Here is a 46985-nt window from a genome sequence, read left to right on the forward strand (position 1 = left end):
CGTGAGGCCGCCTCCTACCCGATCCTGGTATTCATCGGCGATGCGGCTTTGTGCAGGAGCGAGCTTGCTCGCGAGCCGCACGGTGCCTGGAGCTGCCGGAGAGAGCGTTCGCAGGCGGACGCGCTGGGAGCGACGGTCAGTGCGTGCCCGTGGTTTTCCCTCTCCCTAACCCTCTCCCTGAAGGGAGAGGGTACTGTTAGGTGCAGGATGAAACCACTGTATCAGCGGGCCCGGTTAGCGCCCTCTCCCTTCAGGTAGAGGGGGGGGAGAGGGTTGAGCCTTTCGGGGAATTTCCTTGTGTGGGGTCCGTCCGCGCTCACTATTCGATCAATGCAGCTTCAAGCGTGGCTCCGTGCTGCGTCCGATGCGGTCCGCGATCATCAGCAGCGCGGTGCGGAACGGCCCGTAAAGCGCCACCTGGTGCATGCGGTACAGCGACACGTAGAACATCCGCGCCAGCCAGCCTTCGAGCTTGACGCTGCCCATCAGGTTACCCATCAGGTTGCCCACGGCGCTGAAGCGCGACAGCGAGATCAGCGAACCGTAGTCGGTGTAGCGGTACTCCGGCAGTGGCTTGCCATCGAGCTTCGCCACCAGTGCCTTGGCCAGCAGCGAAGCCTGCTGGTGCGCGGCCTGCGCGCGTGGCGGGACGGTACGTTCGCTACCATCGCCCATCGGGCAGGCCGCGCAATCGCCGAAGGCGAAGATGTTGTCATCGCGGGTCGTCTGCAGCGTAGGGCGAACCACCAGTTGGTTGATGCGGTTGGTCTCCAGGCCGTCGATCTCCTTGAGCAGGTTCGGCGCGCGAATACCCGCCGCCCAGACCTTCAGGCTCGCCGGAATGAACTCGCCCGCCGAAGTCCGCAGGCCGTCGGCCGTCACTTCCTGCACCGCCGAACCGGTCGCCACGCGCACGCCGAGTTTCTCCAGTGTCTGATGGACCGGTTGGCTGATGCGTTCGGGCAGCGCCGGCAGCACGCGCGGACCAGCCTCGATCAGGGTGATACGCATGTTCTGCGGCTGGATGCCGGTGAGGCCATAGGCCGCCAGTTCCTGCGCCGCATGGTGCAGCTCGGCGGACAGCTCGACCCCGGTGGCGCCGGCGCCAACGATGGCGACGCTGATCTGGTCGTCCTTGTCCTGCCCGGCGTGGGCGCGCAGGTAGTGAGTGAGCAGCAGCTTGTGGAAACGCTCGGCCTGCTCGCGGGTATCCAGGAAGATGCAGTGGTCCGCGGCGCCCTGGGTACCGAAGTCATTGGTGGTGCTGCCGATGGCCAGTACCAGGGTGTCGTAGTCCAGAGCGCGCGCCGGTACCAGCTCCTCGCCCTGCTCGTCGAGCGTGGCGGCGAGCTGGATGCGCTGGCTCGCGCGGTCCAGGCCGGTGAGGCGGCCGAGCTGGAATTCGAAGTGGTTCCATTTCGCCTGGGCGACGTAGTTCAGCTCATCCTCGGAGGAGTTGAGCGAGCCGGCGGCGACTTCGTGCAGCAGGGGTTTCCAGATGTGGGTGAGGTTGGCGTCGACGAGCGTAATGCGCGCCTTGCCCTTTTTACCCAGGGTGCGGCCGAGACGGGTCGCGAGCTCCAGCCCGCCGGCGCCGCCGCCGACGATCACGATACGATGGGACATGATGCATTCTCATAGCTTAGGGAATCCTGTATCGGCCCGTGGCGGCACGGCGCTCACGCAAGGTAGGCCAGGAGGCGGCTCAGCAAACCCAGGGCGATGACCACAGCGAGCAAGGCCCCCATCATCAGCCAGGGCTTGAACGGTGCACGCTGGACCTGGTGGACGGGGGAGCTGAGGTACTGATCGACCTTCTGCTGGTCTTCGGGGCTCAGGCGACTGGGCATGGGCGGCCTCCGTTTATAATGTCGAGCATTCTAGTAGGGCTCGGGCGGCCTCTCAATGCGCCGCCGATCAATGCAACTTTGCGTCGGCGCCTATTTACAGGCCGACGCCCATGTCGAAAAGGATGCTGCGCCCCAGGCTGCCGCGCAGGAAGTCCGGCGCATCACTGTGGGCGAAGAGCACGCGGGCGAAGGTCGGGCCGACCACCGATAGCGAGCGCCAGCCCTGGCGCAGGTACTCGGTAGGTGGCGGAAAAGGGGTATTGAAGTCTGGCGTCTCGCGCTTGAGGCTGACGAAGGCCAGCAGGTCCAGCTCGCGCGTGTCGATCCCGCGCTCGGTATAGTTGTGCGCCTTCTTGCGCAGTGTCGGCGCCAGGCGCGCCTGCAGTTCCGCGCAGGGAATCCGCCGCGGCCGCTGCTCGCGGCGGATCAGCTGGTTGAGGCTCTGGGCCATGCGCCGGCGCAGCAATTCCTCCTTCCATTCCTCGTTCAGCCGACGGCCCTGGTCGAGCACGAAGAACACTTCGAAGGTGGCATCGCGAAACAGCACATCCGGCGGCTGCTGCGTCGGTGCGACGAAGTCTTCCTGGCGGTACGGCACCTTCAGTGCTTGCAGCAGGCGCTGGCAGGCCCAGCACTCGCGCTCCCACTTGCGGGCATTGGAAAGGAAGTCGTTGGCTTGTTCCGCCTGGCGCGTCAGCAGGCGCAGATAATCGGTCTCGTTCATGCCTCAAGCATAGTTGCTGGCAACCGCAGGCGGGCGCCGATGCCGGTGTAGACTGTTGCCAATCATTGACGGTTCCGGGAAGGGGGAAGCGTGAGACGAGTACTGGGCGGATTGTTATTGATGGTACTGGCTAGCGTGGCGGTGGCGCAGGAGTCGCCGGCCATCGGCTGGACGCTGCTGGACCAGTTCGACAAACCCTACACGGCGAACGCCGACCTGAAAGTCCTGCTGGTTGCCCACGACATGGCCGGCGCCAAACTGGTGAAAGCGGCGCTGCTCGGCCGCCCGCAAGGCTATCTCGACGCGCGTCGCGCCGTCTTCGTCGCGGACATCAGCCGCATGCCCGCGCCCATCTCGAAGCTGTTCGCCATTCCTGCCATGCGCGATTACTCCTACCGCGTACTGCTCGACCGCGAGCCGCGTGTGGCCACTCGCTTTCCGGCCAAGGCCGAGGCGGTGACCTGGCTGCAACTCGAACACGGCAAGGTTGTCGCGACTCGCCAGTTCGATTCGATTGAAGCCTTGCGCCAGGCGTTGGAGCGGGGCGCGCCGTGATCGCCGCACAGCTGCTATCCGCAGAGACCCTCGAGATCGGCTGGGCGCTCTACCTGCCCGTCGTCGCCTGGGCGATCTGGCGCGCGCCTTGGCTGGAACTGATCAGCGACTTCCGCCGCCAGCACCTGGTGTTCGGCACCATGCTCGGGTTGTTCCTGCTCTGGCTGGTACGGCGGGACTTCGCTTCCGGGGTGTCCTTCCACTTCATCGGCATGACCGCCGTGACCCTGCTGCTGGACTGGCCGCTGGCGGTATTGGTCGGTTTGGTCGCGCAGCTGGGGCTGTGCGCCATCGGCCGGCAGGACTGGGCGGCCATCGGCGTCAACGGCATCCTGCTGGTGCTGATCCCGGTGGTCATTACCGAGCTTGCGGCGATCTTCGTCGAACGCCGACAACCGCGAAACCTGTTCGTCTACATCTTCTGCTCAGGCTTCTTCCCGGCCGCGCTCGCGGCGTTGTGCAGCCTGCTGCTGGGCCTCGGCCTGCTGTGGATGGACAGGATGTTCCCGATGCCGCCGTGGATCGAGGACTTCATCGGCTACCTCTGGCTGATCATGTTTCCCGAGGCGTTCATCAACGGCACCATCGTCACTGGGCTGGTGGTCTTCTATCCGGACTGGCTGGAAACCTTCAACCGCACGCGTTACCTGCAGGCGCCGTGGAAGGACGACGATGGAGCGCGCTGATGTTCGGCCATCTGCGAGGCCCATGGCCCTGGCGGTTTGATCCAGGTCAGTTCGTATGCCTCCTATGATCAGGGAAGCTTGGCCCCCACTCGCAAGGAGATAGCCGATGAGCATTCACAGCTGGGCCGAGCAGCGCCTCCACGAACTGCTGATTGAAGCCGAAGCGGCCGGCCAGGACCCGCAACTGGTTGTCCGCGCGCTGCTCAGCGCTGTGGTACAGGCCAACGCACAGGTGCGCACACAGGAAGACCTCGGCCATGAGCTGCATTTCCTCGCCGACAACCTGGACGAGGAGCGGGACTACGCCTTCATGCGGCCCTGAACGAAAAAGGCCCGCAGATGCGGGCCTTCCAATGTTTTGGGCCGGCGACTCAATGCCCGCGTGGCTTCTCCAGATCGCCAGAGAACAGCTCGTCTTCGAGGTTGTCGCCGGGGATCGCATGATCTTCGGCGGCCCAGGCGCCGAGGTCGATCAGCTTGCAGCGATGCGAACAGAAGGGGCGGAACTCGCTCTTGGCGCTCCACTCCACGGGGGCGCCACAAGTAGGGCATTCCACGGTCAGGGGTTGGCTCATGGTTGTCCTCCACGCAGGCCTAGATAGAACTGATGCAGACGCTCGACCTGCTGGTGCAGGTGACCGAGGTCGCCATCGTTGAGCAGCACGTCGTCCGCGTGCTTGAGTCGGTCTTCGCGCAAGGCCTGGGCCTTTAGAATCGAGCGGACCTGTTCTTCGGACACCTGGTCGCGGCGCATGGTGCGCTCCAGTTGCAGGTGTTCCGGGGTGTCCACCACCAACACGCGCTGGGTCATCCGGTACTGTCCGGATTCCACCAGCAGCGGCGAGACTAGGATGGCGTAGGGCGACTGCGCCTGCGCCAGGTTGCTGGCGATCTCCTGGCCGATCAGCGGGTGCAGCAACTGTTCCAGCCAGCGTCGTTCATCTTCGGCCTTGAAGATACGTTCGCGCAGGGCGGCGCGGTTGAGTTGGCCGTCCGGCAGCAGCAGGGCGTCGCCGAAGCGCTCGACGATCTTCGCCAGGGCAGGGCGGCCCGGCTCCACCACCCAGCGCGCAGCGTGGTCGGCGTCAACCATGTGTATGCCCAGCGAGGCGAAATGCTCGGCAGCGGCGCTCTTGCCGCTACCGATGCCGCCAGTGAGGCCTAGAATCCAGGGTTTCATCGTTCTCCTTCAGCCGGCCCGCTGGCCGTCCAATTGCGCCGACGAGACTCGGCGCAGGAGAAGGCTAGCGGAAACCGGCGAACTGCAGATAGGTCGCGGTTATTTGATCACCCCAGAGCAGTGCAATCCAGCCGGCGATGGCCAGATAGGGCCCGAAGGGGATCGGCGTACTGGTTTCGGCATTGCGCAAACGCAGCATGATCACGCCCAGCACAGCGCCCACCAGCGACGAGAACAGGATGGTCAGCGGCAGCACCTGCCAGCCACCCCAGGCGCCCAGCATGGCCAGCAGCTTGAAGTCGCCGTAGCCCATGCCTTCCTTGCCAGTGATCAGCTTGAACAACCAGTACACCGACCACAGGCTCAGATAGCCAAATACCGCGCCCCAGAGGGCATCGCCCAGGTTGGTGAACAGCCCGAAATGGTTGACGATCAACCCCAGCCAGAGCAGCGGCAGCACCAGGGCGTCCGGCAGCAGCTGATGATCGACGTCGATCATGCTCATCGCCAGCAGGCCCCAGGTCAGCAGCAGCATCGCCCCGGCCTGCCAGCCGAAGCCGTAATGCCAGGCGATGAAGGCCGACAGTACACCACAGGCCAGTTCCACCAACGGGTAGCGCTTGCTGATCGGCGCCTTGCAGGACGAACACTTGCCGCCCAGCGCCAGCCAACTGACCAGCGGGATGTTCTCCCAGGGTTTGATCTCATGGGAGCAATGCGGGCACTGGGAATTTGGCAGGATCAGGTTATAGGTCTTTTGCGGTTCTTCCTGCGGCAGGTTCAGCGTCTCCCGCGCCTGCTGCTGCCAGTCGAGCTCCATCATCCGCGGCAGGCGATGGATCACCACGTTGAGGAAGCTGCCGACCAGCAGGCCGAGGAGGGTGACGCATAAAACAAAGGCCAGCGGGGTGCTGGCCAGAAAGTCGAGAGCAGGCATGGGTTATACGACGGAGCCCAGTTGGAAGATCGGAAGATACATGGCGATGATCAGACCGCCGACCAGCACGCCCAGCACTGCCATGATCATGGGTTCCATCAACGTGGTCAGGTTGTCGACGGCGTTGTCGACCTCTTCCTCATAATAACTCGCGACTTTGTCGAGCATCGCATCCAGCGAACCGGATTCTTCGCCAATCGCCGCCATCTGGATGGCCATGCTGGGAAATACGCCGGTGGTACGCATGGAGAAGTTCAACTGGGTACCGGAGGAGACATCCTGCTTGATCTTGTTGACCGCCGTTCGGAAGACAACGTTGCCCGTAGCGCCGGAAACCGAATCCAGCGCCTCCACCAGCGGCACACCGGCAGCGAAGGTTGTCGACAGGGTGCGCGCATAGCGGGCGACGGCGGATTTGTAGAGGATATCGCCGACGATGGGTAATTTTAGGAGACCGCGATCGACGGAGTCGCGAAATTTCTCCGAGCGCTGATGTGCTGCCTTGATGATAAAGGCGACGACGAATATTCCGATGAGCACAACGAACCACCAGGCCTGCAGGATCTCCGAAAGGCCGATGACCATTTGGGTGAATGCGGGTAATTCGGCGCCAAAGCCCTCAAATACCGACTGGAATTGCGGTACCACTTTGATCAGCAAAATGGCCGAAACCACGACTGCGACAACGATCACCGCGATTGGGTAGGTCATCGCTTTCTTGATCTTGGCCTTGAGCGACTCGGTCTTCTCTTTGTAGGTCGCCACCCTGTCCAGCAAGGTTTCCAGTGCACCGGACTGCTCGCCCGCATCCACCAGGTTGCAGTAGAGATCGTCGAAATACAGCGGCTTCTTACGCAGCGAGTTGGCCAAGCTATTACCCGACGCGACTTCTTGCTTGATCTCCTCGACCAGCTTGCGCATGTTCGCGTTGTCGAAGCCCTCCGCAATGATGTCAAAGGACTGAAGAAGTGGTACACCGGAACCCATCATGGTCGCCATCTGCCGGGTGAACAGGGCGATATCCATGGGCTTGATCTTCTTGCCCTTACCGAGCAGGGAAAAGCTTTTCTTGCGAACCTTGGTCGGGTTAATACCCTGCTTGCGCAGTTGCGCCTTGACCAGCGCGGTGTTGACCCCAGAAAGCTCCCCTTTAACCTTCCCGCCCTTGCGATCAGTGCCTTCCCAGGTAAAGACACTGGTCTTCAATGCTTTTTCCGCCATGGATTAATCCTTGGTCACGCGGTTGACTTCCTCGAGGCTGGTAACGCCTTGCATGGCTTTTAGCAGGCCCGAGTTGCGCAGATCGTTGAAGCCTTCTTTGCGGGCCTGTTCGGCGATCTGAATGGAATTACCTTCTTCCATGATAATTCGCTGCAGGGCTGGCGTGATTTTAACCACTTCATAAATACCTACACGCCCCTTGTATCCATTCTTGCAATTTTCACATCCCACCGGTGAATACAGCTTGAAGGTGCCGATCTTTTCAGGTGGGAACCCTTCATGCAGCAGCGCCTCACGCGGGATGTCGTGCTCCTTTTTGCAGTGCGGGCAAAGCTTGCGGGCCAGGCGCTGGGCGATGATGAGGTTGGTCGACGTAGCCAGGTTGAAGGAGGCTACACCCATGTTCAGCAGGCGGGTCAGGGTTTCCGCGGCGCTGTTGGTGTGGAGTGTGGACATCACCATGTGGCCGGTCTGCGCAGCCTTGATGGCAATCTCGGCGGTTTCCAGGTCTCGGATTTCTCCCACCATGATGACGTCGGGATCCTGGCGCAGGAAAGCGCGCAGCGCCTGGGCGAAGTCCATACCCTGCCTGGGGTTGACGTTGACTTGGTTGATACCTTCGAGGTTGATTTCTACGGGGTCTTCCGCCGTGGAAATGTTGATGTCTGGTGTGTTGAGTATGTTCAGGCCGGTATAGAGCGATACAGTCTTGCCTGAACCAGTGGGGCCTGTCACCAGAATCATCCCCTGGGGTTGCTTGAGTGCATCCAGGTACAGTTGCTTCTGCTCTTCCTCATAGCCGAGAGCATCGATCCCCATCTGGGCGCTGGAGGAGTCGAGAATTCGCATCACGATCTTCTCTCCCCACAGCGTGGGTAGGGTATTGACGCGAAAGTCTATCGACTTGGTTTTGGATACGCGCATCTTGATCCGACCGTCCTGCGGCTTGCGGCGCTCGGAGATATCCAGGCCGGCCATGACCTTCAGACGTGCGGATATTCGGCTGGCTAATTGAATAGGGGGTTTGGCCGTCTCGTGCAGCATGCCGTCGGTACGGAAACGGACCCGGTAGACCTTTTCGTAAGGCTCGAAATGCAGGTCGGAAGAACCGCCTTTAATGGCATCCAACAGCATTTTATTGACAAAGCGCACCACGGGCGCGTCATCGGCGTCGCTGCCGGCGTCTTCCCGCTTTTCGGCGTCGCCGCTCTCGATGTCCAGGCTGGCGAGGTCCATGTCGAGGTCGTCCAGTCCCCCGGTCGCGCTCTCAAAAAGCTTCTCGATGGCGTCACCCAACCTGTCGTCATCGACCAGGATGGCTTCTGTGGTCAGGCCGGTGCTGAACTGTACGTCGGTGATGGCCTGGTGATTGGTTGGATCGGATAGGCCAACGAACAACTTATTGCCGCGCTTCCACAAAGGCAGGACACGGTGCTGGCGAACTAATTTCTCGCTGATCAACTCTTTGGGAAATGAATCCTTGTCCAGGCTACTCAGGTCGCAGTACGCGACGCCAAACTGCTCTGCGGCCAGCTCCGTCAGAGGACGTGATTTCACCAGCTTGTTCTGCACCAGGTAGGTCACCAACGGTAGCTTGTTCCGCTGGGCCTGCTGCTGGGCCTGCTGCGCGCTTTTTTCATCGAGCAGATCCGCGATCACTAACTGGCGGGCAAGTCCGGAAAGGACGACTTGGTCGTTCATGAGCATCAGGGCCTGGAGTAGATGTAGGCAGCCTTATAGCGCAGATGCCGAGGACTGCCAAATTGACAGCAGTAAGGTGTCCATTTTTGTCACTTCCTGCTGAAAACGCTCAGTGCAATCGTTGGGGGGTGCTTCTTACAGTAGGAAAACAACGCTTTGAGTGTTGGCATGGATGATGCTTTTGTCAGTTCAGGTCGTAGGACCTCTATTACTGACTCTAGGAGTTCAAGCATGAATGCTCAGAAAGGTTTCACTCTGATCGAACTGATGATCGTGGTTGCGATCATCGGTATCCTCGCCGCCATCGCCCTGCCGGCCTACCAAGACTACACTGTTCGCTCCCGTGTATCGGAGCTCGCGGTTATGGCTTCCGGCATGAAAGCGACTGTCGGTGAGAACATCGCCAACGCTGGTGCCATCGCTGCTGGCTCCTGCAATGGTGTAACCCTGATTACCACTACTAACGCTACTAAAAATACTGATTCCACCACCTGCACCGACACCACTGGTGTGATCGGCGTGAAGGGCACTTCTGCGGCCAAGTCTGTCACCCTGACCTACACTCCGACCCTGAACTCTACCACTGGCGTAATCTCCTGGGCTTGCACCACTGTTGCTACTGACTTCAAATACGTTCCCGCTGAATGCCGTAACACCGCGGCAGCAGCTCCGTAAGTCGGCATAACAAAGAAATGCGCCGCTCATGCGGCGCATTTTTTTTGGGAGATGTTACAGTATGCCAGGTCAGGTAAAATGTTTTATCTCTCCGCCCGTCGATTTTCTAATGATCGGTGGGCTCTCTTTAATTTGTTTTGTGTTGGTCTTGTCGCTGGGCTTGGATTCAGGCGATTTTGATATTTTTATGCTTGCTTGGTACCTCGCGTTTTTTGTTAATGGCCCGCATTTTCTTATCAGTTATGAAATGTTTTATGTCGGTCATGGTCGTAAAGTACTACGTGAGACTAGATTCTTTTTGGCTGGCATTATCGCTCCAGGGGTAATATTGGCGCTCTTGGTGCACTTGATTCTGACTGCGCGGGTCGATTTGCTCCGGGGTATTCTATATGTAATGTTCTTCACTGTTGGATGGCATTACGTAAAGCAGGCGTACGGTTGCTTCATAGTCTATGCAGGAGGTCAGGGCGCATATTTTGAGAAGTGGGAGCAGAAACTGATCAAGTACTCACTATTCCCCTTGTGGTGGGCGTCCTTTTTGCGATTGTTCGCAGGGGAAGGGACGGGAGGATACTGGGGGCTGGAGTATTCGGTTCCTGACTTCTTTTCAGGATGGGAAGGAATACTTCATTGGGTTTCCTTCGTAGGCGTTTTTCCATTGCTGTTGGTATTTTGGGTGCGCTGGAAGGGAGGGCGGAAATGGCCGGGGTTGGTGGCTATAACTCCGTTAGCTGCAGTCTATCTCTGGCTATCTCCATTGCTGCGAAATGAGTTTTTTGTTTTCATAATTCCGTTTTTTCATTCCCTTCAGTATTTGTTGTTCAGCGGGGCTTATACCAGGGGAAAAGTTTCTGCTTCCAAAAGAGGGTGGCGGGGCTATGTGGCATGGTGGGGCGGGGCTTTCATTTTTGCAGCTCTGGCTTTTTACTTCGTGCCAAGTTATCTCGATAGTCTGTCAATAACTCCAGTTGGTCTTCCAGTGGGGACGTTCATGATTTGCTTTCTGTTGTTTATTAATATACATCACTATTTCATTGATAATGTGATGTGGCGCGGGGGCAATCTCGAGGTGCGTTCTCACTTAGCTATGCGCGACGTTCCAAGACGCTCGACGCAAGCGGCATTACCGTATTGAGTTGCCGAAAATCTTTCGTTATTATGCGTGCACCGACGCGTTTAGTCCTCGGTAGGCCGGTGTAGCTCAGTCGGTAGAGCAGCTCATTCGTAATGAGAAGGTCAGGGGTTCGATTCCTCTTACCGGCACCAAATATACCGCTCCGAATGACCCTAAATCATCCCGGAGCTCAGGAAAGCCGGCCTCTTGGCCGGTTTTTTGTGCCCGTATAAATCTGTATGCTGATGCACAATCCAGGTTTTTAGGGGGACAAATAGGGGTAAGACCCGGTTCGATATTTCCGGTACCCTTAAAAATGACGCTATGGCCCGTCCCATCACACCTCTGAGCGATTCCAAGTGCGAAGCCCCCAAGTCGCGCGAGAAAGCCTACAAACTCGCCGACGGCCAAGGCCTCTACCTGTTTGTCCGTCTTAACGGCAGCAAGCTCTGGCAGATGAAGTACACCCGCCCCAACGGCAGCGAAAACATGCTTACCTTCGGCGAGTACGGCCGGCAGGGTCGATTTTGTTTGTCACCACCATCAGCTTTGGGTCGTTTCTCACTCAGCATTTGAAGCGGCTGGGCGTAGCTCACTGAGTCCTTCGCATTTGCGGATTCGATTCCACCGTAAGCCACAACTAGCTGATTGGTTTGTGGTTATCCTATGAGGCACATCGAAAAATCCACCAAATTCCAGCCCAGCGAAAGCCGGCACTCCCGGCTAACAACCGTCCGTCTGTCTCCGCACCATTTTCAGCAAAAAGCCCTGCTTTGAGCGGGGCTTTTTGTTTTCCGGCGTTCCATCTTGATGGTTTTAAAGCTGAAGCCCGAAAGCGATGGCATGTGTCGACGGTAATGGGGAGAAGCAACGAGTCTCTGCGCTAATTGGACCGAGGGGCATCCCAGCAGGAGGCGCAGCCACGCTTGACGTCCAATGGTAATGCTGCCGACTGCTGGATTAGATGTTCTCTCCACTGATTTTTAAGTTCAGCAGGGATCTGGTCGGTAACATCAATTTTCTCTTTATCCTTGGATGATAGGTTGAAGGTGTAACTTTGCCCGGAGCGAGTGTCGATCCAGTGTTTATAACGCGCGTCTGCCTGAGTATCGATAAGTCCTAAATACTGTGACTGTTGATAATTAATATAGCGGCGATTGTTTGGCTCCTGCAGGGAGATTCCTTCCCAGATGTCTGGAACTTTCATATTTAGTGCATGAAGCAAAGTGGGGGCAATATCTATCTGTGAAATATCTTTCGAGGGGGCTAGGGAGACGGTACTAGCTTTCCCAAAGGACAGCAATACGAGTGGGACTCGCAAGGACTCTTCCCAAACGCTCTGCGAATGAGTGTATAGACCGTGCTCGCCCAGAGACTCACCGTGGTCTCCGGTTATGACGACCAGTGTGTCCTCAAGATACCCTAGACTTGCCAGCTTGCTCAGTAACTCTGAAATAATCGCATCTGATTGAAGCACGCCCCGGTCATAATAGTTCACTGAGGACTGCACTGCGGCAGGCGTGGTCTCATGTTCCAGTGCGTACGCTTTTCCTGGGCCGAACTCTGGTGTCTCGTCGAAGCGTAGTCCGAGAGGGTGGGCTGACATGAGGTGGAACTGAATCATTACTGGATTTCCATCCCATTTTTTCTGGCCCTCCAGATGGTCCAGCAAGAGTCGGTCATCATTGACGTAGCGTTTCGTCTGGGATGCGCCATCGAAATACCCGTCAACCTTCCCATACATATTGGATAGGCCATAGAAATTCGTGTGATCGCCGGACAGTATGAGCTCTATTCGATATCCGTACTTCTTTAAGGTTTCATGAAGTGTGAAGGGATGCTCCGCTTGGTTGGCAATGTACTGGGAAGCTGCCAAACCACGCAGGCCGCAAATTGACTCGTTGCATACCGCCACCGCGGTGGTCGCCATTTGCAGCGAGCCCTGGGACTTGAACCGCTCCAGGTTTGGGGTCGTGCGGACGCTGTAGCCCAATAAGGAAAGATGGTCTGCACGCAATGCGTCAACGACGATTAGAATGACGTTGCTTTTATGTGCATTCATGCTCGGAACGTACGAACCGCGCGCGGCGTCCTGTTTTCGTTGTAGTTCATTCATTCGCATCAAGCCCATATGGTTGCTTTGCGCCCCCACTTCCGCATTGACGGCAAACAATACAAGGCTAAATGGTTCCCCTTTCCTTTCCCAGCCCAAGCTGTCGAAGGAGGCTATCTGTATCGAGAAAATACACAGCAGGCTGAACGCTATTACAGTAATTAGCGTGGGAGAGGCAAGCCGGTGAAGGTATGGAATCCAATCATATTTTCTGAAATATAAATAAACTATCCCTGAAGTAAAAATAAATAGGGAGATGAGTAGGCCAAAAATCCAATATGGATTTATGTCCAGCGCCTTTAGAGTGGCTGGGGCTTGTGATACGTACGAGTAAATCAATTGTGCAGATGCCACTCTCCCCCAAAATTTCAAGCCTATAAGCGCGCCGGTATATATGGCAAATAACCCGAAAAAGATACAGCTAATAATTACAGCTGCCAAGGCTTGTCTTAGCGCAGCGCTGACTGGCAGGAGGCTGATCAGAAGACGCACTCCCGCAATCGCCAGCGCAATCCAGGAAATCACAAGCAAATGGACAGCAAGAACACTGGGTGCAGCATGCATGAATTGTATATATATAAAGAGAAAGAGGAGGGGGAGGGTCAAGAATAGCCCGATTGCTGCAATTAGCCGTCGTGAAATGGAGAGGCTGCACTCAATGTGATTTCTAGGCATTTTTATATAGGCAATCCTAACTGCTCAAAAGCCTGAAAAACTCAGGTAGAAAGAGTTTTCGCACGGATTTCGATTGCTTGAATCGATGCAAGTCGCAACTCAATCCGCAAGTAATCGGGTTTGCTGTCGCCTGAATACTAAAAGCCGTGCGGGAAAATTTTAGAAGCCAGGTATCACAGTTTTGCTCAAGCTTGTTTCGAACTGCCGATTTTTGCCGATCTGGCATGGTGTGTATAGACAGCATGTCGGTCCGCTCTTGATTTTTGCTTGACCGCTGTGCAGGTCTACGTGACGGCCCCCAAAAACATAGGCGATGATAAATCACACGCGCCAAGTCTTCTATATTCCAACCATTCCATAACAAACACTAGCGTGCCCGAGCGCTGCTACTCACCGGAATAGTGCGAACACTGCTCGCCGGACGAGGTGGGGGCAAGAATATTCGCGTTTAGCCTCCTTGGAGGGGCCAGCCGCTGAGATCTTCGTACAATTTTTCCATCAGTTGCAGATGTGTTTGAGGCCGGGGCGGGCAGGAGATCACCCGCTGACTCTAGACCGAGAAGGCTCCAGTTCGCTATCAGGTCAAAATGGCAAAAGGAACGACGAAGAATCTCAGGCTTAAGGCGATCTGTTGTTCGCTGGATTTGCCGCAGGCAAGGAGTCACTGATATCGAGTGGCAGCGGCGTTCGAAGTGATGTAATGGCGCCGCTTGCTACCAAACAGCGCATCGAATGCATAGAGACCTCGTTTGGCAAAAACGACAGACCGCCCAAAAAATCAGTCGTAGCCGCTGGGGTTCTGGCTTTGCCAGTTCCAGGCGTCGCGGCACATGTCTTCGATGTCGCGGGTGGCGGTCCAGCGCAGTTCAGCGCTAGCCAGGGTGGGGTCTGCGTGGTAGCTGGCGATATCGCCGTCGCGGCGCGGCAGGAACTGGAAGGGCAGGTCGTGGCCGCAGGCCTTTTCGTAGGCGTGGATGATTTCCAGCACGCTGTAGCCTCGGCCTGTGCCGAGGTTGAAGGTCTTTGCGCCGCTGGCGCCGTCCAGCCAGCGCAGGGCGCTGAGGTGGGCGTTGGCCAGGTCGACGACGTGCAGGTAGTCGCGCACGCCGGTGCCGTCCGGAGTGGGGTAGTCGTTGCCGAAGACGCGGATGAAAGGCTGTTTGCCGGTGGCCACCTGGGACACGTAGGGCATCAGGTTGTTGGGGGTGCCGTTGGGGTCTTCGCCGATGCGTCCGCTGGCGTGCGCACCCACCGGGTTGAAGTAGCGCAGGATGGCCATGGTCCACTGCGGGTCGGCGTGGGCGATGTCGCGCAAGGCGATTTCCGCCATCAGCTTGGATTGGCCGTAGGGGCTGGCCGGGCCGGTGGGGGCGTCCTCGCGGATCGGGCTTTCGGCCGCCAAGCCGTAAACAGTGGCTGAAGAGCTATAGATGAAGCGCTTCACGCCATGACGTTGCATGACCTGGCACAGGGTGATGGTGCCGGCAAAGTTGGTCTGGTAATAGGCGATGGGGTCGGCCACTGACTCGGCGACGGACTTCAGGCCGGCCAAGTGAATGGTGGCGTCGATCTCGTGTTCGCAGAACAGGCGGTCAAGAACGGCTTCGTCGCGGACATCGCCTTCCACGAAGGGGACGGCCTGGCCGGTCAGTCGTGCGATGCGCTGCAGCGGAATGGGCGAGCTGTTGCTGAGGTTGTCGAGGATGACGGGGTGGAAGCCCTGCTCGATCAGTTCCAGGCAGATGTGAGAGCCGATGTAGCCACAGCCACCGGTCAACAGAATCCTTTTCGTCATGATCGCGCCAATGCTCCCTGGGCTCGCTCGTCGATTCGTGAGCACCTGAGTATGTCAGAGGCGCACGAATCGGCACTATGAGGGCGAGGTGATCGTGTCGACAGGTCTGAAAGGTCTTACTGAGACTTACAAGCTCAGCCGCATCGACAGATCCAGCGCCTTGACGTCTTTGGTCAGGGTGCCGATGGAGATGTAGTCCACGCCGGTCTCGGCGATGGTGCGCAGGGTGGTTTCGGTGATGCCGCCCGACGCCTCCAGCTTGGCGCGCCCAGCGGTGAGGGTCACGGCGGTGCGCATGTCGTCCAGGCTCAGTTCGTCGAGCATGACGATGTCGGCGCCGGCGTCCAGGGCCTGGCGCAGTTCGTCCAGGTCCTCCACTTCGATTTCTACCGGCTTGCCGGGGGCGATCTGGTGGGCGGCTGCGATGGCCTGGGCGATACCGCCGCAGGCGGCGATATGGTTTTCCTTGATCAGGAAGGCATCGTAAAGGCCGATGCGGTGGTTATGGCATCCGCCGCAGGTGATCGCATACTTCTGCGCCAGGCGCAGGCCGGGCAGGGTCTTGCGGGTGTCGAGCAGCTTCACGCCGGTGCCTTCCACCAGGTCGGCATAATGGCGGGCGCGGCTGGCGGTGCCGGAAAGCAGCTGGAGGAAGTTCAGTGCGCTGCGCTCGCCGGTGAGCAGGGCGCGCGCTGGGCCCTCCAGGGTGAACAGGGTCTGGTCGGCGCTGACCTGCTCGCCGTCGCTGACCTGCCATTTCACCTGCACGCGCGAATCGACCTGGCGAAACACCTCGTCGACCCAGGCAGTGCCAGCAATGGTGGCATTTTCGCGGGTGATGATACGGGCGCTGGCGTCGCGCTCGGCGGGAATCAATTGAGCGGTGATGTCGCCGCTGCCGACATCTTCGGCCAGGGCGGCGCGGACGTTGGCCTGGATTTCCGCGGAAAGCTCGGCGAGGGTGAGGTTCGGCATGGAGGACTCCTGTTCGCAGTGGCGCGATTATACGGGCGGGGAGGCGAGGCGGGGAGGCACGGCAGCTTTTTGGACTGCCGTGCGATTTGTCTGACGGACGGTGGCTATCTCTGTGTGAATTTCTTCAAGAATGCGTGAAATGTCTCTTGGTTGTGTAAGAAGCTTCCCTATAATGACGTTGAACCTTTCCGCTTTTTGACGCCACTAAATTGACGTTACGGATGACGCTTCGATGACTGTTGGTGCCGCCAGTTGTGTCTGACGGCAGGAGACTTGCGATGCAGAACGACGCGAACGTAGTGCCGCTGAATAAGTCGGCCACGGAAAAATCGCAGACTTCGTTCGCTGGACGTGTTCCGGCGGGGCTGGTCGCTGTCCGCGATAAAGTCGCCGTCCAACTGCGTCATGCCATGCAGGCTCTGTTCGATAACGCCGACGACACGTTGTTCGAGATGGCCGATCGCGCCGCCAACAATGCCGAACAGAGTGCGTACTTCGAAGCGATGCGCGACCTGCGCCTCAAGCGCAAGGGTATCGAGCGCGGCTTTCTGCAGAAGGTCTTCGAAAGCTTCGCCAACCTGAACCAGTATGAAATCGGCCGAGCGCCGGCGCTGGATACGGTCTCCTACGAGAATCTCACCCTGGTGCAGAACGACGAACTGGAAGAGTCCGTCGCCCTGGACGCCATGGTCGCCAAGGTGATGAGCCGCGACGGTGTCGCCCTCACGCACCTCACTACCCGTTTCAACACCCTGGTCAGCAGGAAGGTCGAGGACAAGAACAACCCGCTCGGTCCGCGCCAGCTCTGCGAAGCCTTCCTCGAGGCCTGCCGTGGCCTGGGGGTGGAGATCAAGGTCAAGCTGATCATCCTCAAGCTCTTCGAAAAGTACGTGCTGGCCGATGCCGAGCACCTGTACGCGGAGGCCAACCAGACGCTGATCGCCCTGGGCGTGCTGCCGGAGCTCAAATCCGTCCCGCTGCGCCGTCCGCCGCAACGCACCTTGGCCAACCAGGGCGCTGCGCCGGCCGGCGGCGCCACCGCTGATGCGGGCGAGCAGGCGGCTGGCCAGTACATGGATGCCGACAGCCAGGCCGCCTTCGCCGCCCTGCGCGACCTGCTCTCGCAAGTGCGCGGCAGTGCCGCCCCTACGCGCTCCATGCCTGCCGATGCGGTACCGATTTCCAGCAACGACCTGATGCGCCTGCTGTCCCACCTGCAGTCGCACCTGCCAGCGCAAACCATCGATGAAGTCGACGTGCGCCAGCATCTGGACCACCTGCTGACCCGCGTCAGCAGCAAGAGCGGCCGTTCCCGCGTGGTCGGCCAGGTGGACGAGGACGTCATCAACCTCGTCTCCATGCTCTTCGAGTTCATCCTCGATGACCGCACCCTGCCGGACTCGCTCAAGGCACTTATCGGCCGCATGCAGATCCCGATGCTCAAGGTCGCGGTTCTCGACAAGACTTTCTTCAGCCGTGGCAGCCACCCGGCGCGTCGCCTGCTCAACGAGATCGCCTCGGCCGCCCTGGGCTGGGCCGAGCAATCCGATGGCCAGCGCGACCACCTGTACCAGAAGATCGAGCAGGTGGTGATGCGCCTGTTGAATGACTTCGTCGACGACCCGGCGATCTTCTCCGAGCTGCTCGACGAGTTCATCTCCTTCACCGGCGATGAGCGCCGCCGCAGCGACCTGCTGGAACAGCGCACCCGCGATGCCGAGGAAGGCCGCGCCCGCGCCGAACTGGCCCGCCAGGATGTTGAAGGCGTGCTCAATGAGCGTCTGCTGGGGCGCACGCTGCCCGAAGTGGTGGTGCGCCTGCTGCAGGAAGCCTGGAGCCAGGTCCTGCTCCTCACCTGCCTGAAGCACGGTACTCGTTCCAGCGAGTGGGAAGCCGCGCTGGCGACCATGGACGATCTGATCTGGAGCGTGGAGCCCCACGAGGACCCGGATTCGCGCCTGCGCCTGCTGGAGATGGTCCCGCAGCTGCTCAAGTCGCTGCGTGAAGGTCTGGCTTCGGCGGCCTTCGATCCGTTCTCCACGGGCGAATTCTTCAGCCGCCTGGAAGGGCTGCACGTCCAGGCCTTCCAACGCTACAAGCAGGTGGAGGAAGCTCCGCTGCTCGATCTGGACGACGACCTGCCGCTGCTGGATGATCCGCTGGAGGCGCCCGTCGCGCCGGCTGCCACTCAGCCAGCCATGGTGGCGGTGCTCGAGGAGATCGTCCTTGCCTCGCCGGAACCGGCCCGTGCGGTCGAGCCCGAAGAGGCCTTTGCCGATGACGACGAGTCGCTGCGCAAGGTCGACGAGCTGCGCGTCGGCAGCTGGGTGGAAATCCAGGAAGACGCAGAGCACAAGCTGCGCTGCAAGCTGGCTGCGGTGATTCGTCCGAGCGGCCGCTACATCTTCGTCAACCGTACCGGCATGAAGGTGCTGGAAAAGACCCGCATGAGCCTGGCCGTCGAGTTCCGCCGCAACGCCGTGCGCCTGCTCGACGACGCGCTGCTGTTCGACCGCGCGCTGGAGTCGGTGATCGGCAATCTGCGCCGCCTGAAAAACGCCTGAAGAGCGCTCGAGCCCGCTGGCCGTGCGCCAGCGAGTTCATTTCCCCCGTCGCCTGCTTTAGAGTGGGGCTCTGCCAAGGAGTCTCCATGCAGATCGACCCCGAATCCGGCTGGTGCCTCGAAGCCCAGCGCTGTCCCTCGCCGAACTTCAACGCGCGCCCCGACGGCGAGGAAGTCTCGCTGCTGGTCATCCACAACATCAGCCTGCCGCCCGGCCAGTTCGGAACCTGCAAGGTGCAGGAGTTCTTCCAGAACCGCCTGGACGCCGACGAGCATCCGTACTTCGCCGGTATCTGCAGCCTGACGGTTTCCGCGCATTTCCTCATCGAGCGCGACGGCTCGCTGTTCCAGTTCGTTTCCTGCAACTCGCGCGCCTGGCATGCCGGTGTATCGCGCTTCGACGGGCGCGAGAACTGCAACGATTTCTCCATCGGCATCGAGCTTGAAGGTACCGATACCGAGCCCTACAGCGAACGCCAGTACGAGGTGCTCGCCGAGCTGACGCGACAATTGCGCAAGGTGTACCCGGCTATCACCGCGGAGCGCATCCAGGGGCACTGCGACATCGCCCCCGAGCGCAAGACCGACCCTGGCGAGGCGTTCGACTGGGCGCGCTACTTTGCCGATATTGGCGCCGGCCTGAAGAAGGAGCCGACATGAGTTTCCTGGTGCTGTTGCTGGTCCTGCTGGTCGAGAAATTCTCCGGTTGGCGCGCAAAGGTTCAGCGCGACGGCTGGTGGCTCGGCTGGCTCGATGCCGTGGGCGGCGTGAAGCCACTGGTGGCGCAGCCCTGGCTGGGCCTGCTGGTGGCGCTGCTGCCGCCGCTGCTGTTGCTGGCGCTGTTGCTGACTGTTCTCGAGCCGGTGGCCTACGGCCTGCTGGCGCTGCCGGTGCAGTTGCTGGTGGTGGTCTGGAGCCTGGGCCGCGGTGACGTGCTGCGGGCCATCGGGCCGTTCCGCGACGCCTGGCGCCGCGAGGATGCCCAGGCCGCTTACCACGTCGCCGAGCGTGATCTGGGCGTGCAGGTACAGGCCGATGGCGACAACGACCTGCTCGCCGTGGTGCAGGGCACGCTGGTGTGGGAGGCCTACCAGGCGTTCTTCGCGGTGATCTTCTGGTACGCGCTGCTCGGCCCGGTGGCCGCGCTGGCCTATCGGCTGCTCGCCATCGCTGCCGAGCAGGCCCCCCGGCCGGAGCTGCGCGAGCGCGCCGCGCAACTGCGACATGCCTTCGACTGGCTGCCCTCGCGGGCGCTGGTGCTGAGCTTCGCCCTGGTGGGCAACTTCGTCGCGGTCACCCGCACCCTGCTGCATGACCTGCTGGCCTGGGACGTGCCTGCCGCTCGTCTGCTGGCGCGCGCCGGTTATGTCGCGGAAGACTTCAACGAGGGCGGCCTGGGTGACAAGGGCGTCGCCAGCCTGGACGCCCTCTGGCAACTGCTGGTGCGCTCCGCAGTGCTCTGGTACGCCGCCTTCGCGGTCTGGACGCTGCTGCTCTGAGGCGGCGAATCGGGCCGGCAACCGCCGGTCCGATGATGGCATTTTAACCTTAAGTTACAGAACTCCCCGCCGATATCAGGTACACATCGAACCCGAAGCGTGAGGTGATGGCCGCTGCATGACTGTGGCCGCTCCGGTGAGCGCGCGTGGCGACGACCCGTCCAGGGGCGCGCCGCACATCCCCGACAAGCAACATAACAATAACGGGAACAGGAGACGTCTTACGTGAGGACTGTGCTCTATCCGGCCATCGCGCTGATGAACCGCCTGAGCTTTGGCATGAAGTTCAGTTTGATCAGCGTGCTGTTCTTTCTGCCGATGCTGATCACCAACTTCTATCTGGTGCGCGACTCCTATGGGCAGTTCGTCAGTACCCGCGCCGAGCTCGAAAGTCTCCAGCTGATCGGCAACGGGCTGCAGGTGCGTCGCCACCTCGAGTCCTACAACGACCTGTTGCAGATCAACGGGATTCTTGGCCAGTCCAGCAAGACCGCTGGCCTCGACTCGCGCATCAGTCAGTTGCACAAGGACCTGCAGGCGCAGATCAGCGCCCTGCAACCGGTTAGCCCTGACGCCGAACAGATTGCCGAATTCAATGCCAAGCGCGATGAGCTGCTGGCCAGCCTGAAGGGCGTCGATGCCGAGGGCTCGTTGCAGAGCAAGGCGGCCATGGCGGCGCGCCTGCTCAGCGAAGTGCAGGTCTTCAACAAATTGCTGGTATCCCAGGCCGGCCTGAGCCAGGACGACGCCCGTGACCTGCGCCAGCTCGCCGAGCTGATCACCTCCGGTACACCGCACGTCACCGAGACCCTCAGCCAGGGCCGCACCATGGGTTCTGGCGCGCTGGGACAGGGTTTCCTCAACTCCTCCACCAGCAGCAAGCTCGACGATCTGCTGCAGGACCTGGAAAAGCTCCACGCCGAATACGGCCTCAAGCTGCAGGACGCCCTGGGCGCCAGCGCGGCTGCGCAGAACGCGTTGTCCGCCGAGGCCCAGGCCAGCCGCGAAACCATCAAGAGCATGGGCAAGCTGTTCGAGGACAAGGTGGTGATGGCCGACACCCTCGATACGCCCTGGGCCGAGTTCTATGAGCAGGTCAGCAAGGCGATGGAGCAGACCTACCGCCTGGATGACCAGGTCCTGCAGTTCATCGATGGCGCCCTGCAGGAGCGCCTGGCCAGCAAGCAGCGGCAGATGGTGCTGCTGGTGGCCGCCCTGTTGGTGGTATTCGTCTCCATCGTCTACCTCTACGGCGGCTTCTACGTTTCCACCCGAACCACCCTGAAGAGCCTGGGCAAGATGATGGAGCGCGTCGCTTCCGGCGACATGACTGTCAACTTCCAGGCCCAGAGCCGCGACGAGCTGGGCGAACTGGGCGATGCCTTCAACCAGACCGTGTCGAAGATCCATGACCTGATCGAGCAGGTCGGCCGCACCGTCAGCGAAGTGGAGCGGCAGACCGTGCGCGTGGAGTCGGTGTCCGCCGAGAGCAACCAGGCGGTGGCCGGTCAGCGCAACCAGATCGAGCAGGTTGCCACGGCGATGAACCAGATGGCCGCGACCGCCCAGGAGGTCGCACGCAGTGCCGCTGTGGCAGTGGGCAGCGCGCACAACGTGAACCAGGAAACCACCAGCGGCCGCGCCCTGGTGGAGTCCCAGGTGGGCAGCATCCAGCGCCTGGCCGGCGAAATCGACGAGTCGGTGGCGGTGATCAATCAGCTGGCCGCCGACAGCGCCTCCATCAGCCGTGTGCTGGACGTGATCAAGGGCATCGCCGAGCAGACCAACCTGCTGGCGCTCAACGCGGCCATCGAGGCCGCGCGTGCCGGTGAGCAGGGCAGGGGCTTCGCAGTCGTGGCCGACGAGGTCCGCACGCTGGCCAAGCGCACCCAGCAATCCACCGAAGAGATCGAGCAGATGATCGCGCGCCTGCAGAACGGCGTGGGCGCGGCGGTGAAGGCCATGGGCAGCAGCCACCAGACCGCCGACGGCACCGTCAGCCAGTCGGCCCAGGTGCAGCAGGCGCTGGAGAACATCCTCAGCGCAGTGGGCGCCATCGTCGACCAGAACCAGCAGATCGCCGCCGCCGCCGAGCAGCAGACCGCCGTGGCCCATGACATCGACCAGAACATCGTCGAGATCAACCAGGCCGGCGAGCGTACTTCCGAAGGCGCCAGCGAGACTGAGCGCGCCAGCCGCGAACTGGCCGGGCAGGTCGTGGAGCTCAAGCGACTGATCGGCGCGTTCCGCGTCTGATCCGCAAGCGTCGGGGCGGACCCTGCGATCCGCCCCGCAACGAGGTTTTCGCCAGCAGGCCGATGCCCGTGGGTCGCATGGAAGCACCCCATCTCACGGGCATCGGTTTGTCGGTGAATTCAGGAACCTGGCGGCGGGCCCATACCCAGCAGGATCGAGCTCGCTCGCGATCGGGTTGGATGTTTCTGCGCCGCATCGGCGTGTGCTGATGTCCCTTGTTTCGCCCCCTCGGGCGACCTACTTTGGAAAGACCCAAAGGTAGGCAAAGGTCTTGCCCCTCCATCCGGTTTTTCGCCTAGGCGAAAAATGCCCTCGTTGAATCGAAGTTTCAGGGGCACGCCACGACGGGCCATCCCTGGCCCATCGTGGCTCTCGCGACATCCATGTCGCTCAACCCCTGAAACTCCAATTCAACGAGGCCTCCTGAAAGGGGCAGTCCGGAGCGTGCGGATATCTCTCTGGAAGACCTCACAAGCCAGATCTGAAGGGTAAGAGATGCGCGCGTTCCCGTAGGAGCGGATTCATCCGCGATCAGGAGAGGGCCGGAGCCCGCGCGCAAAAAACGCGGTTCAGCACCAGCCGAACAATTCCATCGCATTGCGCGTGCTGGCGCTGGCCAGTTCTTCCGGGCTGATGCCTTTCAATTCCGCCAACGCCACGCAGATCTCCGGCAGATGCTCCGGGCTGTTGCGCACGCCGGGGTACATCGATGGCGCCATGTCCGGCGAGTCGGTCTCCAGCACGATGGACTCCAGCGGAATCTCCGGCACCACTTTGCGCAAGCGGTTGGCTTGGGGCCAGGTCGGCGCGCCGCCCAGGCCCAGGCGGAAACCCAGCTTGAGGTATTCGCGGGCCTCCTCGCGGCTGCCGGCGAACGCGTGGACGATGCCCTGGCGCTTGGGCTTGTAGCGCTTGAGCGTGGCGATCATCGCCGCGTGGGCCCGACGCACGTGCAGCAGGACCGGCAGCTCGAAGTCGATGGCGATGCGCAGCTGCTCCTCGAAAATGGCCTGCTGGCCCTCGCGGTCGAGGTCTTCCAGGTAGTAGTCCAGGCCGATTTCGCCCACCGCACAAAGCTTCGGATGCCCGGCGAGGCGCTGCAGCCACTCGCGCAGCGCGGTGAGGTGTTCCGGCCGGTGTCGCGCCAGGTAGATCGGGTGCAGGCCCAGCGCGGCGTACAGGTCCGGCTCCTGCTCCACCAGCGCCCAGACATCCTCCCAGTTCTCGCGGAATACCCCCAGCAGCACCTGTCGCTCCACGCCCAGCTCGCGGCTGCGCTGCAGCACGGCGGCGCGGTCCTGCTCGAAGTCCGGGCAGTCGAGGTGGTTGTGGGTGTCGATCAGGTGCATCGCTTCACTCCGTGCGCAACTTGAGGTTGCGCGGGATCGGGTGTACGCCGGGGGTGTAGCTGTTCTGCTCGATGGCGGCCAGCGCCAGGTCCAGTGCGCGTTCGGCGATCAGCGCATGCTGCTGGGAAATGGCGTTGACCTTCAGCGGTACGAAGTCCAGCAGCTGGGTATCGCCGAAGGTGGCGATGCGCAGGTCTGCCGGCCAGCCGCTGGGCAGCGCCTGGAGCACATCGAAGACGCCTTCGAGCAGTACGTAGGAGGTGGTGATCAGCGCTTCGGGCAATTCGCCCTGGCCGGCCAGCAGTTCTTCCATCAGGCGGCGGCCACAGGCGCGGCTGAAGGTTTCGCCGTGCTCGATCAGCACCTGTCCCTTGAACTCGCGCAGGGCGCTGCGGAAGCCGGCGGCGCGTTCCTGGGAAATGATCAACTCCGGCCGCGCGCCCAACAGAGCAATGCTGCGCGGCGCCGGCTTGAGCAGGCTCGCGGTGAGGCGTTGGCAGGCGTCGCGGTCGTCGCTCACCACCGAGCAGAATTGCTGAGGATCGAGCTGGCGGTCGACAGCGACCACCGGCACGCCCGCTGCTTGCAGACGCTGATGGCTGTCGTCACTGGCCGGTAGGCAACTGGCGACGATCAGTGCGTCGCAGCGGCGCGCGCGGAACAGGCTGAGCACCTGGCGCTCGGTGTCCGGCTCGTCATCGGAGCAGGCGATCAGCAACTGGTAGCCACGCGCGCGTGCGCCCTGCTCGAGCAATTTGGCGAGCTTGGCGTAGCTGGGGTTTTCCAGGTCCGGCAGGACGAAGCCCAGGGTGCGGGTCTGCCCGCGGCGCAGGCTCGCGGCCTGCTGGTCCGGGTGGTAGCCGTGTTCCTCGATCACCGCGCGCACGCGCTCAACCGTGGCGGCGCTGATGCGGCGCTGGACGGCCTTGCCATTGATCACATAGCTGGCGGTGGTGACCGAAACACCGGCCAGGCGGGCGATATCACTGAGTTTCAACGCGGGATGCTGCCGACAATTGGGGGCTTCAAGGATCACGCATTATCGAGTAACGTGCCAGTCTCAATAGGTGAATCGATTCAGCATTGCGCACGCAGTATTGCCTGAACCCTGTTCCTGCGTCGCAACCTCTAAGCTGATCACCGAACAAGCGGATAACCGCCCCAGCGCCGGCGCGCGCGAACGCCGGTGAGGAGACAAGCGATGCTCGAATTCAACGCGCAGCAGGTCCGCATGGGCCAGCGCGCTGCCGACAAGCAGGCCGCCCTGGCCATGCTCGGCTCTGCCCTCGAAGACGACGGCCTGGTCGCCCCGGGCTACCTCGCCGGGATACAGGCCCGCGAGGCGCAAGGCTCCACCTACCTCGGGCAAGGCATCGCCATCCCTCATGGTACGCCGGAAACGCGGCACCTGGTGCAACGCACCGGCGTGCGCCTGATGCATTTCCCCGAAGGTGTGCACTGGGGCGACGGGCAGACCGTGCACCTGGCCATTGCCATCGCCGCCAAGTCCGACGAACACCTGCGCCTGCTGCAACTGCTCACCCGTGCGCTGGGCGACGGCGAAGTGGGCACGGCGTTGCGTGTCGCGCAGAAGCCCGAAGACCTCCTGCAGTTGCTGCAAGGTGGAGCGCCGCAACCGTTGTTGTTCGACGAGCATCTGGTCGGGCTCGGTGTCGCGGCCGAGGATTTCGATGAACTGGCGCTGGTCGGTGCCCGCCGCCTGAAGAAGGCGGGCTGCGTCGTCCCCGGCTTCGCCGCGGCATTGCATGACCAGGAGGCCCTGCCGCTGGGCGGCGGGCTCTGGTGGCAGGACAGCGAGCAATGCGTCACGCGTCCCGGCCTCGTCTTTGTCTCCCCCGCGCGCGAACTGAGCCATGCCGGCCAGCCGGTGCGCGGCCTGTTCTGCCTGGCTCGCCAGGGCGATGCGCATGCCGATGTACTGGGGCGCCTCGGCGACCTGCTGGTCGATGGTCGCGCTGCAGAACTGGCGAGCGCCACGTCCGTTCGCGCGGTGCTGGAGGCCCTGGGCGGCGAATTGCCGGTGGATTGGCCGAGCATTCGCGTGCCGCTGGCCAACCCCCACGGCCTGCACGCCCGCCCGGCACAGGTGTTGATGTTGCTGGCGCGGAACTACAGCGGAGAAATCCGTGTGCGTATTGCCGAGGGCGACAGCGCCGCGGTGTCGATCCGCAGCCTGAGCAAGCTGCTCAGCCTCGGCGCGCGGCGCGGGCAGATGCTGGAGTTCTTCGCCGAGCCGGATATCGCCGAGGCCGCGCTGGCAGCCGTGCGGGCGGCGGTAGAGCAGGGCCTGGGCGAAGAGGTCGAGCCGCTGCCGGAAATCGTCGAGCGGGTCGCCGACAGCGTGCCACGGGAAGAGCAGGAACGGGTGGCGATGCACGCTCCCGAAGCTGGCGCGCAACTGCAGGCCATTCCCGCCTCGCCGGGCATCGCCGATGGGCCGGCATACGTACAGGTCGCTCGTGCCTTCGAATTCGCCGCGCGCGGTGAGTCGCCGGACGTCGAGCGCCTGCGCCTGGAAGAGGCTCGCGCCACCATCAGCCGGGAGATCGAAAGCCTGCTCGCGCGCAGCCAGGTCAAGGCGATCTGCGACATCTTCGTCACTCACCAGGCCTTGCTGGACGACCCCGAATTGCTCGACGAAGTGCAGGCACGCCTGCTCGAAGGCGCCAGCGCCGAATCCGCCTGGAGTCAGGTGATCGAGCGTGTCGCCGCCCAGCAGGAAGCCCTGCGCGATGCGCTGCTGGCCGAGCGCGCGGCGGACCTGCGCGATGTCGGCCGGCGCGTGCTGGCGCGCCTGTGCGGCGTCGAGAGCGCGGCGGAGCCCGAAGACCCCTACATCCTGGTGATGGATGAAGTCGGCCCGTCGGATGTGGCGCGGCTCGACCCGGAGCGCGTGGCCGGCATCGTCACCGCACGCGGCGGCGCCACCTCCCACAGTGCAATCATCGCCCGCGCGCTTGGGATTCCGGCGCTGGTGGGCGCCGGGGAAAGCGTGCTGGCGCTGGAGTCCGGCACCGCCTTGCTGCTGGATGGCGACAAGGGCGAGCTGACGATTGCGCCGGATGCGCAGACGCTGCGCGCCGCCGAAACCCAGCGCGAGCTGCGCCGGCGTCGAGCCGAACAGGCCGAGGCGCGCCGCCACGAACCGGCGGTGACCCGCGACGGCCATGCCGTGGAAGTCTGCGCCAACCTCGGCGATACCGCCGGTGCGGCGAAAGCCGTGGAGCTGGGCGCGGAAGGCGTCGGCCTGCTGCGCACCGAGTTCGTCTTCATGGACAACCTCCAGGCGCCGGATGAGGCGACCCAGGAGATCGAATACCGGCGTGTCCTCGATGCTCTCGAAGGGCGCCCGCTGGTAGCGCGCACCCTCGATGTGGGCGGCGACAAGCCGCTGCCTTACTGGCCAATTCCCGAGGAAGCCAACCCCTACCTGGGCATTCGCGGCGTGCGCCTCACGCTGCAGCGCCCGCAGATTTTCCGCACCCAGCTGCGTGCCTTGCTCACCGCCGCTGACGGCCGCCCGCTGCGCATCATGTTCCCCATGGTCGGGCAGGTGGAGGAGTGGCGGCAGGCCCGCGACCTCACCCTCGAACTGTGCGCAGAGCTGGGCGGCGAGCATGACCTGCAGCTGGGTATCATGGTCGAGGTGCCTTCGGCCGCGCTGCTGGCGCCGGTGCTGGCGCGCGAGGTGGACTTCTTCAGCGTCGGCACCAACGACCTGACCCAGTACGCCCTGGCTATCGACCGGGGGCATCCGAGCCTGTCCGCCCAGGCTGACGGCCTGCACCCGGCCGTGCTGCAACTGATCGACATGACCGTGCGCGCGGCTCATGCCCATGGCAAGTGGGTGGGCGTGTGCGGCGAACTGGCCGCCGACCCGCTGGCGGTGCCGCTGCTCGTCGGGTTGGGCGTGGACGAGCTGAGCGTCTCGGCACGCAGCATTGCCCTGGTGAAGGCGCGGGTCCGCGAGCTTGACCTGCCGACTTCCCGTGAGCTGGCTCAGGCCGCTCTGACCCTGTGCTCGGCGGCGGACGTGCGCCAGAGTGTCGCCCTGGCGCTGCCGGAGGTGCACTGATGGCCCGCATCCTGACCCTGACCCTGAACCCCGCGCTGGACCTCACCGTGCGCTTGCCGAGGCTTGCGCCCGGCGAGGTGAATCGCAGCGAGTCGGTGCTCAGCCAGGCCGCCGGCAAGGGCGTCAACGTCGCCCAGGTATTGGCTGACCTCGGCCATTCCCTGACGGTCGCCGGCTTTCTCGGCGCGGACAACCCACAAGCTTTCGAGGCGCTGTTTCGCCGCCGGGGTTTCATCGATGCCTTCGTCCGCGTGCCGGGGGAAACCCGCAGCAATATCAAGCTCGCCGAAGGTACCGGGCGCATAACCGATATCAATGGGCCCGGCCCTCAGGTTGGCGAGGCGCAGCAGGACGCGCTGCTGGATCGCATCGATCTGATTGCCGCCGATTGCGAGATCGCGGTAGTCGCGGGCAGCCTGCCGCGCGGCGTCGATCCCCAGTGGTTGCGCGAGCTGCTGCTGCGCCTGCAGGGCCACGGTCTGAGAGTTGCTTTCGACTGCAGTGGCGCTGCGCTGCGCGCCGGTATCGAGGCCGCTCCCTGGCTGATCAAGCCCAATGACCAGGAACTCGGCGAGGCCTGTGGACAACTTGCCGGCAGCGCCGATGAACTGGCCGCGCAGATCCAGTCGTTGCGTGCCCGTGGCATCGAGCAGGTGGTGCTTTCCCAGGGCGCTGAGGGCGTGCGCTGGTTCGGCCCGCTGGGCGTCTGGCAGGCGGTTCCGCCGAAGGTGGAGGTGGCCAGCACGGTGGGCGCCGGCGATTCGCTGCTGGCCGGCATGGTCCATGGCCTGCTCGCCGGCTGGCCGGCCCAGCGCGTGCTGCGCCAGGCGACTGCGGTAGCCGCGCTGGCGGTGACTCAGTTCCAGTTCGGCATCGGCGATGCGCAGCGGCTCAAGCGCATCGAGGACGCGGTGCAGGTTCAGGCTCTGGCGCCGAGCCAGGCCTGAGCAAGAGAACAACAAGAGGTATGACGATGAACCTTGCCCTGATTACGGCCTGCCCAAACGGCCAGATTTCCAGCGTGCTCAGCGCTCGCCTGCTGCGTGCGGCGGCCGAGCGGCTGGGCTGGTCGGTCTGTGTCGAGCAATACCACCCGCAGCATCCCGAGCGTCAATTGAGCGAAGGTCAGATTGCCGCTGCCGACTGGGTGCTGGTGGTCAGCACCCAGTCGCTGGATCTGTCGCGTTTTGCCGGCAAACGCCTGGTCCAGGCCCGGCCTGCCGAGGCGTTGGTAGAGCCGGCGGTCTTCCTCCAGCGTGCGGCGCAGGAGGCCAGGGTCTGGCAGCCCGGCGAGCCGTCGGGTGCGCCGGCGGAAGTGACGAACGCGGCGAAAATCGTTGCGGTGACCGCCTGCCCGACTGGCGTGGCGCACACCTTCATGGCTGCCGAGGCACTGCAACAGGCGGCCCAGCGGATGGGCATCGATCTGCGGGTGGAAACCCAGGGCTCGGTGGGGGCGCGCAATCCGTTGACCGCAGGGGACATCGCTGCCGCCGATGTGGTCCTGCTGGCGGCGGACATCGAGGTCAACCCCGAGCGTTTCGCCGGCAAGCGCATCTTCCGTTGCGGCACCGGCGTGGCGCTGAAGCAGCCGCAAGCGACCCTCGAGCGCGCGCTGAAGGACGCGAAGTCGGAGGCTGCCTCGTCCGCCGCCAGCGGTGCGGCACCGACAAGGAGTGAAGCGCGCGGCGTCTACAAGCACCTGCTCACCGGCGTGTCCTTCATGCTGCCGATGGTGGTGGCGGGCGGCCTGCTGATCGCGCTGTCGTTCGTTTTCGGTATCGAGGCCTTCAAGCAGCCGGGCACCCTGGCGGCAGCACTGATGCAGATCGGCGGCGACGCGGCGTTCAAGCTGATGGTGCCGATGCTCGCCGGTTACATCGCCTGGTCCATCGCCGACCGTCCGGGCCTGGCGCCGGGGATGATCGGCGGTCTGCTGGCGAGCACGCTGGGCGCCGGCTTTCTTGGCGGCATAGTCGCCGGCCTGCTGGCGGGTTATTCGGCGCGCGCGATTGCCCAGTGGATTCCACTGCCGACCAGCGTTGCGGCGCTCAAGCCGATCCTGATCATTCCCCTGCTGGCCAGCCTGTTCACTGGCTTGGTGATGATCTACGTGGTGGGGTCGCCGGTGGCGGCGATGATGCGCTCGCTCACCGACTTCCTCGCCGGCATGGGCACCACCAATGCCATTCTGCTCGGCCTGCTTTTGGGCGGGATGATGTGCGTGGACCTCGGCGGGCCGATCAACAAGGCGGCCTATGCGTTCTCGGTCGGTTTGCTCGCCTCGCAGAGCTATGCACCGATGGCGGCGGTGATGGCCGGCGGCATGGTGCCGCCGATTGGCATGGGCATCGCCACGCTGCTGGCGCGGCGCAAGTTCGCCCAGAGCGAGCGCGAGGCCGGCAAGGCAGCGTTGGTGCTGGGGCTGTGTTTCATCTCCGAGGGCGCGATTCCCTTTGCCGCCAAGGACCCGCTGCGGGTGATCCCGGCGAGCATCGCCGGTGGCGCGCTGACCGGCGCGTTGTCGATGCTGTTCGGCTGCAAGCTGCTCGCGCCCCATGGCGGGCTGTTCGTGCTGCTGATCCCCAACGCGATGAACCATGCGTTGCTTTATCTGTTGGCAATTGCCATCGGCAGTCTGGTGACCGGTGTGCTCTATGCGCTGCTCAAGCGCGGCGAGGCGGCGCCGATGATGGTGATGGGGCAGGTGTAGAACGGGATTTGCCGTGGCGTAGGTGTGGACTCCGCGAGTGGTACCGGCGCGATGCGGAGCTATCGCGGACGGAGTGCGCTCCTGCGCATCCTCAGCACCGAGGTGGCGGATAACCCGTTCCGGGGTATGTGCCCTACGCGGCTGAACTCCGTGCTTGGTATTCCCTCTCCCTAACCCTCTCCCTGAAGGGAGAGGGGACTGGTTTGGTGCCGGCTGAAAACATTGGCGTCAGTTGGCACGGATAGCTCCCTCTCCCTTCAGGGAGAGGGCGGGGGAGAGGGCGAGGGCCTGCGCAGGACTTTCAGACAGGGCGTGGCTGCAATCAGGCGCTGCGTCGGTGACGTTCTTCGACGGCCTGCGCCGGAACCGGCAGGCGGTGCGAGTCGCCGCGGCCCATGGGGAAGTATTCGAAGCCGTAGCGCGCCACGCGCTCGGGGTCGAACAGGTTGCGCCCGTCGAAGATCACCGGGGACTTCAGGCGGCTGGCCAACAATTCGAAATCCGGCGCCTTGAACTGCCGCCATTCGGTGCAGATCACCAGGGCATCGGCGCCGCCCAGGGTCGCTTCCGGAGTGCCCATCAGGGTCAGGCGTTCATCGTGACCGTACAGGCGCTGCGCTTCGGGCATGGCTTCGGGGTCGAATGCGCGGACCTTGGCGCCGGCGGCCCACAGGGCTTCCATCAGGGTGCGGCTGGGCGCGTCGCGCATGTCGTCGGTGTTGGGTTTGAACGACAGGCCCCAGAGCGCGAAGGTGCGGCCCTTGAGCTTGCCGCCGTAGTAGCTGCGGATACGCTCGAACAGCTTGCTCTTCTGCCGCTGGTTGACCGCTTCCACGGCACGCAGCAGGTCGCTGGAGCAGTGCGCTTCCTCGGCGCTGTGGATCAGGGCCTGGACGTCCTTGGGGAAGCATGAACCGCCATAGCCGCAGCCAGGGTAGATGAAGTGGTAGCCGATGCGCGGGTCGGCGCCCATGCCCTGGCGTACGGCTTCGATGTCGGCGCCCAGGTGCTCGGCCAGCTCGGCCATCTGGTTGATGAAGCTGATCTTGGTGGCGAGCATGCAGTTGGCGGCGTACTTGGTCAGCTCCGCGCTGCGCAGGTTCATGCTCAGGATGCGGTCGTGGTTGCGGTTGAACGGCTCGTAGATCTCGCGCATCACGTCCAGCACCTCGGGGCTTTCGCAGCCGATGACGATGCGGTCGGGTTTGCGGCAGTCGGCCAGCGCCGAGCCTTCCTTGAGAAACTCGGGATTGGAGACGATCTCGAAGTCCAGGCTGCGGCCTTCTTCGGCCAGCACGGCCAGCACCTTGGCCTTCACGCGATCGCCCGTGCCCACCGGCACGGTGGACTTCTCGACGATGATCACTGGCTGGGTGCGGTTGCGGGCGATGCCTTCGGCCACCGCCAGCACGGCGCGCAGGTCGGCCGAGCCATCGGGCAGCGGCGGTGTGCCGACGGCGATGAACTGCACGCGGCCATGGGCGGCAGCCTCGGCGACGTCACTGGTGAAATGCAGGCGTCCCGCTTCCAGGTTGTCCTTCACCAGCTCGGCGAGGCCCGGTTCGAAGATGCTGATCTGGCCGCGCTTGAGCTTGGCGATCTTGTCGGCGTCGATGTCCATGCACAGGACGTCGTGGCCCACCTCGGCCATGACCGCGGCCTGCACCAGGCCTACATAACCGATTCCGAATACGCTGATTTTCATACTGTGCTCTCCCGGATAGGGACTCGAAGCGGGGTGGGGGTCAGTCGAACTGCGCGTGCTCGTGGCGAGCGTCGCTGGGTTTGATGACGGTTGTTCTGTCGGGGCGGCGGGGCGCATTGATCGCGATCACGCCGGCGATCACCAGGGCGACGCCCAGGGTGCGCGGCAGGCTCAGGGGCTCGCCGAGGCCGGGCAGCACGGCGGCGCCGAGGTAGACGAGGGCGTAGCTCAGGCTCAGCCAGGAATAGGCGCGGCTCAGCGGCAGGTGTTTGAGGGCGAGCAGCCAGCAGAGCATCGACAGCGCGTAGGCCAGCACAGCGCCGGCCAGGGCCAGCAGGGCGGGGATGTCGAGCTGTGCCAGGTCGAATGGCCAGTGCGAGGGCAGGCGTGACATGCTCCAGCGCATGCCCAGCTGCGCACTGCTCACCAGCAGCACGCTGCCCAGGGCGAAAGCGATGCCGCGCTTCACGAGTGCATCCCCAGCAGGGCGACGCCGCCGACGATCAGCGCTACGCCGAACCAATGGCGCGCATCGATGCGCTCGCCGAACAGGCGGCTCGCCAGCAGCGTCACCAGCACGAAGTTCAGGCTCAGCATGGGGTAGGCGACGCCTACTTCCAGGCGCTGCAGGACCAGCAGCCAGAGCAGCAGGCCGCCGCCCAGGCAGGCGATGGCCAGCAGCAGCCAGGGCGAAAGGAGTTTCGCCGCGATGCCGGCCGGCGCATCGCGCCAGCTTTCCACGGCGAATTTCTGCGCCAGTTGGCCCAGGCAGGTAAGCAGGCATACGCAGGCCAGTAGCAGGGCGGTCATGGCGCGGCCTGCGGAATCAGCAGGACCACCAGGTGGTTCTGCCGGTAGCTGATGGCGTCGCTGGGCAGCATCGCCAGTTCGGCTTCATCGCTGGCGCTGTTGACCCGCATGACCACGCCGATGGAGCCTTCGGCGCGGGCGCGGTCGACCCAGGCATGGATACCTTCGGGGGGGATGCTGCGCCCCTGGCCTTCGGGATAGCCCAGGCCGAACTTCAGCTCGCCTTCGGTGTTGAACAGCGTGATGTCGTTGCGCTGGGTGCGCCAGGCCAGGGCGGTGGCGGCTCCGAGATCATTGCTCAGCAGGCTGCGGGCGCCCTTGAGCTGGTCGAGGTGCTCGGCGATGAACGGGTCGGGCATCTTGCTGTTGACCATCTTGTTCGGCATTGCATTGGGCACCAGCGCCACCAGCAGCCAGGCGGCGAAGGCCGGGGCTGCCCAGAAGCGGCTGGGCCGCAGCAGTTGCAGCAGGCCGGCAAGCAGCCAGGCGATGCAGACCAGGGTGATCATCAGCACGCTGGGAAGTTCGTCGTGGTACTGCGGGTGGCGGGCCTGCATGAACAGCAGGCCGGCCAGCGCGCTGCTGCCCAGCAACAGGTTCAGCGCGCCGTTGAGTTTCAGGGTGATCAGCTTGCGCTGCTGCAGCGCACGGCCGAGGGCGTCGGCCATCAGCAGGGCGAGCGGAGCGAAGCACGGCATGATGTAGGTCGGCAGCTTGCCCTTGGCCAGACTGAAGAACAGGAAGGGCATGACGAACCACAGCAGAAGGAACAGCAGCTTCGAGTCGCGCCAGCCTTTCATCCCGTTGCGTAGGGCCGGGAAGATCAGCACCGCCCAGGGCAGCGCACTGGCGAACAGCAGCGGCACGAAGAACCAGATCGGCCGGCCGTGCTGGGCGTCGTCAGCGGCGAAGCGGCGGATATGCTCGTGCCAGAAGAAGAAGTCCCAGAACTCCGGTTCGCGGGCATTGATCAGCAACGCCCAGGGGGCGGCGACCAGTACAGCGACCAGCACCGCAAGCGGGCCATAACGCAGCAGCTCGCCGACGCGTTTCTGCAGCACGGCGTAGGGCAGGCCGACGAGAACCGGCAGCAGGAAGGCAAGAAAGCCCTTGGTCATGAAGCCGAAGGCGCAGGCGACGCCCAGCAGGCTCCAGGCGGCGAAGCGACCGCGCGCGGTGCCGGCGTCGAAGGCAAACCACAGGGCACCGAGGCTGAGGTTCACACACAGGGTGAACTGCGGATCGAGGTTGGCATAGCCGGCCTGGCCTGCGATCAGCCCGAAGCTCAGGTACAGCATGCCCGCGGTCCAGGTGCGGCGCGGGTCATTCCACAGCCGGCGGGCGACCAGCAGTACCAGCAGGGTACTCAGCGCGGTGACCAGCGCTGAGGCGAAGCGCACGCCAAACAGGTTCTGGCCGAACACCGCCTGGCTGGCTGCGGTCAGCCAGTAGCCGCCGGTGGGCTTCTCGAAGTAGCGCAGGCCGAGCAGGTGCGGGGAAACCCAGTCGCCGCTCTGCAGCATGGCCTGGCTGATCTGCGCATTGCGCGACTCGTCGGGAATCCACAGGCCGTGGAAGGCCATCGGCAGCAGGATGCACAGCACGAAGGCGGCGAACAGCGTCGGGTAGGCCAGGCGGTTCATGCGCGCTGCACCCCCAGCCAGCCTTCGCGGCCGGCCAGTTCGCCGCGCACGAGGCTGGCGACGGGCAGGGTGGTCGGATCGTCCGGTAGCAATCGGCCCAATGGGACGAAGCGGATGCCGCCGGCCCGTGCCTGGGCCAGCAAGCGGCGGAAGTCGTGGGCCATGAGAATGCCCTCGACCTCGGCGTGAATGGTGTACACGTTCAAGGCGTCCATGTCGAAGCGGGAAAGGATGTAGTCGTTGAAGGCGGACGGCGCCACCTGCGGGCCGACGACTTCGTCGAAGGTAGGCATGTCCACCGGGATCTGCGGGGTGCCAGCGCGGCCGTCGGCCAGCCGCGGGCGGAACAGCGAGCGGCCCCGGCAATCGCTGTTGTAGCGGAAGCCAAAGCGCTCCTTGGCTTCCACGGTGCGCTCGTCGGCGCGCCAGCCGGCCACCGCCGAACACTCCACCGGGTTGCCGAGGATGTCGGCGAGGGTGTCCACCCCACGGCGGATCTGCTGCTCCAGTTGTTGTGCGCTCCAGCGGCCGGCGTTGGCCTGCCAGCCGTGGTGGTCCCAGGCGTGCAGGCCGACTTCATGGCCGGCGTCCTGGGCCCGCCGCATCAGGTGGCCCAGGTCGCGGCCGATCGGTTTGCCCGGCCAGGCGGTGCCGGCCAGCAGGATGTCCCAGCCGTATAGCCCGGCGGCGTTGGAGCGCAGCATCTTCCACAGGAACTGCGGACGGATCAGGCGCCACAGGTGGCGGCCCATGTTGTCGGGGCCGACGCTGAAGAAGAAGGTCGCCTTGACGTCGGCTTCCTCGAGCATGTCCAGCAACCGCGGCACGCCATCACGGGTGCCACGGTAGGTGTCGACGTCGATGCGCAGGCCCGCTCTCATCAGGCGATGCTTTTCTTCAGCGGGAAGGCGTGGGGTTGGGCGCCGGAGCGCTCGGCCAAGGCTTCACGGAGGAAGAAGTCCAGGGTCTTGCCGATGGTGGCGGAGAGCTCCACGCTCGGCTGCCAGTTCAGCAGGCGACGGGCGTTCTCGATGCTCGGCTTGCGGTGCGACACGTCCTGGTAGCCGTCGCCATAGAAGCTGCGGCTCTCCACTTCGCGGAAGCCGGCAAACGGCGGGAACTGGTCGCGCAGCGGGTGGGCCTCGAACTGGCGCAGCAGCTCTTCGCCCAACTGGCGGATGCTGGCTTCGTTGTCCGGGTTGCCGATGTTGATGATCTGCCCGTCGCAGCGGCTACCCTCGTTGTCGATGATGCGCGCCAGCGCCTCGATGCCGTCGTCCACGTCGGTGAAGCAGCGCTTTTGCTCGCCGCCGTCGACCAGGCGGATCGGCGTGCCTTCCACCAGGTGCAGGATCAGCTGGGTGATGGCGCGGGAGCTGCCGATACGGGCCGAGTCCAGGCGGTCCAGGCGCGGGCCCATCCAGTTGAACGGACGGAACAGGGTGAACTTCAGGCCCTTCTGGCCGTAGGCCCAGATGACGCGGTCGAGCAGTTGCTTGGAGACCGAATAGATCCAGCGCTGCTTGTTGATCGGGCCGACGATGAGGTTGGAGGTGTCCTCGTCGAAGTTGGCGTCGGTGCACATGCCGTACACCTCCGAGGTGGAGGGGAAGATCACGCGCTTGTTGTACTTCACGCAGTAGCGGACCAGCTTGAGGTTTTCCTCGAAGTCCAGCTCGAACACGCGCAGCGGGTTGCGGGTGTATTCGATGGGCGTGGCGATGGCCACCAGCGGCAGGACCACGTCGCATTTCTTGATGTGGTATTCGATCCACTCGGTGTGGATGCTGATGTCGCCTTCGACGAAGTGGAAGTCCGGGTTGCCCTTCAGGCGTTCGATGGCGTCGGAGCCGATGTCCAGGCCGTAGACCTCGTAGTTGCCGCCCTGCAGCAAGCGCTCGGAGAGGTGGTTGCCGATGAAACCGTTGACGCCAAGGATCAGCACGCGGGTCTTGCGCTTGGGTTTGCCGACTGCGCCGTGCAGGCGCGAGCCATCCACCAGGCCCATCTCGCGGGCCAGTTGCGGGCCGGCGAGGAACAGGCCGCTGTCGTTCTGCTGGCCGGAGAGGATTTCCAGCGAGTCTTCGCCGCAGGCGATGCGCAGCGGGTCGACCGACAGCACCGAGCCGGGGGCCATGCCGTTGTTGCCGGCAGTGACGCGCGAACTCCAGACGATCAGCTTGCGATCCCCCACCGGGGCAAAGGCGCCCGGATAGGGCTGGGTCACGGCGCGGACCAGGTTGTGCAGCTCGCGGGCCGGGCGCTTCCAGTCGATCAGGCCGTCCGCCGGGGTGCGGCGACCGAAGTAGCTGGCGCGGGATTCGTCCTGGGCGACTTCCTGCAGCTCACCTCGGGCCAGGCGCGGCAGGGCGGAGGCGAGCAGCTCGCGGGTGGCTTCGCGCAGCTTGCCGTGCAGCGCCAGGGCGGTGTCGTCGGGGCCGATGGCAACGCTCTGCTGGGCGAGGATGCCGCCGGCGTCGGCACGCTTCACCATACGGTGCAGGGTCACGCCCGTCTCGGTCTCGCCGTTGACCAGCACCCAGTTGGCCGGGGCGCGGCCGCGGTAGCGGGGCAGCAGCGAACCGTGCAGGTTGTAGGCGCCCTTGGTGGCGCAGGCCAGGAGTTCTTCGCTGAGCAGGTGGCGGTAGTAGAAAGAGAAGATGTACTGCGGCTGCAGCTCGCGAATGCGCGCGACCCACAGCGGGTGGTTGACGTCTTCCGGAGCATGCACCGGGATGCCGAGGCGCGCGCAGAGCTGCGCGACCGAGCCGTAGAAGCGGTTTTCCTTGGGATCGTCGGCGTGGGTGAAGACGGCGTCGATCTGGTAACCGGCGGCGAGAAGTGCCTCGATGCCGGCGCAGCCGAAGTCGTGGTAGGCGAAGACGATGGTCTGCTGGGTCATGGCTGGATGGACTCGAGAGAAGGGGAAGAAGAGGTGATCAGGGCGCGCGGCGTCTCGCTGCGGACGATGCGCTCGATGAAGAAGCGGGGGCGGGCGCGCACATCGTTGTACATGCGGCCCAGGTACTCGCCGAGCAGCCCCATGCCGACCAGTTGCACGCCGGTGAACATGAACAGCACGGCGAACAGCACGAACACGCCGTGGCCGGCCCAGGCGGCGCCGAACAGCAGGCGCAGCACCAGCAGCATCAGCGCGAAGGCGAAGCCGGCCACCGCCATGCCGCCGCCGACGAAGGACAACAGGCGCAGCGGCGAGGTGGTCATGCAGGTGACCAGGTCGAACATCAGGTTGATCAGGCGCAGGAAGTCGTACTTCGACTCGCCATGCTCGCGCTCGGCATGGGCGACGAGGATCTCGCTGGTGTGGCGGGCGAAGCTGTTGGCCAGGATCGGGATGAAGGTGCTGCGTTCGCGGCAGGCGAGCATGGCCTTGACGATGCTCGAGCGGTACGCGCGCAGCATGCAGCCGTAGTCGTTCATCGCCACGCCGGTGGAGCGCTGCACGGCGAGGTTGATCAGCTTCGACGGCCAGCGGCGCAGGGCGGAATCCTGGCGCTGCTGGCGCACGCTGCCGATCACGTCATAACCCTTGGCGGCTTCGGCGACCAGGCGCGGGATTTCTTCCGGCGGGTTCTGCAGGTCGGCGTCGAGGGTGATCACCAGGTCGCCCTGGCACTGCTCGAAACCGGCCATGATCGCGGCGTGCTGACCGTAGTTGCGGTTGAGGATCACCGCCACCACGTGGCTGCCCGGCGCCTGCGCGGCTTCCTGCAGCAGGTCGGCGGAGCTGTCGCGGCTGCCGTCGTCGATCAGCACGATCTCGTAGTCGCGGCCCAACTGTTCGCAGGCGGCGGTGGTGCGGCGCAGCAGCTCGGGCAGGCTGGCCTCTTCGTTGTACACCGGGATGACGATGGACACACGATTGATCGGATAGGGTTTCACGGTGGCGTTACCGAAGCAGGGTTTCGATGGCGTCGACCACACGGTCCTGGTCGGCCTGGGTCATGTCGGGGAACAGCGGGATGGAGACGATTCGCGAGGCGTTCCACTCGGTGTTGGGCAGTTGCACGCGCGGGTAGCGCTTGCGGTAGTAGCTGTGCAGGTGGCTGCCGATGAAGTGGATGCCGCTGCCGATGCCGCGCTGCTGCAGGCCCTGCATGAAGGCGTCGCGGTCGATGCCGCAGCGCTCCTGGTCGATGCGCAGCACGTACAGGTGCCAGGCGTGATGCTGCGGGTACTCCGGCACTGCCAGAGGCTGCACGGGCAGGTGCGCCAGGCGCTCGGCGTAGGCGGCGGCCAGTTCGGCGCGGCGGGCGTTGATCGCTTCGAGCTTGGGCAGCTGGACCAGGGCGATGGCGGCATTGATGTCGGTGAGGTTGTACTTGAAGCCCGGTTCCACCACCTGCGCCTGCGGTTTGCGCCCGTGGGTCAGGCGGTCGTAGGCGTCGACGCCCAGGCCGTGGAACTTCAGCGTGCGCACGCGGTTGGCCAGGACTTCGTCGTCGGTGACGAACATGGCGCCTTCGGCGCAGGTGAGGTTCTTGATCGCGTGGAAGGAGAAGATCGCCGTGCCGCGCTGGCCCACCGGACGGCCGCGGTAGAAGGTGCCGGCGGCGTGGGCGGCGTCCTCGATAACGGGGATGCCATGGCGCAGGGCGAGTTCGTCGATCGGGTCCATGTCGCACGCGGCGCCGGCGTAGTGCACCGGGATGATGGCTCGGGTACGCGGAGTGATCGCGGCCTCGATGCGTGCGGCATCGGTCATCAGGGTGTCGCGGTCGACATCGACGAACACCGGCGTGGCGCCCAGCAGGCTGATCATGTTGACGGTGGAGACCCAGGTCTGCGACGGGGTGATCACCTCGTCGCCCGGTCCGATGCCCAGGGCCAGCAGCGCCAGGTGCATGCCGCCGGTGGCGGAAGACAGCGCCACGGCGTGGCGGCAGCCGATGGACTGGCCGAAGCGTTGTTCGAGTTCCGAGTTCTTCGGTCCGGTGGTGATCCAGCCCGAGCGCAGGACTTCATTGACCGCGTGGATCTCCTCGTCGCCGATGCTGGGACGGGAGAAGGGGAGAAATGGCATTTCCATGGGGTGTTCCAAAGGCCGCGGCGGCTCTGTCAGGGGATGAGAGAACGCTACGGTGGAGATCGTTAAGAAGCCGTTAAGTGGATGTCGTCTTTCCGTTCGTCTGTCCGACTTGCGACATGCAGCATCGGAAGGCTGGAAGTTCTTTGAGTGAACGGTCTGAAAACGACAAGTCGTTGTCGGAAATCGCTGTTGAACACTCGTTCATCCTTGGCTATGGTGGCCCCACGCTCCTGCGGACCCTTCTGCAGGACATTCCGTCATTCGGATGAGGCCCTTGCATGCGTTATTCGTCGCTTGTGGACAGGATGGTCGGACCCGGCGTCGCCGCCTGGGACATTCACTACGCCGCCATCGCCGCCCAGCGCGCCGGCCGCGACGTGATCGTGCTCAGCGTCGGCGACCCGGATTTCGCAACTCCGGACTTCATCACCGATGCCGCCATTTCCGCCTTGCGCGACGGCGATACCCACTACAGTGACGTGGCCGGCAAGCCTGCGCTGCGCCAGGCGATTGCCGCCCTGCATGAACGACGCTTCGGCCAGAAGGTGGCCGCCGAGAACATCATCGTTGTCGCCGGCGCTCAGAACGGCCTGTTTGCCGCCGCGATGTGCCTGCTGGAGAAGGGCGACGAGGTCATCACCTTCGACCCCGTCTACGTCACCTACGAAGCCACACTGAAGTCCACCGGCGCTGTGCTGGTGGGGGTTCCAACCCGTCCGGAAAATGGTTTCCGCCCGCTGGCTGGCGACATTGCCGCAGCGATCACCCCGCGCACCAGGGCGATCTTCCTCGCCAACCCGAGCAACCCCACCGGTGTCGTGCTCGACCGCGAGGAACTGCTGGCCATCGCCGCGCTGGCCGAGGCTCACGACCTCTGGGTGGTAGTGGATGAGGTCTACGAGGGCCTGACCTTCGAGCGTGAACACCAGAGTTTTGCTGCCCTGCCGGGCATGGCCGAGCGCACCCTGAGCATCGGCAGCCTGTCGAAATCCCATGCCATGACGGGCTGGCGCGCCGGCTGGATAGTCGCCAACCCGACCTTGGTCGGGCACCTGGAAAACCTTGCGCTGAACATGTTCTACGGCTTGCCCGGTTTCGTGCAGGAAGCCGCCCTGGTGGCGGTGGAACGCCACGACGAGGTGGTTTCGGCGATGCGCGAGATCTACCGTCGTCGTCGAAACCTGGTGGTCGCCGCGCTGAACGATTGCCCGCGCGTGAAAGTGCTGTCGCCTGAAGCCGGCATGTTTGTCATGGTCGACGTACGCGACACCGGGCTCAGCTCGCTGGACTTCTCCTGGCAGCTGTTCCATGCCACCGGCGTTTCGGTGCTCGATGCGGCGGCCTTCGGCCCGCAGGCGGAAGGTTTCGTGCGGATGTCGTTCGGTTTGAGCGACGAGAGCATGGCCGAGGCCTGTGCGCGGATCATTCGATTCGTTGAGACCCTACCGGCGAAAGCTTCGCCCGTAGGAGCGGACCTTGTCCGCGAATCGAACCCAGGTGCGGCGGCGGATCGCGGACAAGGTCCGCTCCTACAAGAGCCGACGCAGCCCACGAACAAGCCGGTGATCGAAGTCCGGGATATCCACAAGCGCTTCGGCGATTTCGAGGTGCTCAAGGGCGTGTCGCTGTCGGCGTGCGAGGGTGAGGTGATTTCGCTGATCGGCGCCAGCGGTTCGGGCAAGAGCACGCTGCTGCGCTGCATCAACATGCTGGAGATTCCCAACCAGGGCTCGGTCACCGTCAGTGGCGAGACCATCGGCCTGACCCGCAACCGTCACGGCGAGCCGGCGGTGGCCGACCAGAAGCAGCTCACCCGCATCCGCTCGCAGTTGGGCATGGTGTTCCAGAGCTTCAACCTGTGGCCGCACCGCACCGTGCTGGAGAACCTGATCGAGGCACCGACCTTCGTCCTCCACGAGAGCAAGGCCGAGGCCCGCGAACGCGCCGAGGCGCTGCTGGAGCGCGTTGGCCTGGCCGAGAAGCGCCACGAGTACCCGGCCTTTCTTTCCGGCGGCCAGCAGCAGCGCGTGGCCATTGCCCGCGCGCTGGCCGTGCGGCCGAAAGTGATGCTGTTCGACGAGCCGACCTCGGCGCTGGATCCTGAGCTGGTGGGCGAAGTGCTGAAGGTGATCCGCTCGCTGGCGGAGGAGGGACGGACCATGATCCTGGTCACCCACGAGATGGCGTTCGCCCGCGACGTGTCCAGCCATGTGGCGTTCCTGCACAAGGGCCTGATCGAGGAGGAGGGCACCGCCGAGGAGGTCTTCTCGCGGCCGCGCAGCGAGCGCTGCCGGCAGTTCGTCAACGCGCACCAGAATCGCTGACCGATGCCGCGCTGTCGGCGCATCGATGAGCGTGACCCAACACTAAATAAAACAAGGCAGGGGATCACGATGAACAAGAAAGGTCTGTGCAATCTGATGGTGGGGGCGGCGATGCTGATGGCCGGCGTGGCAAGCGCCCAGGCCGAGACGCTCCGCTTCGCCCTGGCCGCCGAACCCTATCCGCCGTTCTCGCAGAAGCAGCCCGACGGCAGCTGGGTCGGTTTCGAGCCGGACCTGATCCGCAAGGTCTGCGCCGAGATGAAAGCGACCTGCGAGATCGACGAAGTGGCCTGGGATGGCATCATTCCGGCGCTGCTGGCGAAGAAGATCGACGTGATCTTCAACTCGCTGTCGATCACCGATGAGCGTGAGAAGCAGATCGCCTTCAGTCGCCCCTACTACGACACCCCGGTGGCCGTCGCCGCGCCCCAGGCGGTGGACGTGCAGATCAGCCCCGAAGGCCTGAAGGGCAAGACCATCGGCGTGCAGATCTCCACCGTCAGCTCCAACTACCTGAAGAAGTACTACGAGAAGATCGCCGACGTGCGCTACTACGACACCCAGGATTCGGTGAATGCCGACCTGGTGGCCGGGCGCATCGACCTGATGATGGCCGACGGCATCGCCGTAGCGTCCTTCGTCAAGTCGCCGGACGCCCAGGCGGCCGGTATCGTCAACAAGGGCGAGGTGAAGTACGACCCGATCTTCGGCCGGGGCGTCGGCGCCGGCCTGCGCAAGGACGACACCGCGCTGAAGGCGAAGATGGACGAAGCCATCGGCAAGCTGCTCGCCAGCGACGACTACAAGGCGCTGTCGGACAAGTACTTCGGCATGAGCGTCGCGCCCAAGCAGTGATCAAGCCGTGAGCCGGACCCGTGCCCGCTGCGGGCACGGGGTTGACCCTGAGCCTCCCATCCTGGAGACGGCCATGCAAAGCATCTTCGACCTGATCGGCTTCGGCCCCTCCGGCTGGGGCCCGGCCCTGCTCAAGGGGCTGCTGGTCACCCTGCAGATTTCCGTTGGCGCCTTCCTCGTCGGCCTGCTGATCGGCCTGGCCGCGGCCAGTGCCAAGATCAATGGGCCACGGCCGCTGGCGATGCTCGCGCGCGGCTACACCACGCTGTGCCGGGCGGTACCGGAGCTGCTGCTGATCCTGCTGTTGTTCTATGTCGGCTCCATGGGCCTGAACCAGTTCTTCGAATGGCTCGGCTACGGCCAGGTGAAACTCAACGGCATGATGGTGGCCATCGTCGTGCTCGGTCTGGTGCAGGGCGCCTACGCCTCGGAGATCTTCCGTGGCGCGATTCAATCGATTCCCTATGGCCAGATCGAAGCGGCGCGCGCCTACGGCATGCACGGCTTCGGCCTGTTCCGCCGGGTGACCCTGCCGATGATGGCGCCCAACGCGCTGGCCGGCATGGCCAACCTCTGGGTCAACCTGATCAAGGACAGCGCGCTGATCAGCGTGGTGGGCACCAACGAGCTGCTCTACACCGCCAAGCAGGCCGCCGGTTCTACCCGGCACTACCTGACCTTCTACCTCACCGCGGCGGCGCTGTATTACGTGCTCACCGTGCTGTCCAACCTGTTCGCGGGCTACCTGGAGCGGCGCTTCCGCCGCTGGATTCCGGCGGTTTGAGCGAGGCGCGGCGATGAACGAACACTGGCTATTCGTCTACGGTGCCCTGTTGCTCAAGGGCCTGGGCACCACCCTGGTGATCCTGCTGATTTCGGCCACGCTGGGCTTCGTGCTGGCACTGGGCGTGGCGCTGGCGCGGATGTCGCGCAACTTCCTGGTCTCGCGCCTGGCGCTGGCGTACACCAGCGTGATTCGCGGCACGCCGCTGCTGGTGCAGATCTACATCTTCTACTACGGCCTGGGCAGCCTGTTCGCACAGTTTCCGCTGATCCGCGGCAGCTTCCTCTGGCCGTATCTGCGCGATGGCTTCTGGTACATCGTGATAGCGCTCATCCTCTCGGTCGGCGCCTATGTCGGCGAGGTGGTTCGTGGCGGCCTGAAGGCCGTGCCGCGCGGCGAGCTGGAGGCGGCCTCGGCGTTTGGCATGAACCGCACCCTGGTGCTTTACCGCGTGTGGCTGCCACGGGCCATTCGCCTGCTGCTGCCGACCCTGGCAGGGGAGAGCGTGATGCTGCTCAAGTCCACCGCGCTGGCGTCCACCATCGCCGTGGTCGACCTGCTCGGCGCGGCCAATGTCGTGCGTGCGCAGACTTTCCAGGTCTATGAGCCATTGCTGCTGGTGGCGGCGATCTACATCTGCCTGACCTTCATCATCGAGGCGCTGTTCGCCTTGCTGGAGCGCGCCACGCCGGTGCGCCGCGAGGCCCGGAAGACGATGCAACGGAGCTGGCTGGGCAAGCGCAGGCCACGCACCGCCGTGTGAACGCCTGATCAGGCATAGGCGCCGCGGCGGAGCCCTTCCACCCAGCAGCGGCTGAGTTCGAGGCCGTCGGCGGCGCTGAAGTTGGTCGGGTTCAGGCACCACTCCAGCCACAGTCCATCGAGCATGGCGGAGAGGCCGATGGCGGCGAGACGCGGGCGCGCCACTCGGAAACCCTCGGCGCTGGCGAGTTCGCTGATGAGTTTTTCCAGAATGGCGAGGTAGCTGTGGTAGCCGCGCTCGTGCGCTTCGTTCACCGGCGGCGAGTGGCGGATCAGGCTCCAGAATACCACCCAGGGGCTGAGCAGATCGGGGTCCAGCACCTGGGGTGAGAAGGATCCGGTGAGGAAGGCCTCCATGCGTGCGGCAGGGTTGTCGCCGACCGCATCGACCTGTTCGTAGAGCGCCTGGGTGACCTCGCTGGCGAGGGTTTCGTAGGCCTGTGCGACCAGCGCGTCGATGCTGCCGAAATGGTGGTTCACTAGCCCCACGGCAACGCCGGCTTCCTTGGCGATGCGGCGCACCGAAATGCCCGCGTGGCCATTGGCGACCAGGCACTTGAGGCAGGCGCGCACCAGATGGTCGCGGCGTTCCTCGGGTGTGGTGCGCTGGGCTTTCTGGCGAGGGATATCCAAGGGGCGGCGTCCTTTTGCGGCGTGCCTGAAATCGGCAAGTGGTTCCGATACTAGGAGGCGCTGCCGAAGATTTCCATGGGCGATTCGGACAGAGGAGAGGACGTGATGATCGAGGATGTGTCCTTCAGCATACCGGGCGACTCGGGCGCGCAGCTGCGTGTTCAGGCGTGGCGTATCGATGGCGGCAAGCCGGGGCCCAAAGTGCACCTGCAGGCGGGCGTGCATGCCGACGAAATCGCCGGGATGCTGGTGCTCCACGAACTGCTGCCGCGCCTGAGCGAGGCGGCGCGCAACGGCACGTTGAACGGCAGCGTGACAGTGGTGCCGCAGGCCAATCCCATTGGTATCGGGCAGTTCCGCCAGGGGCGCATCCTCGGTCGTCATCACGATGCGAGTGCGCGCAATTTCAATCGCGGCTTCATCGCCTCGGCGGCCGCGAGCGGCACGCTGGACAACCTCACGCTGTGGCAGAAGCGCCTGGCCGAACTGGCCGCGCCGGCGGACGTCGTGCTCGACCTGCACACCGACGACGAGGCGCTGCAATACCTCTACGTCCACGAGTGTTTCTGGCCCGCCGCCCAGGACCTGGCCGCGGCGCTGCGCGCGGAGCTGGCGATCATCTGGGAAGGCGATGGCGACGGCGCCTTCGAAGAGGTGGTGATCGCCCCGTGGCTGGCCGAGCAGCGTTTCGCCGGGCGTCTGGTGGCGACGGTGGAACTGCGCGGGCAGGGCGACGTCAGCGATGCGCTGGCGCGGCAGGACGCGGACGGGCTCTATCGCTTCCTCGGAGCGCGTGGCGTGGTCACCGATGCCGGCCCATTGCCGGAGTGGAAGGGCGTCGCTACGCCCATGGGCTTCATGGAAACCGTGTTTGCACCGGCTGCCGGCGTGCTGGTGTTCGAGCGTGAGTTGGGCGAGTACATCGAGGCGGGCGAGCGCTTTGCGCGTATCGTTTCGCGCCCTGGCGACTCAAGCAGTGAGCACATCCTGCGGGCGCCGCAGAGTGGATTATTCGCCACCCGTTACCGTGACCGGCTGATTCCCCAGGGGGCTATCGCGGGCAAGTTTACCGGCACAGCGCCTTCGAGCACCTGGAGTGCCGGGGCGCTGGATCCTTGATGTGCTGCTCTTCGTAGGAGCGAGCTTGCTCGCGAACAAACCCCGCTGCAGGGGTCGGGTTCGCGAGCAAGCTCGCTCCTACAGGGCTATGCATTACAACCAGACGGCGTTCCAGAAGGGATATTCACGAAGTGATTTGACCAGTCCTGCGCGCAAGGGATTGGCGACCAGATAGCGGGCTGCGGCTTTCAGGTCTTCGTCACGGCGTAGAGCGCGGTCGTGATAGCCCGATTGCCATACCTTACCTGTGCGCTTCAGTGCTTTGTTGATCGAGATCGCGGTGAGTGATTTCAGCCGCCGCATGAAGTCACTCAATGAGTCGTTTTCGAGCTGGACCAGGCAGTGAACATGATCTGGCATCAACACCCAGGCGAGGAGATCGGCGTGCGCCTCGTTGTGGAGTTCTCGGGCGGCTGCGCAGCACGCACTCCAATCCCGTAATAGCAGCTCGCGCTGATGAGTGACCGTGGTAACAAAGTAGATTTGCCCAGGAATCGAGAAACGTCCGCTGCGCAAATCCTTGCCGTGAAAACTCATCGCCAGTTCCTCAGGGAAGCCAGCGTCAAAAATCGCAGAGGAGATGGGGCCTGCCTGTAGGAGCGAGCTTGCTCGCGAACCTGTGG

General features: G+C 63.6%; 41 protein-coding genes, 1 tRNA gene and 1 pseudogene. 20 read left to right on the forward strand and 23 right to left on the reverse strand.

From position 1 onward, the window contains the following. Positions 1-327: 327 nt before the first annotated feature. The 3 genes from C167_RS0102765 to C167_RS0102775 form a co-directional block, all read right to left on the reverse strand. The gene (locus C167_RS0102765) at positions 328-1626 is read right to left on the reverse strand and encodes an NAD(P)/FAD-dependent oxidoreductase (RefSeq protein WP_017516730.1); all 1299 of its coding nucleotides are present in this window, start codon (positions 1624-1626) and stop codon (positions 328-330) included. Between the two features lie 53 nt (positions 1627-1679). Continuing rightward, positions 1680-1850 (reverse strand): DUF3094 domain-containing protein, encoded by a 171-nt coding sequence (locus C167_RS32110; RefSeq protein WP_017516731.1) that lies wholly within the window; start codon positions 1848-1850, stop codon positions 1680-1682. Positions 1851-1944: 94 nt separating this feature from the next. Further along, positions 1945-2574, reverse strand: a complete 630-nt coding sequence (locus C167_RS0102775; protein WP_017516732.1) for a DUF1780 domain-containing protein — start codon at positions 2572-2574, stop codon at positions 1945-1947. Between the two features lie 120 nt (positions 2575-2694). Here C167_RS0102775 and C167_RS0102780 point away from each other — a divergent pair, with 120 nt between their 5' ends. From C167_RS0102780 to C167_RS0102790, 3 genes are all read left to right on the forward strand, one after another. Beyond that, a complete protein-coding gene (locus C167_RS0102780; protein ID WP_017516733.1) occupies positions 2695-3129 on the forward strand; it encodes a hypothetical protein in 435 nt (144 codons plus the stop codon). Next, the gene (locus tag C167_RS0102785; protein ID WP_017516734.1) at positions 3126-3815 is read left to right on the forward strand and encodes an energy-coupling factor ABC transporter permease; all 690 of its coding nucleotides are present in this window, start codon (positions 3126-3128) and stop codon (positions 3813-3815) included. Before C167_RS0102780 ends, C167_RS0102785 begins: the two co-directional genes overlap by 4 nt. A gap of 106 nt (positions 3816-3921) precedes the next feature. Continuing rightward, complete coding sequence (locus tag C167_RS0102790) at positions 3922-4137, forward strand: hypothetical protein (RefSeq protein WP_017516735.1); 216 nt, start codon at positions 3922-3924, stop codon at positions 4135-4137. 49 nt (positions 4138-4186) lie between these two features. Here C167_RS0102790 and yacG read toward each other — a convergent pair whose 3' ends face one another. The 5 genes from yacG to pilB form a co-directional block, all read right to left on the reverse strand. Further along, positions 4187-4390, reverse strand: coding sequence for a DNA gyrase inhibitor YacG (gene yacG, locus C167_RS0102795; RefSeq protein ID WP_017516736.1), 204 nt, complete (start codon positions 4388-4390; stop codon positions 4187-4189). Further along, entirely contained in the window at positions 4387-4995 is a 609-nt protein-coding gene (coaE, locus tag C167_RS0102800; RefSeq protein ID WP_017516737.1) for a dephospho-CoA kinase, read from the reverse strand. Before coaE ends, yacG begins: the two co-directional genes overlap by 4 nt. 64 nt (positions 4996-5059) lie before the next feature. Further along, a complete protein-coding gene (locus tag C167_RS0102805) occupies positions 5060-5932 on the reverse strand; it encodes a prepilin peptidase (RefSeq protein ID WP_017516738.1) in 873 nt (290 codons plus the stop codon). A gap of 3 nt (positions 5933-5935) precedes the next feature. Next, positions 5936-7153, reverse strand: coding sequence for a type II secretion system F family protein (locus C167_RS0102810; RefSeq protein WP_017516739.1), 1218 nt, complete (start codon positions 7151-7153; stop codon positions 5936-5938). Positions 7154-7156: 3 nt separating this feature from the next. After that, positions 7157-8854 carry a type IV-A pilus assembly ATPase PilB gene (pilB, locus tag C167_RS0102815; protein ID WP_026078760.1) on the reverse strand — a complete coding sequence of 566 codons (1698 nt, stop codon included), beginning with the start codon at positions 8852-8854 and terminating at the stop codon, positions 7157-7159. A gap of 231 nt (positions 8855-9085) precedes the next feature. Here pilB and C167_RS0102820 point away from each other — a divergent pair, with 231 nt between their 5' ends. The 4 genes from C167_RS0102820 to C167_RS34830 all read left to right on the forward strand — a co-directional run bounded on the left by C167_RS0102820 (position 9086) and on the right by C167_RS34830 (position 11219). Continuing rightward, positions 9086-9529: a pilin gene (locus C167_RS0102820; RefSeq protein ID WP_017516741.1), complete on the forward strand. Its 444-nt coding sequence runs from the start codon at positions 9086-9088 to the stop codon at positions 9527-9529. A gap of 109 nt (positions 9530-9638) precedes the next feature. Then, positions 9639-10664, forward strand: a complete 1026-nt coding sequence (locus C167_RS0102825) for a hypothetical protein (protein ID WP_017516742.1) — start codon at positions 9639-9641, stop codon at positions 10662-10664. Positions 10665-10719: 55 nt separating this feature from the next. After that, positions 10720-10795: transfer RNA gene (locus C167_RS0102830), tRNA-Thr, on the forward strand. A 172-nt stretch (positions 10796-10967) separates the two neighbouring features. After that, a complete protein-coding gene (locus tag C167_RS34830; protein ID WP_085988831.1) occupies positions 10968-11219 on the forward strand; it encodes an Arm DNA-binding domain-containing protein in 252 nt (83 codons plus the stop codon). Positions 11220-11526: 307 nt separating this feature from the next. Here C167_RS34830 and C167_RS0102835 read toward each other — a convergent pair whose 3' ends face one another. The 3 genes from C167_RS0102835 to nadC form a co-directional block, all read right to left on the reverse strand. Next, the gene (locus tag C167_RS0102835; protein ID WP_157791814.1) at positions 11527-13320 is read right to left on the reverse strand and encodes a sulfatase-like hydrolase/transferase; all 1794 of its coding nucleotides are present in this window, start codon (positions 13318-13320) and stop codon (positions 11527-11529) included. 889 nt (positions 13321-14209) lie between these two features. Then, the gene (gene galE / locus C167_RS0102840; protein WP_037005951.1) at positions 14210-15226 is read right to left on the reverse strand and encodes a UDP-glucose 4-epimerase GalE; all 1017 of its coding nucleotides are present in this window, start codon (positions 15224-15226) and stop codon (positions 14210-14212) included. A gap of 126 nt (positions 15227-15352) precedes the next feature. Further along, positions 15353-16201 (reverse strand): carboxylating nicotinate-nucleotide diphosphorylase, encoded by an 849-nt coding sequence (gene nadC, locus C167_RS0102845; protein WP_017516745.1) that lies wholly within the window; start codon positions 16199-16201, stop codon positions 15353-15355. Positions 16202-16479: 278 nt separating this feature from the next. On the opposite strand from nadC, the gene C167_RS0102850 reads away from it, so the two are divergent. The 5 genes and pseudogenes from C167_RS0102850 to C167_RS35420 all read left to right on the forward strand — a co-directional run bounded on the left by C167_RS0102850 (position 16480) and on the right by C167_RS35420 (position 22519). Then, positions 16480-18765, forward strand: coding sequence for a DUF1631 domain-containing protein (locus C167_RS0102850; RefSeq protein ID WP_017516746.1), 2286 nt, complete (start codon positions 16480-16482; stop codon positions 18763-18765). 86 nt (positions 18766-18851) lie between these two features. After that, positions 18852-19424 (forward strand): 1,6-anhydro-N-acetylmuramyl-L-alanine amidase AmpD, encoded by a 573-nt coding sequence (gene ampD / locus C167_RS0102855; RefSeq protein ID WP_017516747.1) that lies wholly within the window; start codon positions 18852-18854, stop codon positions 19422-19424. Continuing rightward, positions 19421-20263 (forward strand): regulatory signaling modulator protein AmpE, encoded by an 843-nt coding sequence (gene ampE / locus C167_RS0102860; protein ID WP_017516748.1) that lies wholly within the window; start codon positions 19421-19423, stop codon positions 20261-20263. The genes ampD and ampE overlap by 4 nt, the downstream gene beginning before the upstream one ends. Before the next feature lie 1194 nt (positions 20264-21457). Next, positions 21458-21661: pseudogene (locus C167_RS35415) on the forward strand (HAMP domain-containing protein); the annotation flags it as partial. Between the two features lie 153 nt (positions 21662-21814). Next, positions 21815-22519, forward strand: coding sequence for a methyl-accepting chemotaxis protein (locus C167_RS35420; protein WP_371318962.1), 705 nt, complete (start codon positions 21815-21817; stop codon positions 22517-22519). Positions 22520-23088: 569 nt separating this feature from the next. On the opposite strand, the gene C167_RS0102870 is transcribed toward C167_RS35420, so the two are convergent. Continuing rightward, the gene (locus C167_RS0102870; protein ID WP_017516750.1) at positions 23089-23868 is read right to left on the reverse strand and encodes a TatD family hydrolase; all 780 of its coding nucleotides are present in this window, start codon (positions 23866-23868) and stop codon (positions 23089-23091) included. Positions 23869-23872: 4 nt separating this feature from the next. Further along, a complete protein-coding gene (cra, locus tag C167_RS0102875) occupies positions 23873-24865 on the reverse strand; it encodes a catabolite repressor/activator (protein ID WP_017516751.1) in 993 nt (330 codons plus the stop codon). 204 nt (positions 24866-25069) lie between these two features. Here cra and ptsP point away from each other — a divergent pair, with 204 nt between their 5' ends. The 3 genes from ptsP to C167_RS0102890 are packed head-to-tail and all read left to right on the forward strand — an operon-like array spanning position 25070 to position 30677. Further along, positions 25070-27964, forward strand: a complete 2895-nt coding sequence (gene ptsP, locus C167_RS0102880; protein ID WP_017516752.1) for a phosphoenolpyruvate--protein phosphotransferase — start codon at positions 25070-25072, stop codon at positions 27962-27964. Then, positions 27964-28911 (forward strand): 1-phosphofructokinase, encoded by a 948-nt coding sequence (gene pfkB, locus C167_RS0102885; RefSeq protein ID WP_017516753.1) that lies wholly within the window; start codon positions 27964-27966, stop codon positions 28909-28911. Before ptsP ends, pfkB begins: the two co-directional genes overlap by 1 nt. A 26-nt stretch (positions 28912-28937) precedes the next feature. Then, positions 28938-30677, forward strand: coding sequence for a PTS fructose-like transporter subunit IIB (locus C167_RS0102890; protein WP_017516754.1), 1740 nt, complete (start codon positions 28938-28940; stop codon positions 30675-30677). 322 nt (positions 30678-30999) lie between these two features. On the opposite strand, the gene C167_RS0102895 is transcribed toward C167_RS0102890, so the two are convergent. The 8 genes from C167_RS0102895 to arnB are packed head-to-tail and all read right to left on the reverse strand — an operon-like array spanning position 31000 to position 39885. Beyond that, complete coding sequence (locus C167_RS0102895; protein WP_017516755.1) at positions 31000-32382, reverse strand: UDP-glucose dehydrogenase family protein; 1383 nt, start codon at positions 32380-32382, stop codon at positions 31000-31002. Between the two features lie 40 nt (positions 32383-32422). After that, positions 32423-32851 (reverse strand): 4-amino-4-deoxy-L-arabinose-phosphoundecaprenol flippase subunit ArnF, encoded by a 429-nt coding sequence (gene arnF / locus C167_RS0102900; protein WP_017516756.1) that lies wholly within the window; start codon positions 32849-32851, stop codon positions 32423-32425. Next, positions 32848-33192: a 4-amino-4-deoxy-L-arabinose-phosphoundecaprenol flippase subunit ArnE gene (arnE, locus tag C167_RS0102905; RefSeq protein WP_017516757.1), complete on the reverse strand. Its 345-nt coding sequence runs from the start codon at positions 33190-33192 to the stop codon at positions 32848-32850. Before arnE ends, arnF begins: the two co-directional genes overlap by 4 nt. Next, positions 33189-34835, reverse strand: a complete 1647-nt coding sequence (arnT, locus tag C167_RS0102910) for a lipid IV(A) 4-amino-4-deoxy-L-arabinosyltransferase (protein ID WP_017516758.1) — start codon at positions 34833-34835, stop codon at positions 33189-33191. The genes arnE and arnT overlap by 4 nt, the downstream gene beginning before the upstream one ends. Beyond that, positions 34832-35719 carry a 4-deoxy-4-formamido-L-arabinose-phosphoundecaprenol deformylase gene (gene arnD, locus C167_RS0102915; RefSeq protein ID WP_416774171.1) on the reverse strand — a complete coding sequence of 296 codons (888 nt, stop codon included), beginning with the start codon at positions 35717-35719 and terminating at the stop codon, positions 34832-34834. The genes arnT and arnD overlap by 4 nt, the downstream gene beginning before the upstream one ends. Beyond that, positions 35716-37737 (reverse strand): bifunctional UDP-4-amino-4-deoxy-L-arabinose formyltransferase/UDP-glucuronic acid oxidase ArnA, encoded by a 2022-nt coding sequence (arnA, locus tag C167_RS0102920; protein ID WP_017516760.1) that lies wholly within the window; start codon positions 37735-37737, stop codon positions 35716-35718. Before arnA ends, arnD begins: the two co-directional genes overlap by 4 nt. Beyond that, positions 37734-38738 (reverse strand): undecaprenyl-phosphate 4-deoxy-4-formamido-L-arabinose transferase, encoded by a 1005-nt coding sequence (gene arnC / locus C167_RS0102925; RefSeq protein WP_017516761.1) that lies wholly within the window; start codon positions 38736-38738, stop codon positions 37734-37736. The genes arnA and arnC overlap by 4 nt, the downstream gene beginning before the upstream one ends. Before the next feature lie 7 nt (positions 38739-38745). Further along, positions 38746-39885, reverse strand: a complete 1140-nt coding sequence (arnB, locus tag C167_RS0102930; protein ID WP_017516762.1) for a UDP-4-amino-4-deoxy-L-arabinose aminotransferase — start codon at positions 39883-39885, stop codon at positions 38746-38748. 278 nt (positions 39886-40163) lie between these two features. Between arnB and C167_RS35365 the strand changes: the two genes are divergently transcribed. The 4 genes from C167_RS35365 (at position 40164) to C167_RS0102950 (ending at position 44611) form a co-directional block, all read left to right on the forward strand. Next, on the forward strand, positions 40164-42209 hold the full coding sequence (locus tag C167_RS35365) for an aminotransferase class I/II-fold pyridoxal phosphate-dependent enzyme (protein WP_017516763.1): 2046 nt from the start codon (positions 40164-40166) through the stop codon (positions 42207-42209). A gap of 69 nt (positions 42210-42278) precedes the next feature. Further along, complete coding sequence (locus tag C167_RS0102940) at positions 42279-43064, forward strand: transporter substrate-binding domain-containing protein (protein ID WP_017516764.1); 786 nt, start codon at positions 42279-42281, stop codon at positions 43062-43064. Between the two features lie 73 nt (positions 43065-43137). Next, positions 43138-43848 carry an ABC transporter permease gene (locus tag C167_RS0102945; protein WP_017516765.1) on the forward strand — a complete coding sequence of 237 codons (711 nt, stop codon included), beginning with the start codon at positions 43138-43140 and terminating at the stop codon, positions 43846-43848. Positions 43849-43861: 13 nt separating this feature from the next. Continuing rightward, positions 43862-44611 carry an ABC transporter permease gene (locus C167_RS0102950; protein WP_017516766.1) on the forward strand — a complete coding sequence of 250 codons (750 nt, stop codon included), beginning with the start codon at positions 43862-43864 and terminating at the stop codon, positions 44609-44611. 8 nt (positions 44612-44619) lie between these two features. Here the strand turns inward: C167_RS0102950 and C167_RS0102955 are convergent, their stop codons facing one another. Next, the gene (locus tag C167_RS0102955) at positions 44620-45243 is read right to left on the reverse strand and encodes a TetR/AcrR family transcriptional regulator (RefSeq protein ID WP_017516767.1); all 624 of its coding nucleotides are present in this window, start codon (positions 45241-45243) and stop codon (positions 44620-44622) included. 105 nt (positions 45244-45348) lie between these two features. Here C167_RS0102955 and C167_RS0102960 point away from each other — a divergent pair, with 105 nt between their 5' ends. Continuing rightward, entirely contained in the window at positions 45349-46362 is a 1014-nt protein-coding gene (locus tag C167_RS0102960) for a succinylglutamate desuccinylase/aspartoacylase domain-containing protein (RefSeq protein ID WP_017516768.1), read from the forward strand. Between the two features lie 93 nt (positions 46363-46455). On the opposite strand, the gene C167_RS0102965 is transcribed toward C167_RS0102960, so the two are convergent. Then, a complete protein-coding gene (locus C167_RS0102965; protein WP_017516769.1) occupies positions 46456-46899 on the reverse strand; it encodes an REP-associated tyrosine transposase in 444 nt (147 codons plus the stop codon). Positions 46900-46985: the final 86 nt, after the last annotated feature.

Source organism: Pseudomonas nitroreducens TX1 (assembly GCF_000313755.1).
GTDB classification, from domain to species: Bacteria; Pseudomonadota; Gammaproteobacteria; order Pseudomonadales; family Pseudomonadaceae; genus Pseudomonas; species Pseudomonas nitroreducens_A.

Excerpts from the sequence above, each read along its gene's own strand:
- C167_RS0102765 (WP_017516730.1), bottom strand. The coding sequence starts at position 1,626 with ATGTCCCATCGTATCGTGATCGTCGGCGGCGGCGCCGGCGGGCTGGAG.
- C167_RS32110 (WP_017516731.1), bottom strand. The coding sequence starts at position 1,850 with ATGCCCAGTCGCCTGAGCCCCGAAGACCAGCAGAAGGTCGATCAGTAC.
- C167_RS0102775 (WP_017516732.1), bottom strand. The coding sequence starts at position 2,574 with ATGAACGAGACCGATTATCTGCGCCTGCTGACGCGCCAGGCGGAACAA.
- C167_RS0102780 (WP_017516733.1), top strand. The coding sequence starts at position 2,695 with ATGGTACTGGCTAGCGTGGCGGTGGCGCAGGAGTCGCCGGCCATCGGC.
- C167_RS0102790 (WP_017516735.1), top strand. The coding sequence starts at position 3,922 with ATGAGCATTCACAGCTGGGCCGAGCAGCGCCTCCACGAACTGCTGATT.
- yacG (WP_017516736.1), bottom strand. The coding sequence starts at position 4,390 with ATGAGCCAACCCCTGACCGTGGAATGCCCTACTTGTGGCGCCCCCGTG.
- coaE (WP_017516737.1), bottom strand. The coding sequence starts at position 4,995 with ATGAAACCCTGGATTCTAGGCCTCACTGGCGGCATCGGTAGCGGCAAG.
- C167_RS0102805 (WP_017516738.1), bottom strand. The coding sequence starts at position 5,932 with ATGCCTGCTCTCGACTTTCTGGCCAGCACCCCGCTGGCCTTTGTTTTA.
- C167_RS0102810 (WP_017516739.1), bottom strand. The coding sequence starts at position 7,153 with ATGGCGGAAAAAGCATTGAAGACCAGTGTCTTTACCTGGGAAGGCACT.
- pilB (WP_026078760.1), bottom strand. The coding sequence starts at position 8,854 with ATGAACGACCAAGTCGTCCTTTCCGGACTTGCCCGCCAGTTAGTGATC.
- C167_RS0102820 (WP_017516741.1), top strand. The coding sequence starts at position 9,086 with ATGAATGCTCAGAAAGGTTTCACTCTGATCGAACTGATGATCGTGGTT.
- C167_RS0102825 (WP_017516742.1), top strand. The coding sequence starts at position 9,639 with ATGATCGGTGGGCTCTCTTTAATTTGTTTTGTGTTGGTCTTGTCGCTG.
- C167_RS34830 (WP_085988831.1), top strand. The coding sequence starts at position 10,968 with ATGGCCCGTCCCATCACACCTCTGAGCGATTCCAAGTGCGAAGCCCCC.
- C167_RS0102835 (WP_157791814.1), bottom strand. The coding sequence starts at position 13,320 with ATGCATGCTGCACCCAGTGTTCTTGCTGTCCATTTGCTTGTGATTTCC.
- galE (WP_037005951.1), bottom strand. The coding sequence starts at position 15,226 with ATGACGAAAAGGATTCTGTTGACCGGTGGCTGTGGCTACATCGGCTCT.
- nadC (WP_017516745.1), bottom strand. The coding sequence starts at position 16,201 with ATGCCGAACCTCACCCTCGCCGAGCTTTCCGCGGAAATCCAGGCCAAC.
- C167_RS0102850 (WP_017516746.1), top strand. The coding sequence starts at position 16,480 with ATGCAGAACGACGCGAACGTAGTGCCGCTGAATAAGTCGGCCACGGAA.
- ampD (WP_017516747.1), top strand. The coding sequence starts at position 18,852 with ATGCAGATCGACCCCGAATCCGGCTGGTGCCTCGAAGCCCAGCGCTGT.
- ampE (WP_017516748.1), top strand. The coding sequence starts at position 19,421 with ATGAGTTTCCTGGTGCTGTTGCTGGTCCTGCTGGTCGAGAAATTCTCC.
- C167_RS35420 (WP_371318962.1), top strand. The coding sequence starts at position 21,815 with ATGGCCGCGACCGCCCAGGAGGTCGCACGCAGTGCCGCTGTGGCAGTG.
- C167_RS0102870 (WP_017516750.1), bottom strand. The coding sequence starts at position 23,868 with ATGCACCTGATCGACACCCACAACCACCTCGACTGCCCGGACTTCGAG.
- ptsP (WP_017516752.1), top strand. The coding sequence starts at position 25,070 with ATGCTCGAATTCAACGCGCAGCAGGTCCGCATGGGCCAGCGCGCTGCC.
- pfkB (WP_017516753.1), top strand. The coding sequence starts at position 27,964 with ATGGCCCGCATCCTGACCCTGACCCTGAACCCCGCGCTGGACCTCACC.
- C167_RS0102890 (WP_017516754.1), top strand. The coding sequence starts at position 28,938 with ATGAACCTTGCCCTGATTACGGCCTGCCCAAACGGCCAGATTTCCAGC.
- C167_RS0102895 (WP_017516755.1), bottom strand. The coding sequence starts at position 32,382 with ATGAAAATCAGCGTATTCGGAATCGGTTATGTAGGCCTGGTGCAGGCC.
- arnE (WP_017516757.1), bottom strand. The coding sequence starts at position 33,192 with ATGACCGCCCTGCTACTGGCCTGCGTATGCCTGCTTACCTGCCTGGGC.
- arnT (WP_017516758.1), bottom strand. The coding sequence starts at position 34,835 with ATGAACCGCCTGGCCTACCCGACGCTGTTCGCCGCCTTCGTGCTGTGC.
- arnA (WP_017516760.1), bottom strand. The coding sequence starts at position 37,737 with ATGACCCAGCAGACCATCGTCTTCGCCTACCACGACTTCGGCTGCGCC.
- arnB (WP_017516762.1), bottom strand. The coding sequence starts at position 39,885 with ATGGAAATGCCATTTCTCCCCTTCTCCCGTCCCAGCATCGGCGACGAG.
- C167_RS35365 (WP_017516763.1), top strand. The coding sequence starts at position 40,164 with ATGCGTTATTCGTCGCTTGTGGACAGGATGGTCGGACCCGGCGTCGCC.
- C167_RS0102940 (WP_017516764.1), top strand. The coding sequence starts at position 42,279 with ATGAACAAGAAAGGTCTGTGCAATCTGATGGTGGGGGCGGCGATGCTG.
- C167_RS0102945 (WP_017516765.1), top strand. The coding sequence starts at position 43,138 with ATGCAAAGCATCTTCGACCTGATCGGCTTCGGCCCCTCCGGCTGGGGC.
- C167_RS0102950 (WP_017516766.1), top strand. The coding sequence starts at position 43,862 with ATGAACGAACACTGGCTATTCGTCTACGGTGCCCTGTTGCTCAAGGGC.
- C167_RS0102960 (WP_017516768.1), top strand. The coding sequence starts at position 45,349 with ATGATCGAGGATGTGTCCTTCAGCATACCGGGCGACTCGGGCGCGCAG.
- C167_RS0102965 (WP_017516769.1), bottom strand. The coding sequence starts at position 46,899 with ATGAGTTTTCACGGCAAGGATTTGCGCAGCGGACGTTTCTCGATTCCT.